47 protein-coding genes are annotated in these 46385 nt (G+C 72.1%); 20 read left to right on the forward strand and 27 right to left on the reverse strand.

Annotation, left to right across the window (positions count from 1 at the left end; translation table 11 throughout):
* The 3 genes from PLP61_RS01275 to PLP61_RS01285 form a co-directional block, all read right to left on the reverse strand.
* A partial coding sequence (locus PLP61_RS01275) for an NAD(P)/FAD-dependent oxidoreductase (protein WP_324499583.1) occupies positions 1-1193 on the reverse strand: 1193 nt, incomplete at its 3' end.
* A complete protein-coding gene (locus tag PLP61_RS01280) occupies positions 1186-2094 on the reverse strand; it encodes a phosphotransferase (protein WP_324499585.1) in 909 nt (302 codons plus the stop codon). The genes PLP61_RS01275 and PLP61_RS01280, both read right to left, overlap by 8 nt.
* Positions 2095-2103: 9 nt before the next feature.
* The gene (locus PLP61_RS01285) at positions 2104-3654 is read right to left on the reverse strand and encodes an amino acid permease (RefSeq protein ID WP_324499587.1); all 1551 of its coding nucleotides are present in this window, start codon (positions 3652-3654) and stop codon (positions 2104-2106) included.
* A 191-nt stretch (positions 3655-3845) separates the two neighbouring features.
* On the opposite strand from PLP61_RS01285, the gene PLP61_RS01290 reads away from it, so the two are divergent.
* Genes PLP61_RS01290 through PLP61_RS01320 form a run of 7 tightly spaced genes read left to right on the forward strand, consistent with a single transcriptional unit; the run spans position 3846 to position 10432 of the window.
* Positions 3846-4580 carry a FadR/GntR family transcriptional regulator gene (locus tag PLP61_RS01290; RefSeq protein WP_324499589.1) on the forward strand — a complete coding sequence of 245 codons (735 nt, stop codon included), beginning with the start codon at positions 3846-3848 and terminating at the stop codon, positions 4578-4580.
* Between the two features lie 22 nt (positions 4581-4602).
* Positions 4603-5964 carry a glutamine synthetase family protein gene (locus tag PLP61_RS01295; RefSeq protein ID WP_324499591.1) on the forward strand — a complete coding sequence of 454 codons (1362 nt, stop codon included), beginning with the start codon at positions 4603-4605 and terminating at the stop codon, positions 5962-5964.
* Between the two features lie 3 nt (positions 5965-5967).
* Positions 5968-7326, forward strand: coding sequence for an aldehyde dehydrogenase family protein (locus tag PLP61_RS01300; protein ID WP_324499593.1), 1359 nt, complete (start codon positions 5968-5970; stop codon positions 7324-7326).
* An 11-nt stretch (positions 7327-7337) separates the two neighbouring features.
* Entirely contained in the window at positions 7338-8117 is a 780-nt protein-coding gene (locus PLP61_RS01305; protein WP_324499595.1) for a 3-oxoacyl-ACP reductase, read from the forward strand.
* Positions 8114-8827 (forward strand): gamma-glutamyl-gamma-aminobutyrate hydrolase family protein, encoded by a 714-nt coding sequence (locus tag PLP61_RS01310; protein ID WP_324499596.1) that lies wholly within the window; start codon positions 8114-8116, stop codon positions 8825-8827. Before PLP61_RS01305 ends, PLP61_RS01310 begins: the two co-directional genes overlap by 4 nt.
* 14 nt (positions 8828-8841) lie before the next feature.
* The gene (locus PLP61_RS01315; RefSeq protein ID WP_324499598.1) at positions 8842-9888 is read left to right on the forward strand and encodes an alpha/beta hydrolase; all 1047 of its coding nucleotides are present in this window, start codon (positions 8842-8844) and stop codon (positions 9886-9888) included.
* Positions 9881-10432, forward strand: coding sequence for an RDD family protein (locus PLP61_RS01320; protein WP_324499600.1), 552 nt, complete (start codon positions 9881-9883; stop codon positions 10430-10432). The genes PLP61_RS01315 and PLP61_RS01320 overlap by 8 nt, the downstream gene beginning before the upstream one ends.
* Before the next feature lie 74 nt (positions 10433-10506).
* Here PLP61_RS01320 and PLP61_RS01325 read toward each other — a convergent pair whose 3' ends face one another.
* From PLP61_RS01325 to PLP61_RS01340, 4 genes are read right to left on the reverse strand one after another with little or no spacing between them, the layout of a single operon-like run.
* A complete protein-coding gene (locus PLP61_RS01325; RefSeq protein ID WP_324499602.1) occupies positions 10507-11268 on the reverse strand; it encodes a sulfite exporter TauE/SafE family protein in 762 nt (253 codons plus the stop codon).
* Entirely contained in the window at positions 11265-12407 is a 1143-nt protein-coding gene (locus tag PLP61_RS01330) for an SPFH domain-containing protein (RefSeq protein ID WP_324499604.1), read from the reverse strand. Before PLP61_RS01330 ends, PLP61_RS01325 begins: the two co-directional genes overlap by 4 nt.
* 25 nt (positions 12408-12432) lie before the next feature.
* Complete coding sequence (locus PLP61_RS01335) at positions 12433-12903, reverse strand: NfeD family protein (RefSeq protein ID WP_324499606.1); 471 nt, start codon at positions 12901-12903, stop codon at positions 12433-12435.
* Between the two features lie 40 nt (positions 12904-12943).
* Positions 12944-13741, reverse strand: coding sequence for an ABC transporter ATP-binding protein (locus PLP61_RS01340; protein WP_324499607.1), 798 nt, complete (start codon positions 13739-13741; stop codon positions 12944-12946).
* Positions 13742-14043: 302 nt separating this feature from the next.
* On the opposite strand from PLP61_RS01340, the gene serB reads away from it, so the two are divergent.
* The gene (gene serB, locus PLP61_RS01345; RefSeq protein ID WP_324499609.1) at positions 14044-15255 is read left to right on the forward strand and encodes a phosphoserine phosphatase SerB; all 1212 of its coding nucleotides are present in this window, start codon (positions 14044-14046) and stop codon (positions 15253-15255) included.
* Between the two features lie 9 nt (positions 15256-15264).
* On the opposite strand, the gene PLP61_RS01350 is transcribed toward serB, so the two are convergent.
* Genes PLP61_RS01350 through PLP61_RS01365 form a run of 4 tightly spaced genes read right to left on the reverse strand, consistent with a single transcriptional unit; the run spans position 15265 to position 17584 of the window.
* Positions 15265-15783: a SixA phosphatase family protein gene (locus tag PLP61_RS01350; protein ID WP_324499611.1), complete on the reverse strand. Its 519-nt coding sequence runs from the start codon at positions 15781-15783 to the stop codon at positions 15265-15267.
* A gap of 2 nt (positions 15784-15785) precedes the next feature.
* Positions 15786-16556, reverse strand: coding sequence for an enoyl-ACP reductase FabI (gene fabI, locus PLP61_RS01355; protein ID WP_324499613.1), 771 nt, complete (start codon positions 16554-16556; stop codon positions 15786-15788).
* 43 nt (positions 16557-16599) lie between these two features.
* Positions 16600-17328, reverse strand: coding sequence for a 3-oxoacyl-ACP reductase FabG (gene fabG, locus PLP61_RS01360; protein WP_324499615.1), 729 nt, complete (start codon positions 17326-17328; stop codon positions 16600-16602).
* Positions 17329-17371: 43 nt separating this feature from the next.
* A complete protein-coding gene (locus PLP61_RS01365; RefSeq protein ID WP_324499617.1) occupies positions 17372-17584 on the reverse strand; it encodes a dodecin in 213 nt (70 codons plus the stop codon).
* A gap of 62 nt (positions 17585-17646) precedes the next feature.
* Here PLP61_RS01365 and PLP61_RS01370 point away from each other — a divergent pair, with 62 nt between their 5' ends.
* Positions 17647-17949 carry a DUF3099 domain-containing protein gene (locus PLP61_RS01370; protein ID WP_324499619.1) on the forward strand — a complete coding sequence of 101 codons (303 nt, stop codon included), beginning with the start codon at positions 17647-17649 and terminating at the stop codon, positions 17947-17949.
* Positions 17950-18068: 119 nt separating this feature from the next.
* On the opposite strand, the gene moaA is transcribed toward PLP61_RS01370, so the two are convergent.
* Positions 18069-19067, reverse strand: coding sequence for a GTP 3',8-cyclase MoaA (gene moaA / locus PLP61_RS01375; RefSeq protein ID WP_324499621.1), 999 nt, complete (start codon positions 19065-19067; stop codon positions 18069-18071).
* An 87-nt stretch (positions 19068-19154) separates the two neighbouring features.
* Between moaA and PLP61_RS01380 the strand changes: the two genes are divergently transcribed.
* The gene (locus PLP61_RS01380) at positions 19155-19889 is read left to right on the forward strand and encodes an SURF1 family cytochrome oxidase biogenesis protein (RefSeq protein ID WP_324499623.1); all 735 of its coding nucleotides are present in this window, start codon (positions 19155-19157) and stop codon (positions 19887-19889) included.
* Between the two features lie 11 nt (positions 19890-19900).
* On the opposite strand, the gene PLP61_RS01385 is transcribed toward PLP61_RS01380, so the two are convergent.
* Both PLP61_RS01385 and PLP61_RS01390 read right to left on the reverse strand, forming a co-directional pair.
* Positions 19901-21772 (reverse strand): ABC transporter ATP-binding protein, encoded by a 1872-nt coding sequence (locus tag PLP61_RS01385; RefSeq protein WP_324499671.1) that lies wholly within the window; start codon positions 21770-21772, stop codon positions 19901-19903.
* A gap of 76 nt (positions 21773-21848) precedes the next feature.
* Positions 21849-23447 (reverse strand): ABC-F family ATP-binding cassette domain-containing protein, encoded by a 1599-nt coding sequence (locus PLP61_RS01390; RefSeq protein WP_324499625.1) that lies wholly within the window; start codon positions 23445-23447, stop codon positions 21849-21851.
* Positions 23448-23531: 84 nt separating this feature from the next.
* On the opposite strand from PLP61_RS01390, the gene ypfJ reads away from it, so the two are divergent.
* Positions 23532-24464 (forward strand): KPN_02809 family neutral zinc metallopeptidase, encoded by a 933-nt coding sequence (gene ypfJ / locus PLP61_RS01395; protein WP_324499627.1) that lies wholly within the window; start codon positions 23532-23534, stop codon positions 24462-24464.
* 12 nt (positions 24465-24476) lie between these two features.
* Here ypfJ and PLP61_RS01400 read toward each other — a convergent pair whose 3' ends face one another.
* From PLP61_RS01400 to PLP61_RS01455, 12 genes are read right to left on the reverse strand one after another with little or no spacing between them, the layout of a single operon-like run.
* A complete protein-coding gene (locus tag PLP61_RS01400; protein WP_324499629.1) occupies positions 24477-25394 on the reverse strand; it encodes a phosphotransferase in 918 nt (305 codons plus the stop codon).
* 11 nt (positions 25395-25405) lie between these two features.
* Complete coding sequence (locus PLP61_RS01405) at positions 25406-26992, reverse strand: ABC transporter permease (protein ID WP_324499631.1); 1587 nt, start codon at positions 26990-26992, stop codon at positions 25406-25408.
* Positions 26989-27915, reverse strand: coding sequence for an ABC transporter ATP-binding protein (locus PLP61_RS01410; RefSeq protein ID WP_324499633.1), 927 nt, complete (start codon positions 27913-27915; stop codon positions 26989-26991). The genes PLP61_RS01405 and PLP61_RS01410 overlap by 4 nt, the downstream gene beginning before the upstream one ends.
* A gap of 9 nt (positions 27916-27924) precedes the next feature.
* Positions 27925-28578, reverse strand: coding sequence for an acVLRF1 family peptidyl-tRNA hydrolase (locus PLP61_RS01415; RefSeq protein ID WP_324499635.1), 654 nt, complete (start codon positions 28576-28578; stop codon positions 27925-27927).
* 10 nt (positions 28579-28588) lie between these two features.
* The gene (locus PLP61_RS01420) at positions 28589-28942 is read right to left on the reverse strand and encodes a metal-sulfur cluster assembly factor (protein ID WP_324499637.1); all 354 of its coding nucleotides are present in this window, start codon (positions 28940-28942) and stop codon (positions 28589-28591) included.
* On the reverse strand, positions 28939-29403 hold the full coding sequence (gene sufU, locus PLP61_RS01425; RefSeq protein ID WP_324499639.1) for a Fe-S cluster assembly sulfur transfer protein SufU: 465 nt from the start codon (positions 29401-29403) through the stop codon (positions 28939-28941). Before sufU ends, PLP61_RS01420 begins: the two co-directional genes overlap by 4 nt.
* 5 nt (positions 29404-29408) lie before the next feature.
* On the reverse strand, positions 29409-30665 hold the full coding sequence (locus PLP61_RS01430) for a cysteine desulfurase (RefSeq protein ID WP_324499673.1): 1257 nt from the start codon (positions 30663-30665) through the stop codon (positions 29409-29411).
* A gap of 2 nt (positions 30666-30667) precedes the next feature.
* Positions 30668-31426, reverse strand: a complete 759-nt coding sequence (gene sufC / locus PLP61_RS01435; protein WP_324499641.1) for a Fe-S cluster assembly ATPase SufC — start codon at positions 31424-31426, stop codon at positions 30668-30670.
* A 13-nt stretch (positions 31427-31439) separates the two neighbouring features.
* A complete protein-coding gene (locus PLP61_RS01440; RefSeq protein ID WP_324499643.1) occupies positions 31440-31775 on the reverse strand; it encodes a non-heme iron oxygenase ferredoxin subunit in 336 nt (111 codons plus the stop codon).
* Positions 31775-32956, reverse strand: a complete 1182-nt coding sequence (gene sufD, locus PLP61_RS01445) for a Fe-S cluster assembly protein SufD (protein WP_324499645.1) — start codon at positions 32954-32956, stop codon at positions 31775-31777. Before sufD ends, PLP61_RS01440 begins: the two co-directional genes overlap by 1 nt.
* Complete coding sequence (sufB, locus tag PLP61_RS01450) at positions 32953-34371, reverse strand: Fe-S cluster assembly protein SufB (RefSeq protein ID WP_324499647.1); 1419 nt, start codon at positions 34369-34371, stop codon at positions 32953-32955. Before sufB ends, sufD begins: the two co-directional genes overlap by 4 nt.
* Complete coding sequence (locus tag PLP61_RS01455) at positions 34371-35045, reverse strand: helix-turn-helix transcriptional regulator (RefSeq protein ID WP_324499649.1); 675 nt, start codon at positions 35043-35045, stop codon at positions 34371-34373. Before PLP61_RS01455 ends, sufB begins: the two co-directional genes overlap by 1 nt.
* An 87-nt stretch (positions 35046-35132) precedes the next feature.
* On the opposite strand from PLP61_RS01455, the gene PLP61_RS01460 reads away from it, so the two are divergent.
* From PLP61_RS01460 to PLP61_RS01470, 3 genes are read left to right on the forward strand one after another with little or no spacing between them, the layout of a single operon-like run.
* Positions 35133-35876, forward strand: coding sequence for an ABC transporter ATP-binding protein (locus PLP61_RS01460; protein WP_324499651.1), 744 nt, complete (start codon positions 35133-35135; stop codon positions 35874-35876).
* Complete coding sequence (locus PLP61_RS01465) at positions 35873-36637, forward strand: ABC transporter permease (RefSeq protein ID WP_324499653.1); 765 nt, start codon at positions 35873-35875, stop codon at positions 36635-36637. The genes PLP61_RS01460 and PLP61_RS01465 overlap by 4 nt, the downstream gene beginning before the upstream one ends.
* Complete coding sequence (locus PLP61_RS01470) at positions 36634-37542, forward strand: COX15/CtaA family protein (protein ID WP_324499655.1); 909 nt, start codon at positions 36634-36636, stop codon at positions 37540-37542. The genes PLP61_RS01465 and PLP61_RS01470 overlap by 4 nt, the downstream gene beginning before the upstream one ends.
* On the opposite strand, the gene PLP61_RS01475 is transcribed toward PLP61_RS01470, so the two are convergent.
* Positions 37488-38444: a heme o synthase gene (locus tag PLP61_RS01475; RefSeq protein ID WP_324499657.1), complete on the reverse strand. Its 957-nt coding sequence runs from the start codon at positions 38442-38444 to the stop codon at positions 37488-37490. The genes PLP61_RS01470 and PLP61_RS01475 overlap by 55 nt on opposite strands.
* Before the next feature lie 119 nt (positions 38445-38563).
* Here PLP61_RS01475 and tkt point away from each other — a divergent pair, with 119 nt between their 5' ends.
* Genes tkt through PLP61_RS01505 form a run of 6 tightly spaced genes read left to right on the forward strand, consistent with a single transcriptional unit; the run spans position 38564 to position 46333 of the window.
* A complete protein-coding gene (tkt, locus tag PLP61_RS01480) occupies positions 38564-40669 on the forward strand; it encodes a transketolase (protein ID WP_324499659.1) in 2106 nt (701 codons plus the stop codon).
* A gap of 28 nt (positions 40670-40697) precedes the next feature.
* Positions 40698-41807 (forward strand): transaldolase, encoded by a 1110-nt coding sequence (gene tal, locus PLP61_RS01485; RefSeq protein WP_324499661.1) that lies wholly within the window; start codon positions 40698-40700, stop codon positions 41805-41807.
* Positions 41804-43465: a glucose-6-phosphate isomerase gene (gene pgi, locus PLP61_RS01490; protein WP_324499663.1), complete on the forward strand. Its 1662-nt coding sequence runs from the start codon at positions 41804-41806 to the stop codon at positions 43463-43465. Before tal ends, pgi begins: the two co-directional genes overlap by 4 nt.
* Positions 43462-44988 (forward strand): glucose-6-phosphate dehydrogenase, encoded by a 1527-nt coding sequence (gene zwf / locus PLP61_RS01495; RefSeq protein ID WP_324499665.1) that lies wholly within the window; start codon positions 43462-43464, stop codon positions 44986-44988. The genes pgi and zwf overlap by 4 nt, the downstream gene beginning before the upstream one ends.
* Positions 44985-45905, forward strand: coding sequence for a glucose-6-phosphate dehydrogenase assembly protein OpcA (locus PLP61_RS01500; RefSeq protein ID WP_324499667.1), 921 nt, complete (start codon positions 44985-44987; stop codon positions 45903-45905). Before zwf ends, PLP61_RS01500 begins: the two co-directional genes overlap by 4 nt.
* On the forward strand, positions 45902-46333 hold the full coding sequence (locus tag PLP61_RS01505) for a 6-phosphogluconolactonase (protein ID WP_324499669.1): 432 nt from the start codon (positions 45902-45904) through the stop codon (positions 46331-46333). Before PLP61_RS01500 ends, PLP61_RS01505 begins: the two co-directional genes overlap by 4 nt.
* Positions 46334-46385 lie beyond the last annotated feature (52 nt).

The following is a 46385-nucleotide window of genomic DNA, read 5'->3' on the forward strand; positions in this document are numbered from 1 at the left end:
TTGCCGTTGACCGGGGCGAAGCGGCGGATGTCCACACCGGTCGGGTCGGTCGTCGGCGCCCCCTCCACGATCCCCGCGGCCGGCGCCCGGCCCGCGCCGCCGGCCGAGGCGATGCCGACCGAGTTGAAGCCGGCGCCGACGAAGAAGCCTCGCAGCTCGGGCGCCTCCCCCAGCAGGAACTGGTTGTCGGGGGTGAAGCTCTCCGGGCCGTTGTAGAACTTGCGGATCCCGGTCTCCTCCAGGGCCGGGATCCGCAGCAGGGCCTCGTCCATCAGCACGGAGAAGTGCTCCCAGTCCTCCTCCAGGAGCTGGAACTCGAACGGGTACGGGATCCGGTCTGGCGCCACCCACGGCTTGGCCTCGGGCTCGAACCCGCCGATCACCAGCCCGCCGACCTCCTCCTTGAAGTAGGTGTAGCCGTCCGGGTCGCGCATGATCGGCAGGTCGGGGTGCAGCCCGGCCAGCTGGTCGGTGACCACGTAGAAGTGCTCCGCCGAGTGCAGCGGCACCGTCACGCCGACCAGGTCGCCCAGCGCCTTCGCCCACTGGCCGGCGCAGTTGACCACCACCTCGGCCTCGATGTCGCCGTGGTCGGTGCGCACCCCGGTCACGCGGCGCTCCCTGCCGTTCTCGGCGGTGGTGAACCCGGTGACCCGGACACCCTCGAGCACCCGAGCCCCGCGCTGCCTGGCCCCCTTGGCCAGGGACTGGGTGAGGTCGGTGGGGTTGACCTTGCCGTCGCCGGGCAGCCAGATCGCGCCCAGCAGGTCGTCGGTGCGCATCACCGGCCACTTCTCCCCCGCCTCCTCCGGGGTCAGCATCCGGCACTCCATGTCGTACGCCGCTGCGTTCGCCGCGGTCCGGCGCAGCGCGACCATCCGCTCCTCGGTGCGGGCCACGATCACGCCACCCACCTGCCGGTAGCCGGTGGCCAGCCCGGTCTCGGCCTCCAGCTGGTCATAGAGCTCCGCGGAGTACTGCACCAGGCGGGTGCCGCCCTCGGTGGCCCGCAACGGCCCCACCAGGCCGGCCGCGTGCCACGTCGTGCCGCCGGAGAGGTGGCCCTGCTCCAGAAGGACCACGTCGGTCCAGCCGGCGCGGGTCAGGTGGTAGGCGGTCGAGGTGCCGATCACCCCGCCGCCCACGACGACCACCCGGGCCCGGGTCGGGAGGGTGCCCGCGGTCTCAGTCATCGGCCGCCACCTCGTCGAGGAGCCGGGAGAAGCCGGCCCCGGTGAACGTGCGGGCGGCCTTCTCGAATCGGTGCATCCCCCACGCGTGGAAGTCGTAGTCGATCGGGCTCGACGCGGCCTGGATGAACCCCCACAACGACCAGCCGTACTCGCTGCACAGCGAGCCGAGCCGCACCCGCGCCAGGTCGCGGCGGCGCAGCCTGCCGAAGTACGCCTCCGTCCACGCCTCGGTCATCTCCGGGGTGAACTCGCACTCGGTGGCGGTGTTCCCCAGCTCGAAGCAGGGGTCGTTCATGCCGGAGTACTCGTAGTCGATCAGCCAGACCTGCTCGCCGTCGTCGATGAAGTTGCCGGCCAGCAGGTCGTTGTTGCAGGGCACCAGATCCGCGGGCCGGGCCGCGAGCGCGGCGCGCACGGAGCGGAACGCCGCCGCGTAGTCCTCGTAGCCCGCCGGCAGCGCGAACCCGCGCTCCCGGACGGTGGCCAGGTAGCCGGCCTGCCGCTGGAACATGTCGAACACGCCGGTGAAGCCCGGACCGGTGTGCAGCCGGCGGCAGGCGTCGGCGGCCCGGTTCAGCACCGCAGGGTCGGTGAACCGCTCGTCACTCAGGGCCTGACCGGGAAGGAAGCCGATCACCAGCACACCGAGATCCGGCCGGTAGTCGACCACAGCCGCCCCCACGCCCGCCTCCGCGGCCGCCCGCGTGTTCAGGTGCTCGGCGTCGCGGTCGATACCCAGCAGCGACGCGTCGCTGTGCGACGCCCGCACGACGTACACGCCCTGCGGGGTGGTGACCTTGAGGTTGCGGTTGGTCAGGCCCCCCGGCAGGTCCTCGACCAGACTCCGCCCGGCGAGGGCCGGAATCTGGTCGAGGACAGCCTCGAGGTCGGGGTCGGACACCACCGGCCGCTAGTCGAGCCGCTCGTCGAACGCCTGCAGGACGGCGTCGTCGATGGTGTGCTTGGGGCCGGTGAACCAGTTCTTCGCCGACACGTTCCACCAGATGGTCAGCAGCAGCAGCGCGCCCAGAGTGACGATCGGCGCGTAGTTGACGAACTTCCACTCGAAAGCGTCGTTGAAGGGGTTCGCCGCCGGGGTCGTGGGCATCATCAGGTAGAGCGACACGATGAGGATCTCGGCCACCGCGATGGGGTTCATCCACTTGTACTTCGACCCGTTGTTCCACGAACCCAGCTCGAACCGGCTCCCGTGCCGCCAGCGCAGCCAGATCGGGATGGCGAAGGCCAGGTAGAGGCCGATCACCGCGATCGAGGTCACCGCGTAGAAGGCCAGCGGCACCGGGGTGCCGTTCACGTCGACCTCGATGAGCGCGGGCAGGCTCAGCAGGGCGCTGACCACCCCGACCATGATCACCGCGTTCGCCGGCACCTTCGCCCGGGTGAGCTTCTGGAGGGTGCTCGAGCCGGGGATCGCCCCGTCCCGGCTGAACGCGAAGGTCATCCGGGAGGCGGAGGTCATGCACGAGGTGGCGCAGAAGAACTGGGCGGAGGCGGAGATGAACAGCACGAAGGTCGCCCAGTTCTGCCCCAGCGCCGACAGGAAGATCGGCTGGACCCCCAGCCCCGCCAGGGCGTTGTCCGGCTGGCCCTGGGCGTTGTCGGGGATCGCGAAGACGACGCACAGCAGCAGGATGTAGCCGCCGAGCACCGAGTACAGGATGGACTGCCAGATCCCCCTCGCTGCCGCGTTGGAGGCCTGCGCGGTCTCCTCCGACAGGTGCGCCGAGGCGTCGAAGCCGGTGATGGTGTACTGCGTCAGCAGGAACCCGAAGGGCACGATCGCGAACCAGAAGGCGACGCTGGTGGTGCTGCCGTCGGCGTACCCGGAGTTGTTGAAGCGCTCGGTGAACACGTAGCTGAACGACTGGTGCTGGTCGGGGATGAACAGCAGGATCAGCACGATCACCGACGCGCCGACGACGTGCCACCACACGGACACGTTGTTCATGATCGCCATCAGGTGCCCGCTGAAGATGTTGAGCAGCGACACCAGGGCCAGCACGATCACGAAGATCAGGAACACCCGGCCCAGCGAGTAGTTGCCGGCGTAGGAGTCGGAGTAGGTGCTGATCGTGAGGTCGATGAAGGTGGCGCAGCCGTAGGACACACCGGCGGTCACCGCGATCAGGCCGATCAGGTTCAGCCAGCCGGTGAAGAACCCGGCCGCCGGGCCGCCCAGCTTGGCCGCCCACCAGTAGATGCCTCCGGAGGTGGGGTACGCCGAGACCAGCTCGCTCATCGTGAAGCCGATGAGCAGGATGAACAGGCCGAGGATCGGCCAGGACCAGGAGATGGAGATCGGACCGCCATTGTTGAACCCGGCGCCGAAGTTGGTGAAGCATCCGGCAAGAATCGAGATGATCGAGAAGGAGATCGCGAAGTTGGAGAAGCCGGACCACGACCGGTTCAGCTCCTGCTTGTACCCGAGTTTGGCCAGCATCTTCTCGTCTTCAGACAGATGTTCCTCGATGTGTTCGTGACCTTCGGGCATCAGTGCACCTCTCGGGAGCGGTAGCGAACGAATGCCCGGAAGGCTAGACCTGGGGATCACGGCCCGTAAAGGGCCGACACGCAAAATGGTTTGAACTCAGACCATTGACACTCTCGGCCTGGCATCCAAGACTGGCCCGCGTGACGGCCGACCCGCAGCAGCACCTCACCGCGGCGCTGCTGCGGCCGGTGCGCGGCCGCCACGCCTTCGAGGCGTGCGTGGAGCAGCTGGCCACCGCGATCCGGCTGGGGGTCTACCCCCTGGGCACCACCCTGCCCCCCGAGCGCGACCTGGCCGAGCGGCTGGGAGTCTCCCGGGCCACGCTGCGCGAGGCGATGGCGGCGCTGCGCGAGGCGGGGTTGGTGGAGACCCGCCGCGGCCGGGGCGGTGGCACGGTGGTCACGCTCAAGCCGAGGACCCCCTCGGCCCGCAAGGCCGCCCGCACCTCCCCCGAGCAGCGCGCGGAGTGGCTCGACGCCTTGGACTTCCGCCGCATCGTCGAGCCGGGCGCGGCGTACCTCGCCGCCTGCGCGGACCTGACCGCCGAGCAGCTCGCGCAGCTCGCCGCGGCCCACGACGCCGTGGCCGGGGCCGTGACGCGGGCGGCGCACCGGCAGGCCGACTCGCGCTTCCACCTGACCGTCGCGACGCTCAGCGGCTCCCGGCGGGCCATCGAGGCGGTCACCTCGGTGCAGGCCAGCCTGCACCAGATGCTGAACTCGATCCCGGTGCTGGGCACCAACATCAGCCACTCCGACCGGCAGCACCGGGCGCTGTGGCGGGCCATCGCCGACAGCAGGCCGGAGCGGGCCCGCACGGTGATGGAGGAGCACTGCGACGACACCGCCGCGCTGCTGCGCGGGCTGGTGGGATGACCGACCAAGGAAGAGAGCACCGATGAGCGCACCCAACGACCGCTACCTCACCCTCGACGGACTCCGCGGCCTGATCGAGGCCGGCGACGTCGACACGGTCGTGCTCGCCTTCACCGACATGCAGGGGCGGCTGCAGGGGAAACGGCTGCACGCACGCTACTTCCTCGACGTCGCCATGCAGTCGGGGACCGAGGGGTGCAACTACCTGCTCGCGGTCGACATCGACATGAACACCGTCGGAGGCTACGCCATCTCCTCCTGGGAGAGGGGCTACGGCGACATGGAGTTCGTCCCCGACTGGGACACCCTGCGGCTGCTGCCCCACCTGCCCGGCTCCGCCATGGTGCAGTGCGACCTGGTCTGGCTCGACCACTCCCCCGTGCTGCAGTCCCCCCGCACCGTGCTCAAGCACCAACTGGCGAGGGTCGCCGAGCGCGGCCTGGTCGCACTGGCCGGGACCGAGCTGGAGTTCATGGTCTTCCACACCAGCTTCGAGGACGCGCACCGGATGGGCTACCAGGGGCTGGAGCCCGTCAACCAGTACAACGTCGACTACTCGATCCTGGGCACCACCCGGATCGAGCCGCTGCTGAGGGACCTGCGCAACCACCTGTACGCCGCCGGCATGGACGTGGAGGGCGCCAAGGGCGAGTGCAACTTCGGCCAGCACGAGATCGGGTTCCTGTACGCCGACGCGCTGGTCACCGCGGACAACCACTCGGTCTACAAGACCGCCGCGAAGGAGATCGCCGCCCAGCACGGCAAGTCGCTCACGTTCATGCCCAAGTACAACGAGCGTGAGGGCAACTCCTGCCACATCCACCTGTCGCTGCGCGGCCGTGACGGCGACGTGGTCTTCTGGGACGGCGACTCGCGCTCGGCGCTCTACGACCACTTCGTCGCCGGGATCCTCGCCACCATGCGCGAGTTCACGATGCTCTACGCCCCCAACATCAACTCCTACAAGCGGTTCGCCGCAGGCTCCTTCGCCCCGACCGCGATCGCCTGGGGCCTGGACAACCGCACCTGCGCGGTCCGCCTGGTCGGCAAGGGCAAGAGCGCGCGCATGGAGAACCGGGTTCCCGGCGGCGACGTGAACCCGCACCTCGCGCTGGCGGCCATGCTCGCCGGGGGCCTGCACGGCATCGAGAACGAGCTCCCCCTGGAGGAGGAGCTCGTGGGCAACGCCTACGAGTCCGGGAAGCCGCGCGTGCCGCACACCCTCCACGAGGCGCGGGACGCGTTCGCCGGCTCCGCCGTCGCCCGGGCCGCCTTCGGGGACGAGGTCGTCGACCACTACACGAACATGGCCGACGTCGAGCTCGCGGCCTTCGACGCGGCGGTCACCGACTGGGAACGCTTCCGCAGCTTCGAGAGGATGTGACAGGTGCCCACGCACACCGTCGTCAGCCCGGTCACCGAGCAGCCGATCGCGGAGGTCCCCTCCTCGACGGCCGAGGAGACCGACGCCGCCATCGCGCGCGCCCAGGAGGCCTTCGGCCCCTGGCGGGAGGTGGCCCCGGGGGACCGCGCCCGGCTGCTGCGCGCCTTCGCCGCGGTCGTGGAGGACCACATCGAGGAGCTGGCGCAGCTGGAGGTCGCCAACTCCGGCCACACCATCGGCAACGCGCGCTGGGAGGCGGGCAACGTCAGGGACTGCCTCAACTACTACTCCGCCGCCCCCGAGCGGCTCTTCGGCCGTCAGATCCCGGTGCCCGGCGGCGTCGACCTGACCTTCCACGAGCCGTTGGGCGTGGTGTCGGTGATCGTCCCGTGGAACTTCCCGATGCCGATTGCGGGCTGGGGGTTCGCCCCCGCGCTGGCCGCCGGCAACACCGTGGTGGTGAAGCCGGCCGAGCTCACCCCGCTCACCGCGATCCGGCTCGGCGAGCTCGCCCTGGAGGCCGGTCTTCCCGAGGGGGTGCTCACCGTGATCCCGGGCAAGGGGTCGGTGGTGGGCCAGCGCTTCGTCGACAACCCGCTGGTGCGCAAGGTGTGCTTCACCGGCTCCACCGAGGTCGGCAAGCAGATCATGGCCGGCTGCGCGAACCAGGTGAAGCGGGTGACCCTGGAGCTGGGTGGCAAGAGCGCGAACATCGTCTTCGCCGACACCGACATCACCCGGGCGGCCGACCTCGCGCCGTACGGCGTCTTCGACAACGCCGGGCAGGACTGCTGCGCGCGGTCCCGGATCCTGGTCCAGCGCACGGCCTACGACGAGTTCGTCGGCCGGTTGGCCGAGTCGGTGCGCGGGCTGAGGGTGCTGGACCCGGCCGACGAGAGCAGCGAGATGGGTCCGCTCATCTCCGCCGGGCAGCGGGACTCGGTGCAGGCCTACATCGACGGCGCCTCGGTGGCCTTCACCGGCAGCTGCCCCCAGGGCCCGGGCTGGTGGCTGCCACCGACCGTGGTGGAGTCCCGGGCCACCGACGAGCGGGTCTGGCGCGAGGAGGTCTTCGGGCCGGTCGTCGCGGTGATGGCCTTCGACGACGAGGAGGAGGCGGTGGCGCTCGCCAACGACACCGAGTTCGGCCTCTCCGGGTCGATCTTCACCGACGACCTGGGCCGCGGGCTGCGGGTGGCGCGTGGCGTCGAGTCCGGCAACCTGTCGGTCAACAGCCACTCCTCGGTGCGCTACTGGACCCCGTTCGGCGGCTACAAGCAGTCCGGCCTCGGCCGTGAGCTCGGGCCGGACGCCCCGATGGCGTTCACCGAGGAGAAGAACGTCTTCATCTCCACCAGCTGAAAGGAAGCCTCATGTCAGGACGCCTTGCCGGAAAGGTGGCCGTGGTCACCGGCGGCTGCTCCGGGATCGGTCTGGCCACCGTCCGCCGCTTCGTCCAGGAGAACGCCCGCGTGGTCATCGGCGACATCGACGACGACCGGGGTGCGACTCTCGTCGCGGAGCTCGGTGGCGCCGACGTGGCGACGTACTGCCACGTCGACGTGACCTCCAAGGAGCAGGTCGACGCCCTGTTCCGGACCGCCAAGGACACCTACGGGTCGGTCGACGTGGCCTTCAACAACGCCGGCATCTCCCCGCCGCAGGACGACTCGATCCTCGACACCGACCTGGAGGCCTGGCGCCTGGTGCAGGAGGTCAACCTGACCAGCGTCTACCTGTGCTGCAAGGCGGCGCTCCCGTACATGCTCGAGCAGCGGTCGGGCTCGATCATCAACACCGCCTCCTTCGTGGCCGTGATGGGAGCGGCTACCTCGCAGATCTCCTACTCGGCGTCCAAGGGCGGTGTGCTGTCGATGAGCCGTGAGCTCGGCGTCCAGTTCGCCCGTGAGGGGGTGCGGGTCAACGCGCTGTGCCCCGGCCCGGTGAACACCCCGTTGCTGCGGGAGCTGTTCGCCAAGGACGCCGAGCGTGCCGCGCGGCGCCTGGTGCACGTGCCGATGGGCCGGTTCGGCGAGCCCGAGGAGATGGCCAACGCCGTGCTGTTCCTGGCCTCCGACGAGTCCAGCTTCATCACCGCCAGCACGTTCCTGGTCGACGGTGGGATCTCGGGCGCCTACGTGACCCCGCTGTGACCCCGCTGATCGGGCTGACCACCTACCGCGAGGACGCCGAGTGGGGGGTGTGGAGCCAGCGCGCCGACATCCTGCACAGCGAGTACGCCGACACGGTCGTCGCCGCCGGAGGGGCGCCCGTGCTGCTCCCGCCGGCCAGCGACGACCCCGGCGTGGCGGCCGCGGTGGTCGGTCGGCTCGACGGGTTGGTGGTCAGCGGCGGCGCGGACGTCGAGCCCGCCCGCTACGGCCAGCAGCCGCACCCCCGGACCGCGGCCTGGCGACCCGACCGTGACGCCTGGGAGCTGGCGCTGCTGGACGCCGCCGAGCAGGCGTCCCTGCCGGTGCTGGGTGTCTGCCGGGGCATGCAGCTGATGGCGGTCCGGGCGGGGGGAAGCCTCGACCAGCACACCCCCGACCTGGTCGGGGACGAGCGGCACTCCCCCGGCGGCCCCCAGTTCGGCCAGGTGTCCGTGGCCACGGTGGCCGGGTCCCGGATGCGGTTGCTGGTCGGCGCGGGGGTGAGCGTGGACTGCCACCACCACCAGTCGGTGCGCGAGCACCCCGGCTTCGTGGCCAGCGCGCACGCCGCCGACGGCACCCTCGAGGCCATGGAGCTGCCCGGGGACCGGTTCTGCGTCGCGGTGCAGTGGCACCCGGAGGTCGGCACCGAGCTGGCCCTGGTGCGCGGCCTGGTCGAGGCGGCGAGGGACCGTTCCGGCCGGCGCTGAGGCAGACTGCGCGCATGCACGCGAGTGAACGCCCGGCGGTCGAGACCGACGTCCTCGGCCCGCCGTACACGGTGGAGACCATCGTGCTCGCTCCCGACGCGGAGGGGGCGGTCGAGGCCAACCTGGTCCGGCTGGGCGCGGCGGCGCGGACCCGGCGGGCGGTGCTGCACCTGCACGGCTTCTGCGACTACTTCTTCCACACCGAGCTCGCCGAGTGGTGGGCCGCCCGCGGCTACGACTTCTACGCCCTCGACCTGCGCAAGTACGGCCGCTCGCTGCGCGAGCACCACACCCCGGGCTACGTCGAGGACATGGCGGAGTACTTCGAGGAGCTCGACGAGGCCTGGAGGCGGGTCACCGACCGAGACGGGCACGACCACGTGGTCCTCAGTGCGCACTCCACCGGCGGGCTGACCGCGGCGCTGTGGGCCGACTCGCGCCGACCCCGGGTCGCGGGCATGGTGCTCAACTCCCCCTGGGTCGACCTGCACGGGCCGTTCTGGCTGCGGCTGGGCTCGGGGGTGGTCAAGCAGCTCGGCTCCTACCGGCCCCGTCGGGAGATCCCGCGCAACGTGCTGGGTCTCTACGGGCGCAGCCTGCACCGGGCGCACGGCGGGGAGTGGGACTACGACCTGGCCTGGAAGCCGCTGGAGTCCTGGCCGATCTACGCCGGCTGGCTGCGCGCCGTACGCCGCGGGCACGCGCAGCTGCACGCCGGACTCGACGTCGGCTGCCCGGTCCTGGTGCTCACCTCCGGCGCCACGGCCCGCCCGACCGAGATGGAGGAGACCGTTCACACCCACGACATCGTGCTCGACGTGGCGCAGATCCGCAGGTGGTCGACCTCGCTGGGCCAGCACGTGACGGTGGTCGCCGTCCCCGGTGCCCGGCACGACGTGATGCTCTCCCGCCCCGAGCCCCGCGCGCGCGTCTACGAGCTGCTGGGCCGCTGGCACGACGCCTGGGTGTCCGGATCGGCGGGTCCGGCCACGGCCGGGACCGCGAGCGGCGATGATGAGGGTGTCACCAGTGATCCACGAAGGAGCAGGCAGCATGAGTGAGCAGCCCCCCGCCGGCTACGGCTACAACGCCCCGCCGCCACCGCCGGCCCAGCCCTCGGGCCCCCGGCCCGGTGAGCTCCTGGACCGGTTCGTCGCGCGGTTCCTCGACGGCATCGTGATCGGCATCGCCTACTTCGTGATCTCGTTCGTGCTCACCCCGGTCTTCCTGGGCGGGATCTACGACTCGTCGGCGGAGATCTTCTTCTTCAACGCCGTGCTGTCGGTGGTCTTCACGGCGGTCGCGCTCGGCTACTTCACCTACATGGAGTCCAGCCGCGGCCAGACCGTCGGCAAGATGGTGATGAAGCTGCGGACCGTGGGCCCGACCGGCGAGAACCCGACCAGGGAGCAGGCGTTGCGGCGCAACATCTTCTACGCCGCCGACCTGCTGATGGTGATCCCGTTCCTCGGCCCGCTGCTGGCCGGCGCCGTCAGCCTGGTCGCGGTGATCCTGATCGCCGTGGGCATCAACAACGACACGGTGAACCGGCAGGCCTGGCACGACCACTTCGCCGGCGAGACCCGCGTCCTCAAGATCGGCTGACCCGTCGCAGTTTTACCGCCGACCCGTCGCTGTTTTCCGCAGGAGCTGTGGACAACCCGGAAAACTGCGACGGGTCAGCGGAGGAAGACGGTGAGGGCCACCGCGCCCACGACCACGATCACCGCGCGCAGCATCCGGTCGGGCAGGCGGCGGCCGACGGTGGCGCCGAGCTGCCCGCCGGCCACCGCCCCGACCGCGATCAGGACGACCACCAGCCAGTCCACCTCGGCGACGGTGAGGAAGACCAGGCCCGCCACCCCGTTGACCAGGCTGGCCAGCACGTTCTTCAGGCCGTTGAGCCGTTGGAGTGTCTCGGGGACGCCGATGCCCATCACCGCCATCAGCAGCACACCCTGGGCCGCTCCGAAGTAGCCGCCGTACACCCCGGTCAGCGCCACGGCCGGCCACACCCACCACGCCCCCATCTCGGGCAGCCCGCCCAGGTGCTCGTGGCGGGCGCTGACCCACGCGGTGATCCTGGTCTGGAAGACCACCAGCAGGATGCCCAGCAGGATGAGAGCCGGCACGATCGCCTCGAACGCCGAGGGCGGGAGGGCGAGCAGAAGGACGGCACCCACCAGGCCACCGAGGAGGGAGGCCGTGCCGAGCCGCAGGATCCGGGCCCGCTGCCCCTGCAGCTCACGCCGGTAGCCCCAGGCCCCGGAGATCGACCCGGGCACCAGGCCGAGCGTGTTGGAGACGTTGGCGGTCACCGGCGGGATGCCCACGGCGAGCAGCGTCGGGAAGGTGATCAAGGTCCCGGACCCGACCACCGTGTTGATCGTGCCTGCGGCGAGACCGGCGAGAAGGATCGCGACGGCTTCGAGCGGGGTCACGGGGCGGGCGAGCCGCCCGGGTCGTCGGGGTCGACCGGCGGCAGGCCGCCGACTGCGCCGCCACCCAGCGGCTCACTGGGGTTGGCGGCGTGGCGCGCCTCGGCGATCGCCGCCTCGACCTCCGCGTTGGTCTTGGACAGCTCCGGGTCCACCCCCGACGACCCCTGCAGCTCGATGCGCTCCGTGCTGCCCATGTCCACCCGCACCCGTGGCGTGGCGTCCTGGGGGATGCCCTGCAGCTGGGTCATCGTCGACCCCAGGCCCTCGAGCGCCTTGCCGATCTCCGACGGCACGATCCACACCTTGTTGGCGTCGCCGGCGGCGATGCGGGGCAGCATCTGGAGGTACTGGTAGGCCAGCAGCGACTGGTCGGGCTGGCCGTCGTGGATGGCCTGGAACACCGTCTGGATCGCCTGCCCCTCACCCTGGGCCCGCAGGATCGCGGCCTCCCGGTCGGCCTGCGCACGCAGGATCTGCGACTCGCGGGCGCCCTCGGCGGAGAGGATCGCGGCCTGCTTGTCGCCCTCGGCGGTGAGGATCGCCGACTGTCGCTGCCCCTCGGCGGTGAGGATCGCGGCCCGCTTGTCGCGGTCGGCGCGCATCTGCTTCTCCATCGAGTCCTTGATGGTGAGCGGCGGGTCGATGCCCTTCAGCTCCACCCGGTTGACGCGGATCCCCCACTTGCCGGTGGCCTCGTCGAGGACCCCCCGAAGCCCGGAGTTGATCTGGTCGCGGCTGGTCAACGTCTCCTCGAGGTCCATGCCGCCGACGATGTTGCGCAGCGTGGTCATCGTCAGCTGCTCGATCGCCTGGATGTAGTTGGCGATCTCGTACGTCGCCGCGACGGGGTCGGTGACCTGGAAGTAGATGACGGTGTCGATCGAGACGACCAGGTTGTCCTCGGTGATCACCGGCTGGGGCGGGAAGCTGACGACCTGCTCACGCAGGTCGATCAGGTAGCGCACCCGGTCCACGAAGGGCACGACCACGTTGAGACCGGCCGGGAGGGTCTGCTTGAACTTGCCGAACCGTTCGACGATGCCGGCCCGGGCCTGCGGGACGATCCGCACGGTCTTGGCGAGCAGGACGATGACGAAGAAGAACAGCAGAACGACCAGGACCAGGATGCCGATCTCCATGGACGCTCCTCTCGAGTAGGTGGGGTCAGGCTTCGAGCGTGGGGACGGGATGGACGTACGCCGTGGCGCCGCGGATCTCCAGCACCTCGACCACCTGGCCGGGCTGGAGGGTCAGGGTGTGGTCGTAGGGCTGGGCCGACCAGATCTCGCCGTCGAGGCGGACCCGGCCGGTCTGCAGCGCGGAGACCGTCTCGGTGACCACCCCCTGGTGGCCGAGGAGCTTGTCGTGGCCCAGGGTCAGGTCGGGGCCGCTGTGCAGGCGGCGCACCATCGACGGGCGGACCAGGGCGAGCGCCGCCACCGAGGCTCCGGCGGCCAGCACGACCTGCACCCCGACGGGGAGTCCCAGCAGCGCGGCCACCATGCCGACCAGCGCGCCGCCGGCGAGCATGATCAGCACCAGGTCCAGGCTGACCATCTCGGCCAGCCCGAGGACGATGGCCGCGCCGAGCCACGCCGCCCACACGTGGGTGCGTAGCCAGTCGAGGAACTCCATGCGACGACCCTATCCGGTGGCCGGAGCGTCGTCCGGGTGGTCACCCGGCGCGGTGGCGAGTCTCCCGGCGGGCGGCGTAGCGACCGTCCGCGGCGGTCACCACCAACGGCATGCCGAACGTCGCGGAGAGATGCTCCTGGGTCAGCACCTCCTCGAGCGGGCCACCGGCGACCACGTGGCCGCCGCGCAGCAGCAGGCCGTGGGTGAAGCCCGGCGGGATCTCCTCGACGTGGTGGGAGACCAGGACGGTCGCGGGTGCCAACGGGTCGAAGGCCAGCCGGGACAGCGTCGCCACCAGGTCCTCGCGGCCACCGAGGTCCAGGCCGGCCGCGGGCTCGTCGAGCAGCAGCAGCTCCGGGTCGGCCATCAGCGCCCGAGCGATCTGCACCCGCTTGCGCTCGCCCTCGCTGAGGGTGCCGAAGGTACGGTCCGCGAGCACGACGACGCCCAGCTCGACCAGCAGCTCCTCTGCCCGCGAGTGGTCCAGCTCGTGGTACTCCTCCCGCCAGCGCCCGACCACGCCGTACGACGCGGACACGACGAGGTCGCGCACCCGCTCGTGCCGGGGGACCCGGTCGGCCAGGGCGGCGCTGGCCACGCCGATCCGGGGCCGCAGCTCGAAGACGTCGACCGTGCCGAGGACCTCGTCGAGGATCCCGGCCACACCGCTGGTGGGATGGACCTGCGCGGCCGCGACCTGCAGCAGCGTGGTCTTGCCGGCGCCGTTGGGCCCGAGCACGACCCAGCGCTCGTCCTCCTCGACGGTCCACGAGACCGAGTCGAGCAGGACCGAGTCGCCTCGCCGGACGGTGACGTCGGCGAACTCCAGCACGGCCATGGCGGCCACCCTACCGAGTGGCCAGGACCCGGCGGTCGGCGCCGGGCGGCGGCTGCGCGGCCTGCTGCGGAGCTAGCGCATCAGCGCGGAGCCGGCCGGCGAGTACACCGTGGTCAGCGCGAACATCATGCTCACCAGCAGCATGACGAGGAGTCCGGAGCGGGTGGTCGGTGGCATGGGTCCACTCTCGTCGCGCCGGGGACCCCCCGCTGGGGAACCGGGAGACCCGCCCCGGTGGTCCAGACCGGGGACGCCCGAGCCGACGTACGCCGCGCGCGTCCCTGCCGATAGCCTCGACGCCGATGACCGACCTCCCCCGCACCCTGCTCATCACCCTGACCGGCCACGACCGCCCCGGGGTGACCTCCCGGATCTTCGGCACGCTCGCCCAGGCGGGGGTCGAGGTGGTCGACATCGAGCAGATCGTGCTGCGCCAGCAGCTGGTGCTCGGGGTGCTGGTCACCGCCCCGAGGGACTGGCGGCGGCTGCGCCAGGACGTCCAGGACACCGCCGCCGCCCTCGGCATGCACGTCGAGGTGACCCGCGGGGTCGGAGACAACCTGCCCCGCGCTGGGGGCCGCTCGCACGTGACCATCATCGGGATGCCGCTGCGGGCCGGCGCGTTCGCCGCGATCGCCGGCCGGATCGCCGACTGCGGCGCCAACATCGACCGGATCGAGCGGATGGCCCGCTACCCGGTCACCGCCATCGACCTGCACGTCTCGGGCGCCGACCCCGAGCAGCTGCGGGCGGTGCTCGCCACCGAGGCCGCGCGCCAGGGCGTCGACATCGCGGTGCAGCCGGCGAGCCTGCTGCGCCGTGGCGCCCGTCTCATCGTCATGGACGTCGACTCGACCCTGGTCCAGGGCGAGGTGATCGAGATGCTCGCCGCCGAGGCGGGCTGCGAGGCGGAGGTGGGCCGCGTCACGGAGGCGGCCATGCGGGGCGAGCTCGACTTCGAGGAGTCGTTGCGGGCCCGGGTCGCCCTGCTCGCCGGTCTCGAGGAGTCCGCGCTGGACCGGGTCTACGACCGGATCGTGCTCGCCCCGGGCGCCCGCACGCTGGTCCGCACGCTGCGGCGGCTCGGCTACCGTTTCGCCCTGGTCTCGGGCGGGTTCAGCCAGATCACCGACCGGCTGGCTGCCGACCTGAAGGTCCACTACAGCCGGGCCAACGAGCTGGAGGTGGTCGACGGGCGGCTGACCGGCCGGATCGTCGGGCCCGTCGTCGACCGGGCGGGAAAGGCGGCGGCCCTGCGTGACTTCGCGGCCGAGGTCGGCGTCGAGGAGGAGTCGGTGGTCGCCATCGGCGACGGCGCCAACGACCTCGACATGCTCAGTGCCGCGGGGCTGGGCATCGCCTACAACGCCAAGCCGGTGGTGCGGGACGCGGCGGACACCGCAGTCAACGTGCCCTACCTCGACACGATCATGTACCTCCTGGGCATCAGCCGCGAGGAGGTCGAGGCCGCGGACGCCGCCGAGGGGTACGTGACGCCCGCTCCCCCGGTCTGACCCAGTACCTCAGCCGCGGCCGACGTGGTAGCCGGTCACCCGGGCGGTCGACCAGTCCAGCTCACCCCAGGTCCCGTCGTACTCGAACATCGCCAGGGCGCCGGCGGGGAAGTCGAGGACCATCTGGGTGCCCGCCTCCGGGTCGCCGTCACCGTCGTCGAGGAGCTGGGCGAGCGTCGCGATCGTGGGGTTGTGCCCCACCACCACCAGCGTGGCCACCTCGTCGGTGGTCTCCCGGATCAGGTCCAAGGCGGCCTCCGGACCGGCGGCGTACAGGCCCCGGTCCACGAGCGGGTCCACGGTCCAGCCGGCGGCGCGGGCCATCACCGTCCAGGTGCCGACGGCCCTGCTCGCCGCGGAGACCAGGGCCGCGTCGGGGACCACCCCCGCCTCACGCAGCCAGGCGCCGGCCTCGGCGGCGTCCTGCTCGCCGCTCCGGGTGAGCTGCCGCTCCAGGTCGGTGGCACCGGCCTGCTCGGCGCGGGCGTGCCGCATGGTGACGAGCCGGCGGGCGGGGAGCTCGGCCACGGTCAGGCCCCCATCGCGTGGAAGCCGCCGTCGACGTGCACGATCTCACCGGTGGTCGCGGGGAAGAGGTCCGAGAGCAGGGCGCAGACCGCCTTGGCCGTCGGCGTCTGGTCCTTCTCGTCCCAGCCCAGGGGAGCCCGGGTGGACCACATCGACTCGAGCTCCTCGAAGCCGGGGATCGCCTTGGCGGCCAGGGTCTTGAGCGGTCCGGCCGAGACCAGGTTGACCCGGATCCCGTCCGGGCCCAGGTCGCGGGCCAGGTAGCGGGCGCACGACTCCAGGCCGGCCTTGGCGACCCCCATCCAGTCGTACGCCGGCCAGGCGGTCGTGGCGTCGAAGGTCAGGCCCACGACCGAGCCGCCGGGTCCCATCAGGGGCCGGCAGGCCACCGCGAGCGACTTCAAGGAGTACGCCGACACCTGGACCGCCTGGGCGACGTCCTCCCACGGGCCGTCCAGGAAGCGGCCGCCCAGCAGCGTCTCGGGGTTGCCGTAGGCGATGGAGTGCACCACGCCGTCGAGACCGTCGACGTGCTCGGTGACCAGCCCGGCCAGCCGGTCGAGGTGCTCGGGGTCGGTGACGTCCAGCTCCAGCACCGGGGGCTCGACCGGCAGCCGCCGGGCGATGCGCCGGGTGATCCCCAGTGCCCGGCCGAAGTTCGAGATCAGCACCGTGGCCCCCTGCTCCTGGGCCACCCGCGCGACCGCGAAGCCGATGGAGGAGTCCATGGTGACCCCCGCCACCAGGATCCGCTTGCCCTCCAGAATCCCCATGCGTCGTCCCTTCCTCGATGGCGCCGTCGCGTGCACGAACGACTCAGTGCCCCATGCCCAGACCGCCGTCGACCGGGATCACCGCACCGGTCACGTACGCCGCCCCGTCAGAGGCGAGCCAGGTGACGGCGGAGGCGATCTCCGTGGGCGTGGCGTACCGGCCCAGCGGCACCTGGCTCCGGATGGCCGCGCGCTGCTCCTCGGTGAGCGCCTCGGTCATGTCGGTCTCCACGAAGCCGGGCGCCACGACGTTGGCGGTGATCGACCGCGAGCCGAGCTCACGGGCCAGGGACCGCGCCATCCCCACCAGCCCGGCCTTGGAGGCGGCGTAGTTGACCTGCCCGGCGGACCCCAGCAGGCCCACCACCGAGGAGATCAGCACGATCCGCCCGCGCCGGAGCCGAAGCATGCCCCGGGCGCCCCTGCGGACCACGCGGAAGGCGCCGGTGAGGTTGGTGTCCAGCACCGCCGCCCAGTCCTCCTCGCTCATCCGCAGCAGCAGGGTGTCGCGGGTGATGCCGGCGTTCGCGACCAGCACCTCGACCGGGCCGTGCGCGGCCTCGACCTCGGCGACCGCCGCGTCCACCGCGGCGGGGTCGGTCACGTCGCAGCGCACGTCCAGGGCGCCCGCCGGCGCACCGCCGTGCCGGGGGGTGACCGCGACCCGGTCGCCGAGCTCGAGGAACGCCTCGGCCACGGCCCGGCCGATGCCACGGTTGCCGCCGGTGACCAGCACCGAGCGGGCGGACGGATCGGGGGATGAGGTGCTCACGGTGCCCGACGCTAGCGATTACCGCGCGGTAGACGAAAGCGGCTCACTCGTCCTCGAGCCGGAACCCGATCTTCATGCCCACCTGGAAGTGCTGGACGGCCCCGTCGACGATCGCGCCCCGGATCTGGGTCACCTCGAACCAGTCGAGGTGGCGCAGGGTCTCCCCCGCCCGCTCGATGCCGTTGCGGATCGCCTGGTCGACGCCCTCGGGGGACGTGCCGACGATCTCGGTCACGCGGTAGGTCCGGTTGCTCATGGGTGGCCTCCAGGGGTGCAGGGACGGGTCTGTCCCGATCGTAGCGACGTACGATGGACGCCATGGCCGACCGGCAGAAGCGCCGCGACGACGACGCGATCCGGATCACCACGGCGGCGCCCAGCCGTCGCGAGGACACCGCCGCGCGTCAGCGCCGCTACCTCTACTCCATGGGGGTGCGCACGGCGTGCTTCATCGGGGCGGTCGTCGTCGGTCCGGGCTGGGTGCGCTGGGTGCTGATCGCCGGGGCGGTCCTGCTGCCGTACGTCGCGGTGGTCGCCGCCAACGCCCTCGGCGGACACCCCGAGGGCACCGAGCTGCCCGGGGCCGCGACGGACGTGCGCCACCTCGAGAACCCGCGCTGAGCGCCCTTGGGCCGCCGTGCCGCGCGTGCAACAATGGAAGACTGCGGCCCAGTCTCCCCCGTCTGGGTGCGCACGAGGTGCCGGACGACTCCCCCCGTGGTTGTCCGGCACCTTCCTCCTCAGCCCCCGATCGCCGACATCGGCCGGTCCGGCTGGAGGAATGTCGGGTCGTCGATGCCGTGACCGGCCCGCTTGCCCCGCATCGCCACCACCCAGCGGTCGGCGATCTGCTCGTCGCTGGCGCCCGCGCGCAGCGCCGTGCGCAGGTCGGACTCCTCCCGTGCGAAGAGACAGTTGCGGACCTGTCCGTCCGCGGTGAGGCGGACCCGGTCGCAGTCGCCGCAGAACGGCCGGGTCACCGAGGCGATCACGCCCACCGTGGCGGGCCCGCCGTCGACCAGGAAGAGCTCGGCCGGCGCGCTGCCGCGCGGCTCCCGGGCCGGGGTGAGGGTGAACTCCCGCTCGAGGGCGGCGAGGATCTCCGCGGCCACGATCATCTCGGTACGCCGCCAGCGGTGCTGCGCGTCCAGCGGCATCTGCTCGATGAAGCGCAGCTGGTAGCCCTCGGCGATCGCCCAGCGGAGGAGCTCGGGCCCCTGGTCGTCGTTGACTCCGCGCAGCAGGACGGCGTTCACCTTGATGGGGCCCAGGTCGGCGGCGCGGGCCGCGGCCAGCCCCTCCAGCACGTCCTCGAGCCGCTGCCGGCGGGCGATCTGCGCGAAGGTCTCGGGCCGCAGGCTGTCGAGGCTCACGTTGACCCGGTCCAGCCCGGCCTGCGCGAGCGTGCCTGCGACCCGGGAGAGACCCAGGGCGTTGGTGGTCAGTGAGAGCTGAAGGTCGGGTCCGGCCTCGCGGACGCCTCGGATGATGCCGGGGAGTCCCCGGCGCACCAGCGGCTCTCCACCGGTGAAGCGCACCTCACGGATGCCCAGGAGCCGGACACCGATCCCGACCAGGCGCACCACCTCGTCGTCGGTGAGCACCGTCTCGTCCGGCAGCCACTCCAGACCCTCGGGGGGCATGCAGTAGGAGCAGCGCAGGTTGCACCGGTCGGTCAGGGAGACCCGCAGATCGGTCGCCACCCGGCCGTAGCGGTCCCCCAGCGCGCGCGTCGTCACCCGGTCGAGTCTAGGCCCCCGGAGGTCGATTTCCCTCGGTCGCACCCGGACCGGGTGGGGCTGGGGTGCTCGTCTACCCTCGACCGCGTGCGTTCCCTGAGGTTCCTGGCGAGCCGCCGCTGGATCCTGTTCGCCGTGGTGGTGGTCCTGCTGACCTATCTGGCCTGGTGGCTCGGGCAGTGGCAGTTCCACCGGCTCGCGGAGCGCAAGGAGAGCAACGCGATCACGCTGCGCAACGAGGACGCCTCCCCCCTGCCCGTGGAGCAGGTGCTGGCGGTCGACCGAGAGGTGTCCGACCAGGACGAGTGGCGGCTGGTCGAGGCGACCGGCACCTACGCGCCGGAGGACACCGTCATCGTGCGGTACCGGACCTACAAGGGCACCTCGGGCGTCGAGGTGGTGGTGCCGCTGGTGCTGCCCGACGGCACCTCCCTCCTCGTCGACCGCGGCTGGACGATGAGCGACAACGTCGGCGGCGCCTCGCCCGACGACGTGCCCGCCCCGCCCACCGGGCAGGTGCACGTGCTCGGGTGGGTGCGGGCCGACGCCACCGGGGACTCCACGGCGGTCACCGACGGCTCCACCCGCGCGGTCTCGAGCGTCGCGATCGGGGAGGCTCTCGACCGGCCGGTGCTGGGCGGCTTCGTGAACCTCAAGTCGGAGGACCCCGAGGCGGAGGTGCAGCTGACGCAGGTGGAGCTGCCCGACCTGGGCAACGGCCCGCACTTCTTCTACGGGCTCCAGTGGTGGTTCTTCGGGGCGCTGGCCGTCTTCGGCTTCTGCTACCTGGCCTTCGACGAGTGGCGCAAGGCCCGCCGCTGAGGCGCTGCGGCTCAGGTGGTCGTGGCGAGCTCGGTGCGGAACTGGGTGCGGTACAGGTCGGCGTAGGTCCCGCCGGCCTCGAGCAGGCTGGCGTGGGTGCCGGTCTGGACGACGCGGCCCTGCTCGAGCACCACGATGAGGTCGGCGTGGCGCACGGTGGAGAGCCGGTGCGCGATCACCAGCGAGGTCCGTCCGGTGAGCGCGGCGTCCAGGGCGCGCTGCACGGCGGCCTCGGACTCGCTGTCCAGGTGCGCCGTCGCCTCGTCCAGGACGACGATCGCCGGCGCCTTGAGCAGCAGCCGGGCGATCGCCAGGCGCTGCCGCTCCCCGCCAGAGAGCCGGTAGCCACGGTCCCCGACCACGGTGTCGAGCCCCTCTGGGAGGCGGCGGACGAGGTCGGCGATCTGGGCGGCCTCCAGCGCCTCCCACACCTGGGCGTCGCTGGCGCCGGGCCGGGCGTAGAGCAGGTTGGCCCGGATGGTGTCGTGGAACATGTGGGCGTCTTGGGTGACGTAGCCGACCGCGTCCTCCAGGGAGTCCAGGGTCACCTCGCGCACGTCCTGGTCCCCGACCCGGACGGCGCCGGAGTCCACGTCGTACAGCCGGGCGACGAGGTGGGTGACGGTGGTCTTCCCGGCGCCCGAGGGTCCGACCAGGGCGACCATCCGGCCGGGCTCGGCGACGAAGCTGACGTCGGTCAGCACCGGTCCCCCCTCGCGGGACTCCTGCCGGGCCACCGACTCGAGGGAGGCCAGCGAGACGTCCTCGGCGCGGGGGTAGGCGAAGGAGACCGCGTCGAACTCCAGGCGCGCGGCCCCCGGGGACACGGGGGTCGCGTCGGGTGCCTCGGTGATCATCGAGGGGAGGTCCAGCACCTCGAAGACGCGCTCGAAGCTGACCAGGGCCGTCATCACGTCGATGCGCACGTTGGAGAGTCCCTGCAGCGGCCCCAGCAGCCGCATCAGCAGCGTCGCCAGCGCCAGCAGCGTGCCGACGCTGAGCGTGCCCGCGATCGCCAGGTGCCCTCCGACGCCGTAGACCAGGGCGGTGGCCAGCGCAGGCACCACCATCATGGTCGCCACGAAGATGCGGGTGATCAGCGAGATCCGCACGCCCAGGTCACGGACCCGACCGGCCTTGGCCGCGAACAGCGCATCCTCCTCCCCCCGGCGCCCGAAGAGCTTCAGCAGCATCGCCCCACCCACGTTGAAGCGCTCGGTCATCACGTTGCCCATGTCGGCGTTGCCGTCCATCTGCTCGCGGGTGAGCCCGGCGAGCCGGGTGCTGACCCAGCGTGAGGTCACCAGGGTCAGGGGGAAGAGGGCCAGGCAGAGCAGGGTCACCTCCCAGCTCAGGGCCAGCATCGCCACTCCGACGACGACCACCGAGATGACGTTGGAGACGGTGCTGGAGAGCGTGGAGGTGAAGGCGCGCTGGGCCCCGATCACGTCGTTGTTGAGACGCGAGACCAGCGCACCGGTCTGGGTGCGCGTGAAGAACGCCAGCGACTGGCGCTGGACGTGGGCGAAGACCTGGGTCCGCAGGTCGTAGATCAGCCCCTCACCGATCCGCGAGGACAAGAACCCGGTCGCCACGGTGAGGAGGGCGCCCAGCACCGCGGTGGCCGCCATGGCGAGGGCCAGCACCGTCACCAGGGTCGAGTCCTGCTTGAGCACCCCGTCGTCGATGATGCGCTGGACCAGCAGCGGGGTGACCACGACCAGCCCGGCGTCGACGACGGTCAGCGAGAGGAACGCCGCGATCAGCCGGCGGTGGGGCCGGGCGAAGCCGAGCACGCGTCGGACCGTGCCTCGGTCCAGGCTGGACTTCACCGCCGACCGGTCTGCCCGCAGGTTGCGCCAGACCGGCCCCGTGCCGTGCATCGACACTCTCGACTCCTTCTCCGCCCTGCTCACGCCAACCCCGGCGCGCTCGGGATTGTTCCGAGTGGGGCACGTCTCAGGCCAGCGCGACCAGGTCCGCGTAGTCGGCCGACCACAGGTCCTCCACCCCGTCGGGGAGGATCAGCACCCGGTCCGGCTCCAGCGCGTGCACGGCACCCTCGTCGTGGGTGACCAGCACGATGGCGCCGCGGTAGCTGCGGATCGCGGCCAGCACCTCCTGCCTCGACGCGGGGTCGAGGTTGTTGGTCGGCTCGTCCAGCAGCAGGACGTTCGCGCTGGAGACCACCAGGATGGCCAGGGCGAGCCTGGTCTTCTCACCGCCCGAGAGCACCCCCGCCGGCTTGGTGGCGTCGTCCCCGGAGAAGAGGAAGGAGCCCAGCACGGAACGTGCCTCGGTGTCGCTGAGCTGGGGGGCGTTGGAGTGCAGGTTCTCCAGCACCGTCCGCGAGATGTCGAGCGTCTCGTGCTCCTGGGCGTAGTAGCCCAGCTTGAGGCCGTGCCCAGGGACCACCCGTCCGGTGTCGGGCTCGTCCAGCCCGGCCAGGATCCGCAGCAGCGTGGTCTTCCCGGCGCCGTTGAGGCCCAGGACGACCACACGAGAGCCCCGGTCGATGGCCAGGTCCACGTCGGTGAAGACCTCCAGCGAGCCGTAGGACTTCGACAGCTCCGCCGCGGTGAGCGGGGTCCGCCCGCACGGCGCGGGCTCGGGGAACGCGATCCGGGCGACCCGGTCCGCCCGGTGCTCGGCCTCCACTCCCGCCAGCAGCCGCTCGGCGCGCTTCATCATCGACTGGGCCGCCTGCGCCTTGGTGGCCTTGGCTCGCATCCGGTTGGCCTGGTCCATCAGGGTGGTGGCCTTGCGCTCGGCGCTCGCACGCTCGCGCTTGCGGCGCCGCTCGTCGTTCTCGCGCTGCGCAAGGTAGGCCCGCCACCCCATGTTGTAGACGTCGATCTCGGCCCGGTTGGCGTCCAGGTGCAGGACCCGGTTGACGGTGTCCTCCAGGAGCGCGGTGTCGTGGCTGATCACCACCAGCCCGCCGGGGAAGGCCTGGAGGAAGTCGCGCAGCCACACCACGGAGTCGGCGTCCAGGTGGTTGGTGGGTTCGTCGAGCAGCAGCGTCTCGGCCCCCGAGAAGAGGATCCGGGCGAGCTCGACACGCCGCCGCTGACCTCCCGACAGCGTCTTGAGCGGCTGACCGAGCAGCCGCTCGGCGATGCCCAGCGAGGCGGCGATCCGGGCGGCCTCGGACTCGGCGGCGTACCCGCCCCCCGCATGCAGCTCGCTGTCGGCGCGGCTGTACCGTCGCATCCCCCGCTCCCGGACCGCCGGGTCGTCGCTGGCCATGTCGTGCTCGGCCCGCCGGAGCTTCCGGACCACCTCGTCCAGGCCCCGGGCGGACAGGATCCGGTCGCGGGCCAGCTGCTCGGGGTCTCCGGAGCGGGGGTCCTGCGGGAGGTACCCGACGTCCCCGGTCGCGTGCACCGTCCCGGCGGCCGGGAGCGCCTCCCCGGCCAGGATGCGGGTGAGCGTGGTCTTCCCCGCCCCGTTGCGTCCCACCAGCCCGATCTTGTCGCCCGCGGCGACCCGGAAGGTGACCCGGTCCATCAGCAGACGAGCCCCGGCGCGGACTTCGAGCTGTTGGGCGGTGATCATCAGGCTCAGTAGTCTACGAGCCGGGACACCGGAGCCTGCAGCACCACCGCGGCAGGCTCCGACGGCGGGAGAGGACCAGACCCCATGCGTTTCAACCCGAAGGCCAGGCTCGACACCGGGCGGGTGCGTGACTCAGGCCGTGGCGGTGGCGGGGGTGGCTCGATGGGACTCCCGATCCCCGGCGGCAAGATGGCCGGCGGGGGCGCCGGGGCGGTGATCATGCTGCTGCTGTTCCTCGTGCTCGCGATGTGCGGTGGGATCGACCTCGGCGGTGGCGGCGGCACCGGGAGCGGCGGTGCCTTCGACACCAGCCGGATGGCGGAGTCGGACACCAACCGCTACGAGAACTGCCAGACCGGAGCCGATGCGCAGAGCGACCCGGACTGCGCACGGGTGGCGGTGGAGAACTCGCTGTACGACTACTGGTCCGGAGCGCTGGGCGGCGACTTCCGGCCTGCCACGATGCAGACGTTCACGGGCTCGGTGAGTACGGCGTGCGGCGCCGCCACCTCGCAGGTCGGCCCGTTCTACTGCCCCGCCGACCAGGTCATCTACCTCGACACCTCGTTCTTCGCCCAGGTGCTCGAGGGGCAGCTCGGGGGGCCGGGCGGCGACTTCGTGGAGCCCTACGTGATCGGCCACGAGTACGGCCACCACATCCAGAACCTGCTCGGCACGATGGGGCGGGTGCGCACCCAGCAGGGGCCGCGCAGCGACGCCGTGCGCCTGGAGCTGCAGGCGGACTGCTACGCCGGCCTGTGGACCAGGTCCGCGACGACCACCCAGGACGCAGACGGCAACGTGCTGATCTCCGAGCTCACCGAGCAGGACATCCGCCAGGCCATCGCGGCCGCGGCGGCCGTCGGCGACGACCGGATCCAGCAGAAGACGCAGGGTCAGGTGACGGAGGAGACGTGGACGCACGGCTCGGCGGAGTCTCGGGTGCGCTGGTTCCGGACCGGGTACGAGTCCGGGAGCCTCAAGGCGTGCGACACCTGGGCGGTCGACACCCCCTGAGCAGCCGGCCCGTCACGGCAGGTCGGTCGACAGCAGGGCCTCGATCTGCGGGATCTGGCGCTGCAGGGCCCGCAGGTACGGCGCGACGCTGGGGTGCCGGTACTTCCCGGCCAGGGCGCCCTCGCCGTGGGCGACGCGGGCCAGGGCCCACTCGGCCCGGGTGAGCACGGTGAACACGGCGGTGACCCGGGCCCCGAGCTCCGCCTCGTCCCTACCGGCCAGCCCCGACGGCAGCGCCGCGACGTAGGCCTCCAGGAGGGGCGCGAAGTCCTCGCGGGCGGAGAGGGCGTAGTAGCCGAGGTCGGCGCCGACGGGCCCGGTGCCGAGGGCGGACCAGTCGATGGCCAGCACGTCGTCCCCGGACCGCCCGGGAAGGTTCGCGGGCACGGGGTCGCCGTGCTGGGTGACCTGCGGCAGCCCCTCGACCGCGCGCAGGAAGCCCTCCCGGTGGCTCCACAGGTGGTCCGCCACGTCGGCCACCGTGGTCCGGGCCAGTGTCGGCCACCCTCCGCCGTGCTCGACCCGGCGCAGCCGTGCGCGGAGCTGACGGCGGGCCAGCCACGGGGGCTCGCCGAGGTCGGCCGCGGCGAACCGTCCCAGGCAGCGGGCCACGAACAGCCCCGGGTTCGCAGCCTCGGCGACCCGTTCCTGGACCAGGGTGGCGCCGTCCTCGTCCTCCTCCACCCGCACCGGCGCCGGGTCGCGCAGTCCGGGCGTCCCCACGGTCGCCCCCGACAGCGCGACGTCGACGGGGCGCCGCCAGTAGGCGGGGTGGTGCGGGTCGCTCAGCTCGGCCGGGTCACGGGCGTGCGGCGCCTGGAGCCGCTTGACCACCAGCTCCCGGCCGGACTCGACCGCCAGCCACACGCCGTACGTCGAAGGGCCGGTGCCCCCGGGGAGTCGCTGCCACCCGGGCTCGGGGTGCCACATGGCCGCAGACGCTAGCCGATGTCGCGGCTCCGGTAGCGCAACCAGGCGAGACCGGCGACCACGACCGCCACCGCCAGCAGCGCGAGGACCGGAGGCCAGGACATGGTCTCGACGGGCAGCCTCGGCACGTGGCTGTACGGCGCCAGGTCGACCATCCACTGCGGCAGGCCCAGCAGCTCACCCAGCTCGCCCAGGACCAGCCCTGCCACGAGGATGACCCACACCAGGTGGACGAGCCGGGCGCGCCATGCCCAGACCCCCAGGGCCAGGGCCGTCATCAGCCACAGGGCAGGGAGCTGGACCAGTGCGGCGGGCAGCACCCGTCCCAGCGTGCCGCCGAGGTCACCCTCCTGGATCCCGAACGAGACGCTCGCACTGAGCCCGAACACGAGCATGACGCCCGCCGAGGCGAGCCAGGCCTGGGCCCAGGTGGCGACGAAGACCGCGTCGCGGGTGGTGCCGGTGGGCAGCACCAGCTCGGCCCGGCCCTCGTCCTCCTCGGCGGCCGCCCGGGTCACCACGGTGTAGGCGTACGCGGTGACCACGATCGCCATGATCGACGTCTCGGCGCTGAGGAACATGTCCTGGAGCGTCCCCACTCCCCCGAGCCGCTCGAACATCTCGCGGGCCCGGTCGGACATCAGCATGTCACCGACCTGAGGGGCGACCCCGCCCAGCAGCGCGCCGAACAGCACCATGCCGGTGCTCCAGATCGCCAGCGGGAGCCGGCCCAGCCGCCACCACAGCCCGGAGATGCCGGCCATCCACCGGGAGCCGTCGGGGCGGCCCGCCCGCGCCGGGAACACCCCGCCGCCCAGGTCGCGGTGGTCCCTGAGCACGATTGCGAGGCCGAAGCCCGCGGCCGCCACGAGGAGCGGGACGGTGAGGACCCACCAGCGGTCGCCGGCGTAGGGCTCCGCCTTGCTGACCCAGCCGAAGGGGGACAGCCACGACAGCCACCCGACGGTGACGTCTCCCAGGCTCCTCAGCAGGAACGCAGCCCCCAGGGCGGCGGCGACGATCCCCGCCCCGCTGCGAGCGCTGCTGGTCAGCTGCGCGGCGACGGCCGCGATCGCCGCACTCACCAGGCCCAGCCCCACCCAGCCTGCCCCGAAGACCAGCGACCCGGCGGTGTCCAGTCCCGCCAGGTCGTTGGCGACGGCGACCCCGAGCCCCACCAGCAGGGCGGCCAGGACGGCCTCGGCCAGGGCCGCGACCAGGAGGGCGCGGCTGCCGACCACCGTGCCGCCCAGCAGCTCGGCCCGGCCCGACTCCTCGTCGACCCGCGTGTGCCGACGGACCAGCAGCGCGGTCAGGAAGCCGGTGAACAGCCCACCCATCAGGATCAGCTTGAACACGGCGATGGCACCCAGGCTGGTCTCGTCGGGGATCGGCCCGTACATCGCCACCAGGGCCGGCGACTCGTTGACACCGCGCGCCGCCATCCGGAGGGCCAGCTGGGTGTCGTACAGGTCGATGGTGGCGCGCACGGTGAAGGCCGACAGCAGGGCGATTGACCCGATCCACACCGGGAGGAGCACCCGGTCCCGGCGCAGGGCCAGGCCCAGCAGAGACGGGGTGCCGGTCAGGCTCGTCATGGCCGCGGCGCCGTCCGGCCCTCAGCCCTCCCGGGAGAGCGGTAGGCCTCCATGAAGAGCTCCTCCAGCGACGGCGGGGCGCTGGTCAGGCTGACCACGCCCAGCCGGTTGAGCTCGGCGAGCAGCGGGGCCATCCCCTCCGCCTCCACGGTGCAGCTGACGACGTGGTCGTGCACGCTGAGGTCGTGCAGGCCGGGGATCTCCGGCCAGCCGTCGGGCTCCCGAGCGACCTCCGCCCGCACCTTGGTACGCCGCAGGTGCCGCAGCTCGGCGAGGGTCCCCCGCTCCACGGCACGGCCCTCGCGGATGATCGTGACCCGGTCGCAGACCGCCTCCACCTCTGAGAGGATGTGGCTGGACAGCAGGATCGTGGTACCGCCCTCCCGCCGCTCCCGGAGGCACTCGCGGAACACGTGCTCCATCAGGGGGTCCAGCCCGGCGGTCGGCTCGTCGAGGATGAGCAGCGGAGCGTCGTCGGCGAGGGCAGCGACGAGCGCCACCTTCTGCCGGTTGCCCTTGGAGTAGGTCCGAGACCTCTTGGCAGGATCGAGCTCGAACCGCTCCAGCAGCTCGGCCCTGCGGGTGGACGCGGGCCGGATGCCGCGCATCCGCAGCAGCAGGTCGATCACCTCGCCGCCGGAGAGGTTGGGCCACAAGGAGACGTCGCCGGGCACGTAGGCCAGCCGGCGATGGATCTCCACCCCGTCGCGCCACGGGTCCAGGCCGAACACCGAGGCGGACCCGCCATCGGTGCGCAGCAGCCCGAGCAGGGCGCGGATCGTGGTGGACTTGCCGGCGCCGTTCGGACCGAGGAAGCCGTGGATCTCCCCGGGCGCCACCGTCAGGTCGAGCCCGTCGAGCGCCCGGACCCGGCCGAAGTCCTTGACCAGGCCCTGGACCTGGATCACCGGAGCAGCGTCCACACCTCCACCCTAGTGGGGCGGGGCCGGCCGCTGCTGCGGCGCGTTGCGCACCACGACTCGCACCGCCTGCGCGTCGGCGACGGCGCCCGCCAGCTCGCGGCTGCGGGGGTCGGGCACGGGGAGCCACGGCTCCACCGGGACCGCTCCCCGCAGGCGGGCGTCCGCCAGGACCCGGTCCACCGCCGTGCGGTCCCCGCCGACCACCAGCGGCAGGCCCGCGGTGGTCCCGAGCACCTGGGACGCGTGCTCGGCCGCCGCCTCGAAGGCGTGCCGCGCCTGGTTGTCGCGGCGGCGCGCGAACCGCTGCTGGCTCTGCCCACCGGCCTTGGTGCGACCCTGCACGTGCCGCCGTCCGACCTTCTGCCGGACGACCCTGCCGCGGTCGAGCAGCGCGACGGCGAATCCACCCTTGCGGACCAGCAGCACGCCCCACCGGACCGGCGGCGTCGCCGCGCCGACCAGGCCGGCCACCTCCGGCGGACCGTCGTACCCCGCACCGAACGGCAGGGCCGCGACGAACGTCGACCCGTCGGGCGCCTCGCCGCGCAGCCGGCCGTCGACGACCGCCAGGGTCGGCGGGCCGTGCCGGAGAGCGAAGTTCTCCACCCACCGCTCCAGGCGGGAGACGGGCACCAGCGTGGCGACCACGTCGCCGGTCGTCATCCCGAGACCCTCAGACGTTGAACCCCAGCGCCCGCAGCATCTCGCGGCCGTCCTCGGTGATCTTGTCGGGCCCCCAGGGCGGCATCCACACCCAGTTGATGGCGACGTCCGCGACCATGCCCTCCAGCGCGGAGCGGGTCTGGTCGGTGATCACGTCGGTGAGCGGGCAGGCCGCCGAGGTGAGCGTCATGTCCAGCACCACGTTGCTGGACTCGTCCACGTGGACCCCGTAGAGCAGGCCGAGGTCGACGACGTTGATGCCGAGCTCGGGGTCGACGACGTCCTTCATCGCCTCGGTGACGTCCTCGACGGTCACGGTCGAGCCTGAGGGGTGGACCTCGGGCAGGTCCTCGGTGCTGGTCACGAGTTCTCCTCCTCGACTGGGGCGGCCAGGGCGGCGACGGTGGCGTCCTTCCAGGCCATCCACGGCAGCAGTGCGCACTTGACCCGGGCGGGGAACCTGGCCACGCCGGAGAACGCGACGGCGTCCTCGAGCACCTCCTCGTCGGGCTCGACCTGCCCCTTGCCCTGCATCAGGGTGAGGAAGGCCTGGTGGGTGACCATCGCCTCCTCGACCGACCTGCCGATGACCAGGTCGGTGAGCACGGAGGCGGCGGCCTGGGAGATCGAGCAGCCGAGCGCGTCGTAGGACACGTCCTCGACCCGGCCGCCGGACAGGTGCACGCGAAGGGTCACCTCGTCACCGCAGGTGGGGTTGACGTGGTGCACCTCGGCGTCGTACGGCGCGCGCAGTCCCTTGTGGTGGGGGTGCTTGTAGTGGTCGAGGATGATCTCTTGGTAGAGGGAGTCCAGCTCGGTCGACATCGTGCTCAGCCCAACCTGAAGTAGTCGCGGGTGTATTCCAGCCCCTCGACCAGCGCGTCGATCTCGGCCGGGGTCGTGTACAGGTAGGACGACATCCGCGTCGAGGCCTGGACCCCGAAGCGGGCGTGGGCCGGCTTGGCGCAGTGGTGGCCCGCGCGCACGGCGATCCCGCGGGTGTCGAGCACCGTGGCGACGTCGTGGGGGTGCACGCCCTCCATCTCGAAGGCGATGGCGCCGCCCCGCTGGTCGGCCTCGCGCGGCCCCAGCACCGTCAGGCCCGGGACGGTGGCGAGCCCCTCCAGCGCGTAGGCGGTGAGGGCCTGCTCGTGACGCCGCACGTTCTCCATGCCCAGGTGGGACAGGTAGGCCACCGCGGCACCCAGCCCGACGGCCTCGACGATCGGCGGCGTGCCCGCCTCGAACTTGTGCGGCACGGGGGCGTAGGTGGACTTCGCCATGGTCACCGTGGCGATCATCTCGCCGCCGCCGAGGAACACGGGCAGCTGGTCGAGCACCTCCCGGCGTCCCCACAGGACCCCGATCCCGGTGGGCCCGACCACCTTGTGGCCGGTGAAGACCAGGACGTCGGCGCCGGAGGCGACGACGTCGACCGGGAGCTGCGGCGCGGCCTGGGAGGCGTCGACCACGACGAGTGCGCCGACCTCGTGGGCCCGGCGCGCGATCTCGGCCACCGGGTTGATCGTGCCGAGCATGTTCGACACCCAGGTCAGGGAGACCACCTTGGTCCGCTCGGTGATCAGGTCGTCGATCCCCGAGAGGTCCAGCAGCCCGTCGTCGGTCAGGCCGAACCAGCGCAGCGTGGCTCCCTTGCGCTCGGCGAGGAGCTGCCACGGGACGATGTTGGAGTGGTGCTCCATCTCGGTGATGACGATCTCGTCGCCGGGCCCGACCGCGCGCGGTCCCTCGGCCCAGGCCAGGGTGTGGGAGACCAGGTTGAGCGCCTCGGTGGCGTTCTTGGTGAACACGACCTCCTCGCGCGAGGGGGCGCCGACGAAGGCGGCGACGGCGTCGCGGGCCGACTCGAAGGCCTCGGTGGCCTCCGCACCCAGCTGGTGCATCGCTCGGGCGATGTTCGCGTTGTGCCGCTCGAGGTGGTCGACCATGGCGTCGATCACCACCTGCGGCTTCTGGGAGGTGTTCGCACTGTCCAGGTAGACCAGGGGGCGACCGCCCGCGAGGGTGCGCGAGAGGATCGGGAAGTCCTTGCGGACCACGTCCAGGTCGGGGAGCAGGCCGGGCAGGGTCACAGCGTCGCCTTGACGTACTTGTCGTAGCCCTCGGCCTCGAGCTGCTCGGCCAGCTCGGGACCGCCCTCCTCGGCGATCCGTCCCGCCACGAACACGTGCACGTAGTCGGGCGTGATGTAGCGCAGGATGCGCGTGTAGTGGGTGATCAGCAGCACGCCCTTGTCGCCGGCCGCCTTGAACCGGTTCACCCCCTCGGCCACCACCTTGAGCGCGTCGATGTCCAGGCCGGAGTCGGTCTCGTCGAGCACGGCGACCTTCGGGTCCAGCAGCTCCAGCTGGGCGATCTCGTGGCGCTTCTTCTCGCCGCCGGAGAAGCCCTCGTTGACGTTGCGCTGGGAGAAGGCCGGGTCGAGGCCGGTGCGGCTCAGGGCGGCGTTGACGTCCTTGACCCAGGTGCGCAGCTTGGGCGCCTCGCCGTCCACCGCGGTCTTGGCGGTGCGCAGGAAGTTCGCCACCGAGACCCCGGGCACCTCGACCGGGTACTGCATGGCCAGGAAGAGCCCGGCGCGGGCCCGCTCGTCCACGGTCATGCCGAGCACGTCGGCCCCGTCCAGGGTGACGGTCCCCCCGGTCACGGTGTACTTGGGGTGACCGGCGATCGAGTAGGCCAGGGTCGACTTGCCCGAGCCGTTGGGCCCCATGATCGCGTGCGTCTCACCGTCGCGGATCGTCAGCGTGACCCCGGTGAGGATCTCCTTCGGGCCGTCCTCGGTGTCGACCGCGACGTGCAGGTCCTTGATCTCCAGCGTGCTCATGAAGCTGACTCTCCTAGCTCGGGGTGACGCCGTTGAGCGTCCGGGTCGGGTCGATGTACACGTCGTCGCCGCGCACCTCGACCGGGAAGGTGGCCACCGGCTCGGTGGCCGGCAGGACGGTGGGCTTGCCGGTGCGCAGGTCGAAGGTCGAGCCGTGCAGCCAGCACTCGACGGTGCAGTCGACCACCTCGCCCTCGCTGAGCGGGACCGCCGCGTGGGAGCACTGGTCCTGCAGGGCGAAGACCTCCTCCCCCTGCCGGGCCACGGCCAGGTCGACGCCGGCGAGGGTCACCGCCAGCGGTGCGTCCTGGGGTACGTCGGCCAGGACGCAGGCGCGCTCGAAGCCCATCAGAGCACCCCCGACCCGACCGAGCGGGCCAGCTCGGCCTCGACCGTGGTGACCAGCTGCGTCTCGAGCTCGGGCACGTCGATGCGGCGGATCAGGTCGTGGAAGAAGCCGTGCACGACCAGGCGCCGGGCCTCCACCTCGTCGATCCCGCGGGAGCGGAGGTAGAACAGCTGCTCGTCGTCGAACCGGCCGGTGGCCGAGGCGTGCCCGGCACCCTCGATCTCGCCCGTCTCGATCTCCAGGTTCGGCACGGAGTCGGCCTGGCAGCCGTCGGTGAGCACCAGGTTGCGGTTCTCCTCGTAGGTGTCGATGCCCTCCGCGACCTTGCGGATCAGCACGTTGCCGATCCACACCGCGTGCGCGCCCTCGCCCTGCAGCGCCCCCTTGTAGACCACGTGGCTGCGGGTCCGCGGGGCGGTGTGATCGACGAAGAGCCGGTGCTCGATGTGCTGCCCCTCGTCGGCGAAGTAGAGGCCCAGCATCTCCACGGCACCGCCCGGTCCGGCGTACTCCGCCGTCGTGTCGTGCCGGACGAGGTCCCCGCCGAAGGAGACCGCGACGTGCTTGAACGTCGCGTCCCGCCCGACCCGGGCGTGCTGGGTGGAGTGGTGGACGGAGTCGTCGGCCCAGTCCTGCAGGCTGACGACGGTGAGCTGGGCGCCGTCGCCCACGACGAGCTCGACGTTCTCCGCGAACGTCGCCGAGCCCTCGAAGCGCAGCACCACGGTCGCGCGGGAGAAGGCGCCGGCCCGGACCACCAGGTGGCCGGCTGCGGCCCGGTCCACGCCCTCCCCGGTCACCGTCACCGTGGTCACGCCCTGCACCGCCGTGTCCGCCGGGACGTCCAGCAGCCGCACCCGGTCGGTGGCGGCCCAGGCCCGGGCGCTGACCCGGTCGGTGGGCACCAGCCCGGACGACCCCCGCGCCTGGTGCGTCGCCGGCACCACCTCGGTGGTCACGCCGGGGGCGAGGTCGACGGCCACCCGGACGTCCCCGTCCAGGGGGGCGTCGGTGTGCAGCCCGCGCAGCCGCCGCAGCGGCGTGAACCGCCACACCTCCTCCCGGCCGGTGGGCACGGCGTGGTCGGCCACGTCGACCGAGCCGACCGGGTGCAGGTGGCTCGAGACAGGGCTGGTCTCCACGGCCCCGGCGACGTTCGGGGCCTCTGTCACCGTCGTCATCCGACAGCACCCTCCATCTGCAGCTCGATCAGGCGGTTGAGCTCCAGGGCGTACTCCATCGGAAGCTCCTTGGCGATGGGCTCGACGAAGCCACGGACGATCATGGCCATCGCCTCGTCCTGCTCCAGGCCGCGCGACATCAGGTAGAACAGCTGGTCCTCACTGACCTTCGACACGCTGGCCTCGTGGCCCATCGAGACGTCGTCCTCACGGATGTCGACGTAGGGGTAGGTGTCGGAGCGGCTGATCTGGTCGACCAGCAGCGCGTCGCACAGCACGTTGGACCTCGAGCCGTGCGCACCCTCGTTGACCTGCACCAGGCCGCGGTACGACGTCCGGCCGCCGCCGCGCGCCACCGACTTGGACAGGATCGAGCTCGAGGTGTGCGGCGCGGCGTGCACCATCTTCGCCCCGGCGTCCTGGTGCTGCCCCTCCCCGGCGAACGCGATCGACAGCGTCTCCCCCCGCGCGTGCTCGCCCATCAGGTAGACCGCGGGGTACTTCATGGTCACCTTCGAGCCGATGTTCCCGTCGACCCACTCCATGGTGGCGCCGGCCTCGCAGACCGCGCGCTTGGTCACCAGGTTGTAGACGTTGTTCGACCAGTTCTGGATCGTGGTGTAGCGGCAGCGGCCGCCCTTCTTCACGATGATCTCGACGACCGCGGAGTGCAGGGAGTCGGAGGAGTAGATCGGCGCCGTGCAGCCCTCGACGTAGTGCACGTAGGCGCCCTCGTCGACGATGATCAGGGTGCGCTCGAACTGGCCCATGTTCTCGGTGTTGATGCGGAAGTAGGCCTGCAGCGGGATGTCCACGTGGACCCCCGGCGGGACGTAGATGAACGAGCCGCCCGACCAGACCGAGGTGTTGAGCGAGGCGAACTTGTTGTCGCCCACCGGGATCACCGTGGTGAAGTACTGCTTGAAGAGCTCCTCGTGCTCCTTCAGCGCGGTGTCGGTGTCGAGGAAGATGACGCCCTGCTCCTCCAGGTCCTCCCGGATCTGGTGGTAGACGACCTCGCTCTCGTACTGCGCCGCCACCCCGGCGACCAGCCGCTGCTTCTCGGCCTCGGGGATGCCGAGCCGGTCGTAGGTGTTCTTGATGTCCTCGGGCAGGTCCTCCCAGGACTGCGCCTGCTTCTCGGTGGAGCGGACGAAGTACTTGATGTTGTCGAAGTCGATGCCGCCGAGCTCGGCGCCCCAGGTCGGCATCGGCTTGCGCTGGAAGAGCTTGAGCCCCTTGAGCCGCAGGTCGAGCATCCACTCGGGCTCGCCCTTCTTGCCCGAGATGTCGCGGACCACGTCCTCGTTGAGACCACGCTGGGCGCTCGCCCCCGCCACGTCGCGGTCGTGCCAGCCGAACTCGTAGCGGCCGATCCCTTCGAGCCCGGGGTTGAGCTCGTCGATGCTGGTCATCAGGACTCCTTCGGAGTGGGGATACACGTGGTGCACACGCCGTCGCCGTGGGCGATGGTGGCCAGCCGGGCGACGTGGGTGCCGAGAACCCGGCTGATCGCCTCGGTCTCCGCCTCGCACAGCTCGGGGAACTCGTGGGCGACGTGCGAGACCGGGCAGTGCTGCTGGCAGAGCTGGTCGCCGATCACCGGCAGGTCGCGCACGCTCGCGGCGTACCCCTCCTCGGTGAAGACCCGGGCCAGGGCCTCCGCGGGGCTGAGGGCGGGGTTCGCCCGAGCCACGCGCTGGTAGTCGCGCTCGATGAAGGCCACCCGGCGTCGCGCGAACTCCGCGACCGCCTCCGGCCCCGCCGTCTCGGCGAGGAAGCGCAGTGCCTGGGCGGCCAGGTCGTCGTACTGCTGGGCGAAGTGGTCGCGGCCGGCCTCGGTGAGCCGGAAGGCGCGGGCCGGGCGCCCCCGTCCCCTGCTGGCCCGCACCCGGGGCTCGGCCGGCTCCAGGACCCCCTGCTCGACCATCTGGTCGAGGTGGCGGCGCACGGCGGCCGGGGTCAGGTCCAGCCGACGCGCCAGCTCGGCCGCGGTCGAGGGGCCGTTCTCGAGGATGGACCTGGCCACCCGCTCGCGCGTCGGCGCGTCCCCAGCGAGGGGCTGCGGGGAGGTCGCGACGAATTGCACAACACCAGTGTGACGTTATTGGCCCACCCGGTTCAAGTAAGGGTCGCCTTAGTCACCCGCCTGCCGGGGACTTCCTAGACTGAACGGGTGCCCGACTCCCCCGTCCCCTCCGCGGCGCCCGCGGTGGAGGTCGACGGCCTGGTGATGCGGTACGGCGCCAAGGTCGCCGTCGACGCGCTGAGCCTGACGGTCCCGCGCACGACGATCACCGCGGTGCTCGGCCCCAACGGGGCGGGCAAGACCACCACGCTGGAGACCTGCGAGGGCTACCGGAGGCCCCAGCAGGGCACGGTGCGGGTCCTCGGTCTGGACCCGCAGCGCGACCGCACCGCGCTGCTCCCCCGCATCGGGGTGATGCTGCAGAACGGCGGCGCCTGGTCCGGGGTACGGGCGATGGAGATGCTGCGCCACGTCGCCCGGCTGCACGCGCACCCGCTGGACACCGAGGCGCTGGCCGAGCGGCTGGGGCTCGGCGAGTGCGGCCGTACCCCGTACCGGCGGCTGTCGGGGGGCCAGCAGCAGCGCCTCGCGCTGGCGCTGGCGGTCGTGGGCCGTCCGGAGCTGGTCTTCGTCGACGAGCCCACCGCCGGCATGGACCCGCACGCCCGCCGGGCGACCTGGGACCTGCTGCGCGAGCTGCGGGCCGACGGGGTGACCGTGGTGCTGACCACCCATCACATGGACGAGGCCGAGCGCCTGGCGGACCACATCCACATCGTCGACCACGGTCGGCTGGTCGGCTCGGGCACACCCGAGCAGCTGACCGAGGGCGGCACCCGCGACCTCGAGGACGTCTTCCTCGCCCTCACCGCCAAGGGACTCGGCTCGTGAGCGGCACCTACGCCCCGCGCCCCGGGAGCGCCCCTCTGCGTCAGCAGGTCTGGGCGCAGACCGGGATGGAGACCAGGCTGATGCTGCGCAACGGCGAGCAGCTGCTGCTCGCCGTGGTGATCCCCGTGATCGTGCTCGTCGGCGGGGTGATGGCCGCCGAGCACCTCGACGTGGCGCTGGACCATCCGGCTGTCGACGTGTTCACCCCCGGGGTGCTGGCGCTCGCGGTGATGTCGACCTCGTTCACCTCACTGGCGATCATGACCGGGTTCGAGCGCCGCTACGGCGTCATCAAGCGCCTCGGTGCCTCCCCGCTCCCCCGGCACGGCCTGCTGCTGGGCAAGGTGGGCGCGCTGGTCATCGTCGAGTCGCTCCAGGTCGCGATGATCAGCGTCGTCGCCGCGTTCCTCGGGTGGGACCCCGCCAACGGCTGGCTCCCCGCCCTGGTGGCGCTGGTGCTCGGCACCGCTGCCTTCGCCTCCCTCGGCCTCTTCCTCGCCGGGGTGCTCCGCGCGGAGGCCACGCTGGCCGCGGCCAACCTCATCTACCTGCTGCTGCTCGCGGGCGGGGCGGTGGTGCTGCCCAGCGACTCCTACGGCGCGCTCGGCGGGATCGTCACCTGGCTGCCCTCCGGCGCGCTCGGCGAGGCGATGCGAGCAGCGTTCCTCGGGGGGGTGTTCGCCTGGACCGACCTCGCGGTGCTGGCCGGCTGGGCCCTGGTCGGCACCGCACTCACGGCAAGGACATTCACGTGGGAATGAGTCCGTGGCTCACTCGGCTCGGCTGGGCGACGCTGGTCGCCAACTCCGCCCTGGTGGTCACCGGCGGTGCGGTCCGGCTGACCGGCTCCGGCCTCGGCTGCCCCACCTGGCCCCGCTGCACCGAGGAGTCGTTCACCCCCCACGGGGCCCTGGACGTCCACTCGGCCATCGAGTTCGGCAACCGGACCCTGACCTTCGTGCTCGCCGCCATCGCCATCGCCACCTTCGTCGTGGCCTGGCGCAGCGGCCGGCGCGACCTGCGCCGGCTCGCGCTGGTGCTGGCCCTGGGCATCCCGGCCCAGGCCGTCCTCGGCGGGATCACCGTGCTCACCGACCTGAACCCCTGGGTCGTCTCCCTGCACATGCTGCCGTCCCTGGCGATCATCGGGCTCTCGGTGCTGTTCCTGCGCCGCATCGACCACCCCGACCCGACCGTGCAGCACGGCCCGGTGCCCACCCTGGCCTGGCTGACCTTCGCGACCGCCTGGGTGGTGATGTACGTCGGCACCATCGTCACCGGCTCCGGCCCGCACGCCGGGGACGCGGACGCCAAGCGCAACGGCCTCGACCCGCTCCAGATGAGCCAGCTCCACGCCGACGTGGTGTTCCTGCTCCTCGGGCTCACCGTCGGCCTGCTCCTCGCGCTGCGCGCCACGGACGCCGCGCCGGTGACGCTCCAGGCCGTGGCGACGCTGCTCGCGGTCGAGCTCGCGCAGGGTCTGGTCGGGTTCGTCCAGTACTTCAGCGACCTGCCCATCCTGCTGGTCGGGCTGCACATGCTCGGCACGGCGCTGGTCTCCGCCGCCGTCACCTGGGCGCTGGTGCTGGTGCGCGAGGTCCCGCCGCTCGCTCAGCCCCCGAGCAGCGGGTCGATGGCGACCGCCACGAAGAGCAGCGCCAGGTAGAGGTTCGACATGTGGAACAGCCGCATCGGTTGGATCACGCTGAGGCTGTCGCTGCGGCGCGCCCGCGCCCACATCCGGTGCGCCTCGGCCAGGAACACCACCCCGAGCAGCGCGGCCACCACCGGGTAGAACCATCCCGTCCCGCCGACGGGCCACAGCAGCAGCGAGGTCGCCACGGTCGCCCAGCTGTAGAGCACGATCTGGCGGCCGACCACCGAGGCGGGCGCGACGACCGGCAGCATCGGCACGTCGACGTTCGCGTAGTCCTCGCGGTAGCGCAGGGCGAGCGCCCACGTGTGCGGCGGCGTCCAGAAGAACACCACGGCGAAGAGCACCACCGGCGGCCAGGCCAGCTCTCCGGTGACCGCCGTCCAGCCGATCAGGGCGGGGAAGCACCCGGCCAGCCCGCCCCACACGATGTTCTGGGTGGTCCGCCGCTTGAGCAGCACGGTGTAGACGCCCAGGTAGAAAGCCTCGGCCACCAGCGCCAGCACCGCCGAGAGCACGTTGACCCAGACGACCAGGACCACGGTGGCGAGGACGCCCAGCACGGTCCCGAAGACGAGCGCGGCCGCGGGAGAGACGATGTGGCGCGGGAGCGCCCGCCGCCGGGTGCGCCGCATCTGCTCGTCGATGTCGCGGTCGTACACGCAGTTGAGCGCCGACGCGGACCCGGAGGAGAGCGCGCCGCCCACCACCGTCGCGAGCACCACTCCCAGCGGCGGCACCCCTCCCGCGGCGAAGAACATCACCGGCACGGTGGTCAGGAGCAGCAGCTCCATCACCCGCGGCTTGGTGAGCCCGACGTACGCCGCGACCACGTCGCGCCAGCCGGCGCGCGGACTGCCAGCCGGCTCCGCCGCCGACGTCTCCGCCGCGGCGGACGGGCGAACGTGCGTCACAGGGAATCCTCGGGTCGCGACGGGGTACTGGCTGGTCGAGTCTATCGGCAGCCAGCAGTAGGCTCAGTGCTGCCCGTGACCAGGGCCGCCGACCCAGCCCGCAGCCGAAGGGACATCCCGTGACCACGACGCCCGCTCCGTTGGACTGGAACGAGACCGACGACCGAGCCGTGGACACGGTCCGGGTGCTGGCGATGGACGCCGTCCAGAAGGTGGGCAACGGCCACCCGGGCACGGCCATGAGCCTGGCGCCCGCGGCGTACGTGCTGTTCCAGAAGGTGATGCGCCACGACCCGGCCGACCCCGACTGGATCGCCCGGGACCGCTTCGTGCTCTCCTGCGGGCACTCCAGCCTCACCCTCTACCTCCAGCTGTTCCTGGGCGGCTGGGGGCTGGAGCTCGACGACATCAAGGCCTTGCGCACCTGGGGCAGCAAGACCCCCGGCCACCCCGAGTTCGGGCACACCGCAGGGGTGGAGACGACGACCGGTCCGCTGGGCCAGGGCATCGGCAACGCCGTCGGCATGGCGATGGCGGCGCGCCGCGAGCGCGGGCTGCTCGACCCCGAGGCGGCGCCCGGCGAGTCGCTGTTCGACCACCACGTCTACGCCCTGTGCTCCGACGGCGACGTGCAGGAGGGGGTCAGCGGCGAGGCGTCCTCGATCGCCGGGACCCAGCGGCTGGGCAACCTCACGGTGATCTACGACGACAACAACATCTCGATCGAGGACAACACCGACGTGGCGTTCACCGAGGACGTCGCGGCCCGCTACGAGGCCTACGGCTGGCACGTCCAGAGCGTGGACTGGACCCAGGACGGCACCGGCTACCGCGAGGACGTCCCTGCCCTCTACGCGGCGCTCCAGGCGGCGCGGGAGGTCACCGACCGGCCCAGCTTCATCAGGCTGCGCACGATCATCGCGTGGCCGGCACCGCACGCACAGAACACCGGCAAGGCGCACGGCTCGGCGCTGGGCGCCGAGGAGGTGGCAGCCACCAAGCAGCTGCTCGGCTTCGACGCCGCCCGCACGTTCGAGGTGGACCCCGCGGTGCTGGCGCACACCCGGCGGCTGCGTGAGCGCGGCGCCGCGGCCGGAGCGGCCTGGGACGAGCAGTACGCCGCGTGGTCGCAGGCCCACCCCGAGCGGGCCGCGCTGCTGCACCGGCTGCGCGGCTGCACGCTGCCCGAGGGCTGGGCCGAGGCGCTGCCCACGTTCCCCGCCGACGAGGCGGGCATGGCCACCCGCAAGGCCTCCGGCACCGTCCTCAACGCGATCGCCGAGCGGATCCCCGAGCTCTGGGGCGGCTCGGCCGACCTGGCGGAGTCCAACAACACCACCATCGAGTCGGCGCCCTCCTTCATCCCCGAGGACCGGTCCACCCCGATGTGGCACGGCGACCCCCACGCCGGCCGGGTGCTGCACTTCGGGATCCGCGAGCACGGCATGGGCGCGATCCTCAACGGCATCGCCGTCCACGGCGGCACCCGCGTCTTCGGCGGGACCTTCCTGACCTTCTCCGACTACATGCGTCCCTCGGTCCGGCTGGCCGCGATGATGGGGCTGCCCGTCACCTACGTGTGGACCCACGACTCGATCGGCCTCGGCGAGGACGGCCCGACCCACCAGCCCGTCGAGCACCTGGCCGCGCTCCGGGCGATCCCAGGCCTGGACGTCGTCCGTCCCGCCGACGCCAACGAGACCGCCGCGTGCTGGCAGGCCGTCCTCGAGCACACCGACCGGCCGGCCGGGCTGGTGCTCACCCGGCAGAACGTGCCGACCTTCCCGCGCGGGCAGGACGGCTACGCCGACACCACGCAGGTGCACCGCGGCGGCTACGTGCTGCTCGACGCCGAGAACGCCCAGCCGGACGTGGTGCTGATCGGCACCGGCTCGGAGGTCCAGCTGGCCGTGCGCGCCCGGGAGCTGCTCGCGGAGAAGGGCATCACCGCGCGCGTGGTGTCGATGCCGTGCCGGGAGTGGTTCGACGCCCAGGAGACCGCCTACCGAGAGACCGTCATCCCGCCCATCGTCCGCGCCCGGGTCAGCGTCGAGGCGGGCGTGGCCCAGGGCTGGCGCGAGGTGGTGGGCGACCACGGACGCATCGTGTCGATCGAGCAGTACGGCGCCTCGGCGGACTACGCCCGGGTCTACCGCGAGTACGGCGTCACCGCAGAGGCGGTGGCGGCAGCCGCGGAGGACAGCATCCGGTCGGTGACCGGCTAGCGCACCACCCGACGAGAAGGAAGAGACCATGGCACAACCACTGAAGGAGCTGGCCGGGGCGGGAGTCTCGATCTGGCTGGACGACCTGTCCCGGGAGCGCCTGGAGACCGGGAACCTGGTCGACCTGGTGCGCTCGTACGAGGTGACCGGCGTGACCACGAACCCGACGATCTTCGCCGCCGCGCTCAACCAGGGATCACGCTACGACGAGGAGGTGGCCAGACTCGCGGCCGACGGGGCCGACGTGGACACCACCGTGTTCACGCTCACCACCGGCGACGTGCGCAGCGCCTGCGACGTGCTGCGCCCGGCGTTCGACGCCACGGGCGGGGTGGACGGGCGCGTCTCGATCGAGGTGGCCCCCGACCTGGCCCACGACACCGAGGCCACCCTGGCCGCCGCGCGGACCCTGTGGGCGGCGGTGGACCGGCCCAACCTGCTGATCAAGATCCCCGGCACGCCGGAGGGCTGGCCCGCCGTCACCGAGGCACTCGGCGAGGGCATCTGCGTGAACGTCACCCTGATCTTCGGGCTCGACCAGTACGCCCACGTGATGGAGGCCTACCTCGCCGGGCTCGAGAAGGCGCGGGCCGCCGGTCACGACCTCTCCGCGATCCACTCGGTCGCCAGCTTCTTCGTCTCCCGGGTCGACACCGAGGTGGACAAGCGCCTGGACGCCCTGGGTGCCGACCCGGCGCTGAAGGGCAAGGCGGGGATCGCCAACGCCCGCCTCGCCCACCAGGCGTGCGGGGAGTTCTTCAGCGGCCCGCGCTGGGAGTCGCTGGCGGCCGACGGGGCCCGGGTGCAGCGGCCGCTGTGGGCCTCGACCGGCGTGAAGAACCCCGAGTACGACGACACGATGTACGTCGTGGACCTCGCCGTCGACGGCACGGTCAACACGATGCCGGAGAAGACGCTGCACGCTGTCGCCGACCACGGCAGGATCCGCGGGGACCAGGTGCGGCCCCACTACGCCGACGCCCGCGCCCACCTCGACGCCCTGGCGGCGGTCGGCGTCGAGTACGACGACGTCATCGCCGTACTGATCCGAGAGGGTGTGGAGAAGTTCATCGACTCCTGGCACGAGCTCCTCGACACCGTCCGGCTGAACCTGGAGAAGGCGGTCCAGCACCCGTGACCGCCACGCCCGTGGACCCCACGACCACCGCAGCGTGGGCCAGGCTCACCGAGCTCGCGGCGGGGTTCACCCCCGACCTGCGCACGTGGTTCGCCGACGACCCCGGGCGCGTCGAGCGGCTGACCCTCCAGGCCGCCGACCTCCTGGTGGACCTCTCCAAAGGGCTCCTGGACGACGAGGTGCTGGCGGCGCTGCTGGACCTGGCCGAGCAGGTCGACCTGGCCGGTCGTCGTGAGGCGATGTTCCGCGGGGAGCGCATCAACGTCACCGAGGGCAGGTCGGTGCTGCACACCGCCCTGCGCCTCCCCGCCGGCGCCACGCTGGAGGTGGACGGGCACGACGTGGTGGCGGAGGTCCACGAGGTGCTCCGACGGGTGTACGAGTTCGCCGACAGGGTCCGGTCGGGGGCCTGGACCGGGGTGACCGGCGCCCGGATCCGCACGGTCGTCAACATCGGCATCGGCGGCTCCGACCTCGGGCCGGTGATGGCCTACGAGGCGCTCGCCCCCTACGTCCACCCTGAGCTCGAGTGCCGGTTCATCAGCAACATCGACCCCACCGACGCCGCGCGGACGCTGGCGGACCTGGACCCGGCCACGACGCTGTTCATCGTGTCCAGCAAGACCTTCGGCACGCTGGAGACCCTCACCAACGCCCGGCTGTGCCGCGCCTGGCTCCTCGACCGGCTGCGCGCCGTCGGCGTCGACGACGACCGCCGGGCGGTGGCCCGGCACTTCGTGGCGGTGTCCACCGCCCTGGACAAGGTCGCCGACTTCGGCATCGACCCGGCCAACGCCTTCGGGTTCTGGGACTGGGTGGGCGGGCGGTACTCGCTCGACTCCGCCATCGGCACCTCCCTGGCGGTCGCCATCGGCCCGGAGCGGTTCGCCGAGCTGCTCGCCGGGATGCACGCGGTCGACGAGCACTTCCGCACCACCGAGGCGGCCCGCAACGTGCCGGCGCTGATGGGGCTGCTCAACGTCTGGTACACCAACTTCCTCGGGGCACAGACCCACGCGGTGCTGCCCTACGCCCAGCTGCTGCACCGTTTCCCGGCGTACCTCCAGCAGCTCACGATGGAGTCCAACGGGAAGGGCGTCCGCTGGGACGGCGCCCCGGTGACCACCGAGACCGGCGAGGTGTTCTGGGGCGAGCCGGGGACCAACGGCCAGCACGCGTTCTACCAGCTGATCCACCAGGGCACCCGGCTGGTCCCCGCCGACTTCATCGCGGTGGCGACCCCGCCGTACCCCCTGCGCGACGGCGACGTCGACGTGCACGAGCTGTTCCTGGCGAACTTCTTCGCCCAGACCCGGGCGCTCGCGTTCGGCAAGACGGCGGAGGAGGTGCGCGCCGAGGGCACGCCCGAGGCGATCGTGTCGGCCCGGGTGTTCTCCGGGAACCGGCCGACCACCTCCCTCATGGCGCCGGCGCTGACCCCGTCGGTGCTCGGCCAGCTGATCGCGCTCTACGAGCACATCACCTTCACGCAGGGCGTCGTCTGGGGCATCGACAGCTTCGACCAGTGGGGCGTGGAGCTCGGCAAGCAGCTCGCCCAGCAGATCGTCCCGGCCGTCGCCGGGGACGCCGAGGCGCGGGACCGCCAGGACGCGTCGACCCGGGCGCTGATCGACTACTACCGGGCACACCGCCGGTGACGACCCGCCGCAACCCGCTCCGCGACCCCCAGGACCGTCGCCTGCCGCGGATTGCGGGGCCGTGCGGGATGGTGCTGTTCGGGGTCACCGGCGACCTCTCGCGCAAGAAGGTGATGCCGGCGGTCTACGACCTGGCCAACCGCGGTCTGCTGCCCCCGGGGTTCTCGCTGGTCGGGTTCGCCCGGCGCGACTGGGCCGACCAGGACTTCGCGCAGATCGTGCACGACTCGGTCCGGGAGCACGCGCGGACGGAGTTCCGCGAGGAGGTCTGGCGCCAGCTCGCGGAGGGGGTGCGGTTCGTGCCCGGCGACTTCGCCGACGACGTGGCGTTCTCGACCCTGCGGCGCACCATCGAGGAGCTCGACGCGGCGCGCGGCACCGAAGGCAACCACGCCTTCTACCTCTCGATCCCGCCCCGGTTCTTCGGGGACGTCATCGAGCAGCTCCAGGAGCACGGTCTCGCCGAGAACCGCGAGGGGACCTGGCGGCGGGTGGTCGTGGAGAAGCCGTTCGGGCACGACCTCGCCTCGGCGCGCGAGCTCAACGACATCCTGGGGAGGGTGTTCCCCAGCGGCTCGGTGTTCCGCATCGACCACTACCTCGGCAAGGAGACCGTGCAGAACATCCTGGCGATGCGGTTCGCCAACACGATGTTCGAGCCGATCTGGAACTCCAACTACGTCGACCACGTGCAGATCACCATGGCGGAGGACATCGGCATCGGCGGGCGTGCCGGCTACTACGACGGCATCGGCGCCGCCCGCGACGTCATCCAGAACCACCTGATCCAGCTGATGGCGCTGATCGCGATGGAGGAGCCGACGTCGTTCGACGCCGAGAGCCTGCGGCAGGAGAAGATCAAGGTGCTCTCCTCGGTGACGCTGCCGAACCGGCTCGACCTCTCCACCGCCCGGGGGCAGTACGTCGGTGGCTGGGCAGGTGGCGTCCCGGTGCCCGGCTACCTGGAGGAGGAGGGCATCCCGGCGGACTCCACCACCGAGACCTTCGCCGCCGTCCGGCTCAACGTCGAGAACCGGCGCTGGGCCGGGGTGCCGTTCTACCTGCGCACCGGCAAGCGGCTGGGCCGCCGCGTCACCGAGGTCGCGGTGGTCTTCAAACGTGCGCCGCACCTGCCGTTCTCGGCCCACTCCACCGAGGAGCTCACCCAGAACGCCCTGGTGGTGCGGGTGCAGCCCGACGAGGGGCTGACCGTGCGGTTCGGCTCCAAGGTGCCCGGCACCGCGATGGAGATCCGCGACGTGAACATGGACTTCGCCTACGGGGGCACGTTCACCGAGGCCTCGCCCGAGGCCTACGAGCGGCTGATCCTCGACGTCCTGCTCGGCGACCCGCCGCTGTTCCCCCGCCACGAGGAGGTCGAGCTCTCCTGGAGGATCCTGGACCCGGTGCTCGCGCACTGGGCCCGCAAGGGCCGCCCCGACGAGTACGCCTCGGGGACCTGGGGACCGGCGTCGGCCACCGCGATGATGGCCCGCGACGGCAGGGTGTGGAGGCGGCCGTGATCGAGCTGGTGGACACCAACGCGGCGGAGATCGCGGCCGAGTTCGTGCGAGCCCGAGTCCGGGCCGGCTCCCCGGCGATGGGCATGGTGATGACGCTGGTCATCGTGGTCGACCAGGACCGCGCACCGGCGGCGATGGAGGCCGCCCGGGAGGCCTCCCACGAGCACCCGGCCCGGGTGCTCGGCGTGGTCCTGGGCAGCGCCCGGGGCCGGGCCAAGGTCCGCGCCCTGGTGAGCACCGGGAGCGGGTGGACGGGGGAGACGGCCTTCATCCGGCTCTCCGGCGAGGTGGTCAAGCACGCCGAGTCGGTGGTGCTGCCGCTGCTCCTGCCCGACTCCCCCGTCGCCGTGTGGTGGCCGGCCGACCACCCCGAGGACCCGGCCACCGACCCGATCGGCCGTCTCGCCCAGCGCCGGATCACCGACGCCGCGTTCGTCACCCGGGGCAAGCTGCGGGCGCTGCAGGCCCAGTGCGCGGCGTACTCCACCGGAAACACCGACCTGGCCTGGACCCGGATCACGCCCTGGCGGGCCCTGCTGGCGGCCGCGCTCGACCAGCACCCGCTCAAGGTGACCGAGGTCCACGTCGCCGCGGAGCGGATCAGCCCCAGCGCCGACCTGCTCGCCGCGTGGCTGAACCAGCGGCTCAAGGCGCCCGTGCGGCGAACCTCCTCGTCGGGGCCGGGGATCACCGAGGTCGGCCTGTCCACCGCGGAGGGACCGATCCGGATCGTGCGCACCGACGGGAAGCTGGCGACCTTCAGCTCCCCGGGGCGTCCCGACCGGCCGGTCGCCCTCAAGCGGCGGGCCCTGCCCGAGCTGCTCGCCGAGGAGCTGCGGCACCTCGACGAGGACGACGTGTACGCCGCGACGGCACGGCACCTGGTGACGATGACGCGGGAGCGGGAGGCGCGGTGAGCCCGACCCGGGTCGAGGTGCTCCCCGACGCCGAGGCGCTCGCCGAGCGGGTGGCCCGGGACCTGCTCACGCTGCTGCGGGCCGCACAGGCCACCGGCCGGGTCCCCCAGGTCGCGCTCACCGGCGGGACCGTCGCCGACCAGGTGCACCGGGCGGTCGGTCGGCTGGCGCCCGGCTCCGGGGTCGACTGGGCGCGGGTGGCGCTGTGGTGGGGTGACGAGCGCTTCGTGGCGCCCGACAGCCCCGACCGCAACGCGGGGCCGGCCCGGCGGGTGCTGCTCGACGTCGTCGGGGCCGACCCGGCGAAGGTCCACGAGATGCCCTCCACCGCCGACGCCCCCGACGTCGCGGCCGGTGCCGCGGCGTACTCCTCGACCGTGCTGGCCTACGTCCGCGGTGAGTTCGACCTGGCGCTTCGGTTGAGTTAGCCTGACGTCCACGTCGCCGAGTCCTGCCCTGTCGAGCGCCCGCCGAAGCGCA

The organism is Nocardioides sp., from assembly GCF_035429765.1.
Taxonomy (GTDB): Bacteria; Actinomycetota; Actinomycetes; order Propionibacteriales; family Nocardioidaceae; genus Nocardioides.

Excerpts from the sequence above, each read along its gene's own strand:
- PLP61_RS01285 (WP_324499587.1), bottom strand. The coding sequence starts at position 3,654 with ATGCTGGCCAAACTCGGGTACAAGCAGGAGCTGAACCGGTCGTGGTCC.
- PLP61_RS01295 (WP_324499591.1), top strand. The coding sequence starts at position 4,603 with ATGAGCGCACCCAACGACCGCTACCTCACCCTCGACGGACTCCGCGGC.
- PLP61_RS01305 (WP_324499595.1), top strand. The coding sequence starts at position 7,338 with ATGTCAGGACGCCTTGCCGGAAAGGTGGCCGTGGTCACCGGCGGCTGC.
- PLP61_RS01315 (WP_324499598.1), top strand. The coding sequence starts at position 8,842 with ATGCACGCGAGTGAACGCCCGGCGGTCGAGACCGACGTCCTCGGCCCG.
- PLP61_RS01320 (WP_324499600.1), top strand. The coding sequence starts at position 9,881 with ATGAGTGAGCAGCCCCCCGCCGGCTACGGCTACAACGCCCCGCCGCCA.
- PLP61_RS01330 (WP_324499604.1), bottom strand. The coding sequence starts at position 12,407 with ATGGAGATCGGCATCCTGGTCCTGGTCGTTCTGCTGTTCTTCTTCGTC.
- PLP61_RS01335 (WP_324499606.1), bottom strand. The coding sequence starts at position 12,903 with ATGGAGTTCCTCGACTGGCTACGCACCCACGTGTGGGCGGCGTGGCTC.
- PLP61_RS01340 (WP_324499607.1), bottom strand. The coding sequence starts at position 13,741 with ATGGCCGTGCTGGAGTTCGCCGACGTCACCGTCCGGCGAGGCGACTCG.
- serB (WP_324499609.1), top strand. The coding sequence starts at position 14,044 with ATGACCGACCTCCCCCGCACCCTGCTCATCACCCTGACCGGCCACGAC.
- fabI (WP_324499613.1), bottom strand. The coding sequence starts at position 16,556 with ATGGGGATTCTGGAGGGCAAGCGGATCCTGGTGGCGGGGGTCACCATG.
- PLP61_RS01365 (WP_324499617.1), bottom strand. The coding sequence starts at position 17,584 with ATGAGCAACCGGACCTACCGCGTGACCGAGATCGTCGGCACGTCCCCC.
- PLP61_RS01370 (WP_324499619.1), top strand. The coding sequence starts at position 17,647 with ATGGCCGACCGGCAGAAGCGCCGCGACGACGACGCGATCCGGATCACC.
- PLP61_RS01385 (WP_324499671.1), bottom strand. The coding sequence starts at position 21,772 with ATGCACGGCACGGGGCCGGTCTGGCGCAACCTGCGGGCAGACCGGTCG.
- PLP61_RS01390 (WP_324499625.1), bottom strand. The coding sequence starts at position 23,447 with ATGATCACCGCCCAACAGCTCGAAGTCCGCGCCGGGGCTCGTCTGCTG.
- ypfJ (WP_324499627.1), top strand. The coding sequence starts at position 23,532 with ATGCGTTTCAACCCGAAGGCCAGGCTCGACACCGGGCGGGTGCGTGAC.
- PLP61_RS01400 (WP_324499629.1), bottom strand. The coding sequence starts at position 25,394 with ATGTGGCACCCCGAGCCCGGGTGGCAGCGACTCCCCGGGGGCACCGGC.
- PLP61_RS01405 (WP_324499631.1), bottom strand. The coding sequence starts at position 26,992 with ATGACGAGCCTGACCGGCACCCCGTCTCTGCTGGGCCTGGCCCTGCGC.
- PLP61_RS01415 (WP_324499635.1), bottom strand. The coding sequence starts at position 28,578 with ATGACGACCGGCGACGTGGTCGCCACGCTGGTGCCCGTCTCCCGCCTG.
- sufU (WP_324499639.1), bottom strand. The coding sequence starts at position 29,403 with ATGTCGACCGAGCTGGACTCCCTCTACCAAGAGATCATCCTCGACCAC.
- sufC (WP_324499641.1), bottom strand. The coding sequence starts at position 31,426 with ATGAGCACGCTGGAGATCAAGGACCTGCACGTCGCGGTCGACACCGAG.
- PLP61_RS01440 (WP_324499643.1), bottom strand. The coding sequence starts at position 31,775 with ATGGGCTTCGAGCGCGCCTGCGTCCTGGCCGACGTACCCCAGGACGCA.
- sufD (WP_324499645.1), bottom strand. The coding sequence starts at position 32,956 with ATGACGACGGTGACAGAGGCCCCGAACGTCGCCGGGGCCGTGGAGACC.
- sufB (WP_324499647.1), bottom strand. The coding sequence starts at position 34,371 with ATGACCAGCATCGACGAGCTCAACCCCGGGCTCGAAGGGATCGGCCGC.
- PLP61_RS01470 (WP_324499655.1), top strand. The coding sequence starts at position 36,634 with ATGAGTCCGTGGCTCACTCGGCTCGGCTGGGCGACGCTGGTCGCCAAC.
- tal (WP_324499661.1), top strand. The coding sequence starts at position 40,698 with ATGGCACAACCACTGAAGGAGCTGGCCGGGGCGGGAGTCTCGATCTGG.